53 protein-coding genes, 2 tRNA genes and 1 pseudogene (2 of these 56 cut by a window edge) are annotated in these 57,671 nt (G+C 38.8%); 23 read left to right on the forward strand and 33 right to left on the reverse strand.

Annotation, left to right across the window (positions count from 1 at the left end; translation table 11 throughout):
* A protein-coding gene (locus ALFOR1_RS14615) for a DUF4437 domain-containing protein (protein ID WP_104643392.1) crosses the window boundary here: on the forward strand, window positions 1-207 show its 3' portion. It extends 615 nt beyond the left edge of the window; only the last 207 of its 822 coding nucleotides appear in the window; the start codon falls outside the window, past its left edge; it ends in the stop codon at window positions 205-207.
* A 178-nt stretch (window positions 208-385) separates the two neighbouring features.
* Here ALFOR1_RS14615 and ALFOR1_RS14620 read toward each other — a convergent pair whose 3' ends face one another.
* The 4 genes from ALFOR1_RS14620 to ALFOR1_RS14635 all read right to left on the reverse strand — a co-directional run bounded on the left by ALFOR1_RS14620 (window position 386) and on the right by ALFOR1_RS14635 (window position 2,335).
* Window positions 386-967, reverse strand: coding sequence for an outer membrane beta-barrel protein (locus ALFOR1_RS14620; RefSeq protein WP_104643393.1), 582 nt, complete (start codon window positions 965-967; stop codon window positions 386-388).
* A gap of 258 nt (window positions 968-1,225) precedes the next feature.
* Window positions 1,226-1,302: transfer RNA gene (locus tag ALFOR1_RS14625), tRNA-Ile, on the reverse strand.
* A gap of 246 nt (window positions 1,303-1,548) precedes the next feature.
* A complete protein-coding gene (locus tag ALFOR1_RS14630; protein WP_004587604.1) occupies window positions 1,549-1,707 on the reverse strand; it encodes a YqaE/Pmp3 family membrane protein in 159 nt (52 codons plus the stop codon).
* A gap of 64 nt (window positions 1,708-1,771) precedes the next feature.
* Entirely contained in the window at window positions 1,772-2,335 is a 564-nt protein-coding gene (locus ALFOR1_RS14635; RefSeq protein ID WP_058549359.1) for a BON domain-containing protein, read from the reverse strand.
* Between the two features lie 318 nt (window positions 2,336-2,653).
* On the opposite strand from ALFOR1_RS14635, the gene ALFOR1_RS14640 reads away from it, so the two are divergent.
* Window positions 2,654-3,316 (forward strand): LiaF domain-containing protein, encoded by a 663-nt coding sequence (locus tag ALFOR1_RS14640; RefSeq protein ID WP_104643394.1) that lies wholly within the window; start codon window positions 2,654-2,656, stop codon window positions 3,314-3,316.
* Between the two features lie 45 nt (window positions 3,317-3,361).
* Here the strand turns inward: ALFOR1_RS14640 and ALFOR1_RS14645 are convergent, their stop codons facing one another.
* Window positions 3,362-3,778, reverse strand: coding sequence for a VOC family protein (locus tag ALFOR1_RS14645; RefSeq protein WP_104643395.1), 417 nt, complete (start codon window positions 3,776-3,778; stop codon window positions 3,362-3,364).
* Window positions 3,779-4,020: 242 nt separating this feature from the next.
* Here ALFOR1_RS14645 and suhB point away from each other — a divergent pair, with 242 nt between their 5' ends.
* Window positions 4,021-4,824 carry an inositol-1-monophosphatase gene (gene suhB, locus ALFOR1_RS14650; protein ID WP_104643396.1) on the forward strand — a complete coding sequence of 268 codons (804 nt, stop codon included), beginning with the start codon at window positions 4,021-4,023 and terminating at the stop codon, window positions 4,822-4,824.
* Between the two features lie 64 nt (window positions 4,825-4,888).
* Here the strand turns inward: suhB and ALFOR1_RS14655 are convergent, their stop codons facing one another.
* From ALFOR1_RS14655 to queA, 7 genes are all read right to left on the reverse strand, one after another.
* The gene (locus ALFOR1_RS14655; RefSeq protein WP_104643397.1) at window positions 4,889-5,698 is read right to left on the reverse strand and encodes a substrate-binding periplasmic protein; all 810 of its coding nucleotides are present in this window, start codon (window positions 5,696-5,698) and stop codon (window positions 4,889-4,891) included.
* A gap of 19 nt (window positions 5,699-5,717) precedes the next feature.
* On the reverse strand, window positions 5,718-7,505 hold the full coding sequence (locus ALFOR1_RS14660; protein WP_104643398.1) for a GGDEF domain-containing protein: 1,788 nt from the start codon (window positions 7,503-7,505) through the stop codon (window positions 5,718-5,720).
* Between the two features lie 131 nt (window positions 7,506-7,636).
* Entirely contained in the window at window positions 7,637-8,584 is a 948-nt protein-coding gene (gene secF, locus ALFOR1_RS14665; protein ID WP_058549353.1) for a protein translocase subunit SecF, read from the reverse strand.
* A gap of 9 nt (window positions 8,585-8,593) precedes the next feature.
* Window positions 8,594-10,453 (reverse strand): protein translocase subunit SecD, encoded by a 1,860-nt coding sequence (gene secD, locus ALFOR1_RS14670; protein ID WP_104643399.1) that lies wholly within the window; start codon window positions 10,451-10,453, stop codon window positions 8,594-8,596.
* Between the two features lie 19 nt (window positions 10,454-10,472).
* Window positions 10,473-10,808 carry a preprotein translocase subunit YajC gene (gene yajC, locus ALFOR1_RS14675; protein WP_058549351.1) on the reverse strand — a complete coding sequence of 112 codons (336 nt, stop codon included), beginning with the start codon at window positions 10,806-10,808 and terminating at the stop codon, window positions 10,473-10,475.
* A gap of 25 nt (window positions 10,809-10,833) precedes the next feature.
* Window positions 10,834-11,961, reverse strand: coding sequence for a tRNA guanosine(34) transglycosylase Tgt (gene tgt, locus ALFOR1_RS14680; protein ID WP_058549350.1), 1,128 nt, complete (start codon window positions 11,959-11,961; stop codon window positions 10,834-10,836).
* 183 nt (window positions 11,962-12,144) lie between these two features.
* On the reverse strand, window positions 12,145-13,176 hold the full coding sequence (gene queA / locus ALFOR1_RS14685) for a tRNA preQ1(34) S-adenosylmethionine ribosyltransferase-isomerase QueA (RefSeq protein ID WP_104643400.1): 1,032 nt from the start codon (window positions 13,174-13,176) through the stop codon (window positions 12,145-12,147).
* A gap of 187 nt (window positions 13,177-13,363) precedes the next feature.
* Between queA and ALFOR1_RS14690 the strand changes: the two genes are divergently transcribed.
* Entirely contained in the window at window positions 13,364-15,880 is a 2,517-nt protein-coding gene (locus ALFOR1_RS14690) for a two-component system response regulator (RefSeq protein WP_104643401.1), read from the forward strand.
* A 205-nt stretch (window positions 15,881-16,085) separates the two neighbouring features.
* The gene (locus ALFOR1_RS14695; protein WP_058549347.1) at window positions 16,086-16,298 is read left to right on the forward strand and encodes a hypothetical protein; all 213 of its coding nucleotides are present in this window, start codon (window positions 16,086-16,088) and stop codon (window positions 16,296-16,298) included.
* A gap of 13 nt (window positions 16,299-16,311) precedes the next feature.
* Here ALFOR1_RS14695 and ALFOR1_RS14700 read toward each other — a convergent pair whose 3' ends face one another.
* The 7 genes from ALFOR1_RS14700 to ALFOR1_RS14730 form a co-directional block, all read right to left on the reverse strand.
* The gene (locus ALFOR1_RS14700; protein ID WP_104643402.1) at window positions 16,312-17,238 is read right to left on the reverse strand and encodes a hydrogen peroxide-inducible genes activator; all 927 of its coding nucleotides are present in this window, start codon (window positions 17,236-17,238) and stop codon (window positions 16,312-16,314) included.
* An 82-nt stretch (window positions 17,239-17,320) separates the two neighbouring features.
* Complete coding sequence (locus ALFOR1_RS14705; protein ID WP_104643403.1) at window positions 17,321-18,589, reverse strand: inorganic phosphate transporter; 1,269 nt, start codon at window positions 18,587-18,589, stop codon at window positions 17,321-17,323.
* Window positions 18,590-18,628: 39 nt separating this feature from the next.
* Window positions 18,629-19,306: a TIGR00153 family protein gene (locus ALFOR1_RS14710; protein ID WP_058549344.1), complete on the reverse strand. Its 678-nt coding sequence runs from the start codon at window positions 19,304-19,306 to the stop codon at window positions 18,629-18,631.
* A gap of 150 nt (window positions 19,307-19,456) precedes the next feature.
* Window positions 19,457-20,158 (reverse strand): phosphate signaling complex protein PhoU, encoded by a 702-nt coding sequence (phoU, locus tag ALFOR1_RS14715; RefSeq protein WP_058549343.1) that lies wholly within the window; start codon window positions 20,156-20,158, stop codon window positions 19,457-19,459.
* Between the two features lie 42 nt (window positions 20,159-20,200).
* A complete protein-coding gene (pstB, locus tag ALFOR1_RS14720) occupies window positions 20,201-21,028 on the reverse strand; it encodes a phosphate ABC transporter ATP-binding protein PstB (protein WP_058549342.1) in 828 nt (275 codons plus the stop codon).
* Between the two features lie 27 nt (window positions 21,029-21,055).
* A complete protein-coding gene (pstA, locus tag ALFOR1_RS14725) occupies window positions 21,056-22,705 on the reverse strand; it encodes a phosphate ABC transporter permease PstA (RefSeq protein WP_104643404.1) in 1,650 nt (549 codons plus the stop codon).
* A 15-nt stretch (window positions 22,706-22,720) separates the two neighbouring features.
* Window positions 22,721-24,955 (reverse strand): ABC transporter permease subunit, encoded by a 2,235-nt coding sequence (locus ALFOR1_RS14730; protein ID WP_104643405.1) that lies wholly within the window; start codon window positions 24,953-24,955, stop codon window positions 22,721-22,723.
* Window positions 24,956-25,339: 384 nt separating this feature from the next.
* Here ALFOR1_RS14730 and ALFOR1_RS14735 point away from each other — a divergent pair, with 384 nt between their 5' ends.
* The 3 genes from ALFOR1_RS14735 (at window position 25,340) to ALFOR1_RS14745 (ending at window position 29,508) form a co-directional block, all read left to right on the forward strand.
* Window positions 25,340-25,846, forward strand: a complete 507-nt coding sequence (locus ALFOR1_RS14735; protein ID WP_104643406.1) for a glycine cleavage system protein R — start codon at window positions 25,340-25,342, stop codon at window positions 25,844-25,846.
* A 94-nt stretch (window positions 25,847-25,940) separates the two neighbouring features.
* Window positions 25,941-28,028: a polyphosphate kinase 1 gene (ppk1, locus tag ALFOR1_RS14740; protein ID WP_104643407.1), complete on the forward strand. Its 2,088-nt coding sequence runs from the start codon at window positions 25,941-25,943 to the stop codon at window positions 28,026-28,028.
* Window positions 28,021-29,508: a Ppx/GppA phosphatase family protein gene (locus tag ALFOR1_RS14745; RefSeq protein ID WP_058549337.1), complete on the forward strand. Its 1,488-nt coding sequence runs from the start codon at window positions 28,021-28,023 to the stop codon at window positions 29,506-29,508. Before ppk1 ends, ALFOR1_RS14745 begins: the two co-directional genes overlap by 8 nt.
* 37 nt (window positions 29,509-29,545) lie before the next feature.
* On the opposite strand, the gene ALFOR1_RS14750 is transcribed toward ALFOR1_RS14745, so the two are convergent.
* From ALFOR1_RS14750 to ALFOR1_RS14780, 7 genes and pseudogenes are all read right to left on the reverse strand, one after another.
* The gene (locus tag ALFOR1_RS14750; RefSeq protein WP_104643408.1) at window positions 29,546-30,001 is read right to left on the reverse strand and encodes a hypothetical protein; all 456 of its coding nucleotides are present in this window, start codon (window positions 29,999-30,001) and stop codon (window positions 29,546-29,548) included.
* Window positions 30,002-30,224: 223 nt separating this feature from the next.
* On the reverse strand, window positions 30,225-33,344 hold the full coding sequence (locus tag ALFOR1_RS14755) for an efflux RND transporter permease subunit (protein ID WP_104643409.1): 3,120 nt from the start codon (window positions 33,342-33,344) through the stop codon (window positions 30,225-30,227).
* An 8-nt stretch (window positions 33,345-33,352) separates the two neighbouring features.
* Window positions 33,353-34,876 (reverse strand): efflux RND transporter periplasmic adaptor subunit, encoded by a 1,524-nt coding sequence (locus ALFOR1_RS14760; protein WP_104643410.1) that lies wholly within the window; start codon window positions 34,874-34,876, stop codon window positions 33,353-33,355.
* Window positions 34,866-36,229 (reverse strand): annotated as a pseudogene (locus tag ALFOR1_RS14765) (TolC family protein). Before ALFOR1_RS14765 ends, ALFOR1_RS14760 begins: the two are co-directional and overlap by 11 nt.
* Before the next feature lie 110 nt (window positions 36,230-36,339).
* Window positions 36,340-36,786, reverse strand: a complete 447-nt coding sequence (locus ALFOR1_RS14770) for a hypothetical protein (RefSeq protein ID WP_307723130.1) — start codon at window positions 36,784-36,786, stop codon at window positions 36,340-36,342.
* Between the two features lie 11 nt (window positions 36,787-36,797).
* Window positions 36,798-37,409, reverse strand: a complete 612-nt coding sequence (locus ALFOR1_RS14775; protein WP_058549332.1) for a paraquat-inducible protein A — start codon at window positions 37,407-37,409, stop codon at window positions 36,798-36,800.
* 2 nt (window positions 37,410-37,411) lie between these two features.
* Window positions 37,412-38,677, reverse strand: a complete 1,266-nt coding sequence (locus ALFOR1_RS14780; RefSeq protein ID WP_058549331.1) for an EAL and HDOD domain-containing protein — start codon at window positions 38,675-38,677, stop codon at window positions 37,412-37,414.
* A 149-nt stretch (window positions 38,678-38,826) separates the two neighbouring features.
* Between ALFOR1_RS14780 and ALFOR1_RS14785 the strand changes: the two genes are divergently transcribed.
* From ALFOR1_RS14785 to ALFOR1_RS14795, 3 genes are all read left to right on the forward strand, one after another.
* Window positions 38,827-39,576 (forward strand): substrate-binding periplasmic protein, encoded by a 750-nt coding sequence (locus ALFOR1_RS14785; protein WP_104643411.1) that lies wholly within the window; start codon window positions 38,827-38,829, stop codon window positions 39,574-39,576.
* A 280-nt stretch (window positions 39,577-39,856) separates the two neighbouring features.
* The gene (locus ALFOR1_RS14790) at window positions 39,857-40,423 is read left to right on the forward strand and encodes a PhnA domain-containing protein (protein WP_104643412.1); all 567 of its coding nucleotides are present in this window, start codon (window positions 39,857-39,859) and stop codon (window positions 40,421-40,423) included.
* Window positions 40,424-40,560: 137 nt separating this feature from the next.
* Entirely contained in the window at window positions 40,561-41,379 is an 819-nt protein-coding gene (locus ALFOR1_RS14795) for an META domain-containing protein (protein ID WP_104643413.1), read from the forward strand.
* A 76-nt stretch (window positions 41,380-41,455) separates the two neighbouring features.
* On the opposite strand, the gene ALFOR1_RS14800 is transcribed toward ALFOR1_RS14795, so the two are convergent.
* Window positions 41,456-42,295 carry a 23S rRNA (adenine(2030)-N(6))-methyltransferase RlmJ gene (locus ALFOR1_RS14800; protein WP_104643414.1) on the reverse strand — a complete coding sequence of 280 codons (840 nt, stop codon included), beginning with the start codon at window positions 42,293-42,295 and terminating at the stop codon, window positions 41,456-41,458.
* A 238-nt stretch (window positions 42,296-42,533) separates the two neighbouring features.
* On the opposite strand from ALFOR1_RS14800, the gene ALFOR1_RS14805 reads away from it, so the two are divergent.
* The 8 genes from ALFOR1_RS14805 to ALFOR1_RS14840 all read left to right on the forward strand — a co-directional run bounded on the left by ALFOR1_RS14805 (window position 42,534) and on the right by ALFOR1_RS14840 (window position 48,255).
* A complete protein-coding gene (locus ALFOR1_RS14805) occupies window positions 42,534-42,764 on the forward strand; it encodes a cell division protein ZapB (protein WP_058549326.1) in 231 nt (76 codons plus the stop codon).
* Window positions 42,764-43,069, forward strand: coding sequence for a cell division protein ZapA (locus ALFOR1_RS14810; protein ID WP_058549325.1), 306 nt, complete (start codon window positions 42,764-42,766; stop codon window positions 43,067-43,069). The genes ALFOR1_RS14805 and ALFOR1_RS14810 overlap by 1 nt, the downstream gene beginning before the upstream one ends.
* A 62-nt stretch (window positions 43,070-43,131) precedes the next feature.
* Window positions 43,132-44,151: an MBL fold metallo-hydrolase gene (locus ALFOR1_RS14815; protein ID WP_104643415.1), complete on the forward strand. Its 1,020-nt coding sequence runs from the start codon at window positions 43,132-43,134 to the stop codon at window positions 44,149-44,151.
* A gap of 59 nt (window positions 44,152-44,210) precedes the next feature.
* Entirely contained in the window at window positions 44,211-45,686 is a 1,476-nt protein-coding gene (locus ALFOR1_RS14820) for a LysM peptidoglycan-binding domain-containing protein (RefSeq protein ID WP_104643416.1), read from the forward strand.
* A gap of 65 nt (window positions 45,687-45,751) precedes the next feature.
* Complete coding sequence (locus ALFOR1_RS14825) at window positions 45,752-46,240, forward strand: FKBP-type peptidyl-prolyl cis-trans isomerase (RefSeq protein ID WP_058549322.1); 489 nt, start codon at window positions 45,752-45,754, stop codon at window positions 46,238-46,240.
* A gap of 29 nt (window positions 46,241-46,269) precedes the next feature.
* Entirely contained in the window at window positions 46,270-46,998 is a 729-nt protein-coding gene (locus ALFOR1_RS14830; RefSeq protein WP_104643417.1) for an SDR family NAD(P)-dependent oxidoreductase, read from the forward strand.
* The gene (locus ALFOR1_RS14835) at window positions 46,995-47,834 is read left to right on the forward strand and encodes an amidohydrolase family protein (protein WP_104643418.1); all 840 of its coding nucleotides are present in this window, start codon (window positions 46,995-46,997) and stop codon (window positions 47,832-47,834) included. The genes ALFOR1_RS14830 and ALFOR1_RS14835 overlap by 4 nt, the downstream gene beginning before the upstream one ends.
* Before the next feature lie 49 nt (window positions 47,835-47,883).
* Window positions 47,884-48,255 carry a hypothetical protein gene (locus tag ALFOR1_RS14840; RefSeq protein WP_104643419.1) on the forward strand — a complete coding sequence of 124 codons (372 nt, stop codon included), beginning with the start codon at window positions 47,884-47,886 and terminating at the stop codon, window positions 48,253-48,255.
* 63 nt (window positions 48,256-48,318) lie between these two features.
* Here the strand turns inward: ALFOR1_RS14840 and ALFOR1_RS14845 are convergent, their stop codons facing one another.
* The 4 genes from ALFOR1_RS14845 to ALFOR1_RS14860 all read right to left on the reverse strand — a co-directional run bounded on the left by ALFOR1_RS14845 (window position 48,319) and on the right by ALFOR1_RS14860 (window position 51,493).
* Window positions 48,319-49,494: a mandelate racemase/muconate lactonizing enzyme family protein gene (locus ALFOR1_RS14845; RefSeq protein WP_058549318.1), complete on the reverse strand. Its 1,176-nt coding sequence runs from the start codon at window positions 49,492-49,494 to the stop codon at window positions 48,319-48,321.
* Window positions 49,495-49,503: 9 nt separating this feature from the next.
* Window positions 49,504-50,271: a class II aldolase/adducin family protein gene (locus ALFOR1_RS14850; RefSeq protein WP_058549317.1), complete on the reverse strand. Its 768-nt coding sequence runs from the start codon at window positions 50,269-50,271 to the stop codon at window positions 49,504-49,506.
* A gap of 140 nt (window positions 50,272-50,411) precedes the next feature.
* Complete coding sequence (locus ALFOR1_RS14855; protein WP_058549316.1) at window positions 50,412-50,735, reverse strand: c-type cytochrome; 324 nt, start codon at window positions 50,733-50,735, stop codon at window positions 50,412-50,414.
* Between the two features lie 218 nt (window positions 50,736-50,953).
* On the reverse strand, window positions 50,954-51,493 hold the full coding sequence (locus ALFOR1_RS14860; RefSeq protein ID WP_058549315.1) for a DUF2058 domain-containing protein: 540 nt from the start codon (window positions 51,491-51,493) through the stop codon (window positions 50,954-50,956).
* 199 nt (window positions 51,494-51,692) lie between these two features.
* Between ALFOR1_RS14860 and ALFOR1_RS14865 the strand changes: the two genes are divergently transcribed.
* On the forward strand, window positions 51,693-52,841 hold the full coding sequence (locus ALFOR1_RS14865; protein ID WP_104643420.1) for an MFS transporter: 1,149 nt from the start codon (window positions 51,693-51,695) through the stop codon (window positions 52,839-52,841).
* Here ALFOR1_RS14865 and ALFOR1_RS14870 read toward each other — a convergent pair.
* Together ALFOR1_RS14870 and ALFOR1_RS14875 are read right to left on the reverse strand one after the other, a co-directional pair.
* Complete coding sequence (locus ALFOR1_RS14870; RefSeq protein WP_058549313.1) at window positions 52,808-53,308, reverse strand: prolyl-tRNA synthetase associated domain-containing protein; 501 nt, start codon at window positions 53,306-53,308, stop codon at window positions 52,808-52,810. The two genes, ALFOR1_RS14865 and ALFOR1_RS14870, sit on opposite strands and share 34 nt — an antisense overlap.
* A gap of 1 nt (window position 53,309) precedes the next feature.
* Complete coding sequence (locus tag ALFOR1_RS14875; protein ID WP_058549312.1) at window positions 53,310-53,717, reverse strand: putative periplasmic lipoprotein; 408 nt, start codon at window positions 53,715-53,717, stop codon at window positions 53,310-53,312.
* 165 nt (window positions 53,718-53,882) lie between these two features.
* Between ALFOR1_RS14875 and ALFOR1_RS14880 the strand changes: the two genes are divergently transcribed.
* The 3 genes from ALFOR1_RS14880 to ALFOR1_RS14890 all read left to right on the forward strand — a co-directional run.
* A tRNA-Ala gene (locus tag ALFOR1_RS14880) sits at window positions 53,883-53,958 on the forward strand.
* Window positions 53,959-54,142: 184 nt separating this feature from the next.
* Window positions 54,143-55,405 carry an ABC transporter substrate-binding protein gene (locus ALFOR1_RS14885; protein ID WP_058549311.1) on the forward strand — a complete coding sequence of 421 codons (1,263 nt, stop codon included), beginning with the start codon at window positions 54,143-54,145 and terminating at the stop codon, window positions 55,403-55,405.
* Between the two features lie 44 nt (window positions 55,406-55,449).
* Window positions 55,450-57,671, forward strand: the 5' portion of a protein-coding gene (locus tag ALFOR1_RS14890) for a hybrid sensor histidine kinase/response regulator (protein WP_232007040.1). Its footprint extends 937 nt past the window's final position; only the first 2,222 of its 3,159 coding nucleotides appear in the window; its start codon is at window positions 55,450-55,452; its stop codon lies beyond the right edge, outside the window.

Raw genomic sequence — 57,671 nt, forward strand, 5'->3', positions numbered from 1 at the left:
GAAATAAGCACTGAGGCTAGTGAGTTTCGCGCTGTGGTTATTGGCGGTGCAGTTAATTACAACTCAAGCGAGCAAAATAAAGTCCAAAACCTAAGAGCAGGCAGCTATGTAGAATCAAATGGTCGCTTTACTCACTCGCTTGAAAATAACAGCGATAAACCTGCAACTATCTACATTCGTACTAACAGTAAGTACCAAGTTAATTAAATACTTAACGCCTCTAGCTTTAGCTTTAGCTTTAGCTTTAGCTTTAGCTTTAGCTTTAGCTTTAGCTTTAGCTTTAGCTTTAGCTTTAGCTTTTCGTAAGAAAACTCAAAATAGAAAAGTAACGAACATAAAAAAGCGCACTGATTAGTGCGCTCAAATACAATTAATGTATTACTACTTAAAAGCTGTATCGAGCCGTTAAGCTAACCAAATCTAGCTCATCAATTGTCGTGTAATTAGCACCAATAGAAAAGTTCTTATTCATGTAATAACGCGCACCCAAAGTGATCGATGTTTCACTCTCATCTTCAATATCGATGTAGCCTAAACGGCCATCTAGTTCAATGCTATCGCTCAGCATTGATCGAACGCCTATAGATAGGCCATAGCCATTTTCATCTTCTGAAGCACTATTTCCACGATACGATGCCTCAGCTTCTACGTTTTCGTATGTTAATAAACCATAAAAGTCAGTGCTCGCGCTAATAGCAGTTCGGTAACCTACTCCAGCACTAAGCCAGTTTAAGTCTACGTCTAAACCATCATCTGAATTACCAACAGTCTGATATTGACCAGATAGAAAAAAATTCTCGCCTAGTAGCGTGCTACCATCAAGAGTCCAACCATCGGCATCATCGCCATCAATATCCCCATTAAGGTAACCAGCAGAAACATAGTTAAAGTTTGGAGATTCGGCCAATACAGCGGGGCTCGCAACAGCAGCAGTAAACAGTAAGATTGCAATTTTATTCGTTTTCATAATACTTCCTTATAAATTTATTTGAACAACCCTAAATTGTCCCCAGGAAAGTACACAACTATATTATTGATTGCAAATAATAAATAATTTTAAAGTAGCGTTCTGACGGTTTCTATTAATTACAAGATTGAGAATAAAAAACCAAATGGCCGAAACAAATAATTTAAGCGAGAAACTACATAGACGAATGTGCTATTAAACTAAAATAAGATGAGCTAATTTGTACTAAGATATATGAAAACAGAACGCTTTGAAAAGTGGTGGCCCCTCCCAGACTCGAACTGGGGACCTAACGATTATGAGTCGTGTGCTCTAACCAACTGAGCTAAGGGGCCAACTTTATATAACTGCAAGGCAGTTAATTTTTGAAGCGTTTAGCCACAGAGCGACTAAAGCGGGTTGCAGTATAAAAACTTTTTAAGGGCTTGTCACTAGCAAAAACCTTTATTTTAACAATCAGTAAGCTAACTGCTTAAATAGTAATCTTTTAAGTGGGTAATAATATAAAAATAGGGGGATTTAAAGCAGGGAAGGTATGTAAGCCGTTTAGAAAGTCGGCTTACATTACATAAAGTGCGGCATTACTTTTTGGCAATTATATAAATTGCGTGTATTAAACCCGGGAAGTAACCCAGTAGTGTTAGTAAAATATTTAGCCAAAAGTGCATACCTAAACCAACTTGTAAAAACACGCCCAGTGGTGGCAATAAAATCGACAAAATAATACGAATAATATCCATGGTGTAACTCCTTTAAAATGACAAAGTAAAAAGCCCAGCAGTGCTGGGCTTTTAGTATAGTGTATTATTCAGCAACGATAGTTAATTCATCAACTACGTCACGAACATCTTCAGCGTTTTTAGCAATTTTGATTGCTAACTGCTTTTCAGCTTCAGATTCAACAGAACCTTTTAGCTTCACTACGCCGTTGTCGGTATCAACATCAATGTCCGTACCGTCAACTTCTGAGTCAAATAAGAAGCGAGTTGTAATTACCGTGGTGATTTTAGCGTCAGTTAAGTCGTTGTCATCAGTGTCCATATCGGTATCTGTAGTTTTAGCATCCATATCTTTAACAACAGTTAAGTTGTTATCTACATCCATTACGCCATCTAGGCTAAGTACAAGTTCTTCAGCTAACTCTTTATCTAGGTCGCTGTTTACTTTACCTGTAAGTACTACCTTGCCATTTTTTACATCAGTGTTAATGTCAAAGTTGTTTAGATTAGTGTTCATAAGAAGCACTGTTTCTGCCTTACCATCAATCCAAGCATCTTTACTTTCGTTTTCCCAGCTGCTTGCCTGTGCACCCATTGCTGTAGTACCAAGAACTAACGCTGCAATCATAGATTTGTTGAATGTTTTCATAATCTTTCTCCTTTTGATTAAAGACGAATTAGTTAATGCGAGCTTTAGGCCAACTTTATTTTCACATAAAAATCATAGACTTAAACCACAACCAACATTTGTGGTACACAAGCTTTGAGTAAAGTTTTACAGACTTATCGGTAAAACTTTCTTAAGTAGTGAAAATAGCTAGATAATTGCACTTTTGGTTAATCTATCGTTAATATAACAAACAGCAAAGCACTATAATAAAATTAAACCACTGATAATTAAAGGTATTAATATTGGTACGTTGATTGCTTTCTAGTTTGTACTCGCTTAATAAAAGGATTGCTCCTAATGTCTGTAAAAATTGAAGACCGCCCAATAGAACACGTTCGTGAACAAGTGATTGACCAGCTGATTTATAATTACAGTCACGGGGTTATTTCTGTAGAGGCATTTGAACGACGTTTAGATGAAGCTATGGATGCAAACTCAAACGAAGTATTAATGAACTTAGTGGAAGATTTAACACTTAACACTGATCAGCAATATAAAGCGCAAAAACACACGCAATTTTCTCCAAATTATAGTGCACAACAAAATAGCGATGACGATTTTACACTGCGCAGTATATTAGGCTCAAATGAGCGAAGCGGTCAGTGGGTTGTGCCAAAAAATATTTACTTAAGCAACTATATGGGCTCAGTGGTACTTGATTTTACTGACGCTATATTTGCACATCAAAATGTAACCATTCACGTTAATTGCATATTTGGTAGTGATGAAATATACGTGCCAGATCATGTAAATGTAGTATCTAAGATGTTTTGTACATTAAGCAGCTTTGAAAACAAATCGGTATCGCTTAATAAACGCCAAGGCCCGACTATTTATATTGAGGGTAAAGCCATATTAGGCTCGGTAGAAGTAAAAGTTAAGCGCACAATTAAAGAGAAGTTTATGAGTTTTGCCAATGAGCTAAAAACTCAACTTGGTGCTGGTAGTAGTAATCGATAATAAAAATTTATCTAAGCACCGTGCCTTACGGTGCTTAGGGGATGACTATAAATCGTTATTTCGCTCACTTGGTATATCGCTTAAATATTCTACAAACTCTATTTCAAAGCCTGCGGGGTCAATAAAATACACATTTTTTCTAAATGGATTGGTGCTACCTTTTTTACTTACTTTAAAACCCGCTTTATTTAAACGCGTTACCACTGCATTTAAATTATTCGTAACATATGCAAAATGAGCAAAGCCAACTTGATGCCCCGACAAGTACCTATTTTCTCCCTCTCCATGGTCGCTTATAGCTATGTAGTGGGTATCATCACCAAAATGGACCCAGCGCCTTGGTTTACCATACCAATCGCCTTGTCCTTCACTTCTAATTGACCAATATGGAAATGCCGCTTGATAAAACGCTAGCATTGAATCGATATCACTTGCGACTAAGTTTACATGTTCTAAATACATAACTTTCCTTATTTGTTTAAGTTGAGGCCACGATAAAACCTCAAGTTAACTTTAGGTAAAGTATTATTTAAAATTAATTTATTTAAATGCAGATAATTATGTTTTAAAAAAGTATGCACTTTCAGGGCTGTACAAAAAACACCCGCATTTATTTGGGGTTTATTGTTTACTTTATGTCAAAAGTCGCTAAAATACGCCGGCTGAAATATACAAACGTTCTTTTACAACCCAAAGGTAACACCATGCATCCAATGTTAAACATTGCGGTTCGCGCTGCGCGTAACGCAGGCAAAATTTTACTTCGCGCTGGCGAAGATTTATCAAAAGTTGAAGTGCAACAAAAAGGCGCTAACGACTTAGTAACTAACATTGATAAAGAAGCCGAAGCCGTAATTCGCGACACAATTTTACAGTCTTACCCTACTCACTCAATTGTTGGTGAAGAACTAGGTGAGCACAAAGGCAAGGATGCAGATTACCAATGGATTGTAGATCCTATCGATGGAACAACTAACTTCATCAAAGGTATCCCTCATTACGCAATCTCTATTGCACTTAAAGTTAAAGGTCGTTTAGACCAAGCCGTTATTTATGATCCAATTCGTGGTGAGCTTTTCACGGCTTCTAAAGGTCAAGGCGCACAACTTAACAGCAAACGTCTTCGTGTAAGCAAAACAACTGTACTTGCGGGTACTGTACTTGCTACTGGTTTCCCTTTCAAAAACAAACATCATATGGATGCATACACTGAAGCATTTAAAGCATTGTTTGTGCATACAGCTGATATTCGCCGTGCAGGTTGTTCTGCTTTAGATATGGCATACGTTGCTGCGGGTCGTGTAGATGGATTTTTTGAAATTGGTTTAAAACCTTGGCACTCTGCTGCAGGCGAGCTTTTGGTTAAAGAAGCGGGCGGCATGGTAGTCGATTTTGCTGGTGGTAATAACTATAACCACAGTGGCAATATCATTTGTGGCGCGCCAAAATTGACTCAAGCTATTATTCGTGAAATTCGTCCAGTGTTATCTGAGTCGTTACTTCGCTAATAAACAGCTTATATCAACTACATTGGTATAACTAAAAAAGGAGCTTCGGCTCCTTTTTTTGCACCTAAAAATAAGGATTATCGAGTTTAATTTCGACCGTTTTCCCTTTTGTATAAGGCAGTTTATTTAAATCATCTGCAAAATATTCGTTAAATAAGGCATCAAACTCACCGTTTTCTTGCATCAGCTTTAAACCTTTCTCAATCGCTATAGCTAACTCAGGCTTACTTTTTGCCACAAAATAATAAATACCCGTTGGGTAGCTTATGTATAGGTTGGGCACGACAACAAGGTTACTTTGCTTGTTTTCAATAAGTTCGGAATTAACCTCAATAAATGAGCGAGGAAAATAATCTATTCGCCCACGGCTTGTTAAAGTAAACATGGCTTGGTAATTGGTGAGTGGCCTTACATGTAGCCCGTTGTACGACATGATTCTTGTATCTGGCCAGTTGTGACCTTGCACTGCTGAAAACTCTCCTAGCTGCTCAAGAGTTTTTACGTTTTTAAAACGTGCTACATTTTGTCTATTAGTGAGTAAAGCCCGCTTTCCTATGTAACCTTTAAATAACGGTATTTTAATAGCTAAAGCAAGCGCTTCTCGTTCTGGGCTGCTCATACTCCAATACATATCAAGGTCACTGCTTTGCAGGTTTATGAGCTTACGCTTTTGATGTTCTGATATTGGAGTCATCCTAATAACCCCGGGGTAATTTGCGCTTTCGAGTGCTCGAGCTAGTAACTCACTTAAGTACTCTTCTCGGGCATTTTGAGTATCTTGTTTTTGGGCAACACTTATTATCTGATCTTGCGCGATGAGCGAAAAACTCGCAAACAAACTTAATACGCAAACTAAAAACTTTATTGGCAACATAACAATTACCTATTTTTATTTAAATTACCTGCTTATTACTTGCTAGACGCACTACTGCGGGTGCAGGCCCTTTGCGTTTGCAAATAAACAAATAACTATGACGATAACGTTTGGCTTCTTTTTTAGCATCAGTTGCAAGTGCTGCAACTTGGTGGCTGTTTTTACATTGCTGTAAATCAGGCTCAACTAAGCCAATCGATAACGTTAGTAAAGGCACAAATTGCTTTTCTCCTTCACGATTTGTAGCCCAATACCCTTTGCTCTTTATGTGCTCAGGTGTAAAAAATATACGAGATTGGTGTTCAAATTGTTCAATAATGGTATTACATATATCAACAGCGTTGTGCTGATCAAACACCACCATAAAGTCATCGCCACCTATATGCCCTACAAAGTTAGCACTATTTTTACACGCTTGCACTGTTACATCAGCTAATAGTTTAATTACACTGTCGCCGCTAGCGTAACCGTATAAGTCATTAAATTGCTTAAAATGATTTAAGTCTATATACGCGAGTGAAAAAGGATTACTACCTTTTAATCGCTGCTCTATAGCTTCATTAATTGCTACATTACCAGGGAGCATAGTCAGTGGATTAGCATGCTGTGCATGGCGTATTTTTTCTTCGGTTATGTGTTTTAAAATATCGCGAAGCGGCGCTAATCCTAAATAAGCGCTTTCTCTGGTGATTACTATATGGCGGCGAATATCAAAGTCTTGCTCAGTTATTTGCTTACTTACGGTATCGAGTAATTGGTTTTCATCAACGACTAAGGGCTGCTTATCCATAAGTGCAGTAACGGGGCGTTTATCATAAAGAGCATGCCCGTAGGGCGCTGCAAAAACCTCTGTTAATTGATCTCTGTGAAGTAACCCTACGGGCTTGTTCTCATTACTTAACACTGCAATGCTTATGAGTGACTTATCTTGCTCAAAGCGTTTATGCGCATCTTTACAGCGAGTGTCGCTGCTTATTGCAGGTTGTGTAATAGATAGGCGGCCTATGGCCATCGATTGATCAAATAATGTATTTGATTGCGTAAATGAAAGAGCTTGTAGTTGCTCTGAGCTAAAGTCTTCACTTGGCTTTATGCTTGGCTTTTCAAGTAAAAACCCTTGTACGTTACTAATGCCTAAGTTTTCTACGAACGTGAGCTCTTCTGGGCGCTCTATCCCTTCGGCAATAACCTGAGTATTAGTGGCTCTGGCCAAAATTGTAATAGATTTCAAAAACTCTTTTTTAACTTCGCTTTGATCACAATGATCAATAAAATAGCGGTCGATTTTTACAAAATCGGGGCATAATTCAGACCATTGTTTTAAGCCTGAATACCCAGCGCCTAAATCATCTATTGCTATAGTAAAGCCAAGTTCTCGGTAATGAGCTATCGTTTTTAATAGCAAAAAACCATCATCTACTTTTTCTTGCTCAGTAACCTCTATAACTACACGATTAGCCGCTAAGTCAAATTGCTCTATTAGGTGCAATGTTTCCCCTTTAGGATGGCAAGGATCAAGTAGTGTTTTAGGGCTTACATTTAAAAATAATTTACCTTGTAGGTTAAGCCTTACAAAGTTTTCAATCGCTTTAGAGCGACATAGTAATTCAAGTTCCGAAATTAAACCTTGCTCATGGGCTACTTTAAATAATGTATTAGGCATTTCTAGCGGGCTATCTTTAGGTCCTCGACTAAGTGCTTCGTAACCTACAATAACTTGATTGCTAATATCAAAAATAGGCTGAAACAGCGTCGTTATTTCACCGCTTTTTAAAATGTACTCTAATACTTTGCGCTGAATCGTCACGTATTTGCCTTACAACTATTTTGATTGGAGCAACAAAGTACCAAGTGTGTATGACACTTTTATTGCGCCTAAAAAAATGCACTCATAAAAAAACCGCTCATAAGAGCGGTTTTTATTAAGTACAAACCTAGTTACGGCATAGCGTCTTGGTCAGCACCTTCTTTTTCTATCACTTCAGGTATTAAATCTTCTTTGCTTACGCCCATTGCTATAGCAACCGAACTTGCAACATAAACAGAAGAATAAGTACCAATAAACACACCAAACAGTAATGCAGTTGCAAAACCATGAATGGTTTGCCCGCCCCATGCAAACAAGGCAATCAATACTAAAATTGTAGTGATTGATGTTACAAGTGTACGATTAAGTGTTTGTGTTAAAGACAAGTCAATAATTTCGATAGTGTCGTCAATGCGTACCTTACGGAAGTTTTCACGGATACGGTCAGATACAACAATAGTATCGTTGAGCGAGTAACCTATTACCGCAAGTATTGCCGCTAATATTGTTAAATCAAACTCTAACCCTAATACCGAAAACAAACCAACTGTAATAATAACGTCGTGTAATAACGCACCTACCGCACCTACTGCAAAGCGCCACTCAAAACGAAATGCAACATAGATTAAGATACAAATAAGCGCAGTTAACATGGCAAGGCCACCCTGCTCTTTTAAGTCTTCACCTACGCTTGGACCAACAAACTCAATACGACGCATTACTACGCTGTCGTCTGCTTGTTTTAATGCTGCAATTACTTGGTTACCAATTACTTCTGCTTTAACATCGCTTCCACGAGGCGCTAGGCGTACTAAAATTTCTTGGCTTGAACCAAATAACTGTACGGAAGCATCAGCAAAGCCATTTTCGGCTAGTACATTACGTACCTTTTTAAGATCTGCAGGCTGTGAAAAGCCCACCTCTACTGCGGTACCGCCAGTAAAGTCTAAGCCAAAGTTTAAGCCTTTAACAAAAATTGACGCAAGCGACGCTATTATCAATAACGTCGAAAAGCCCATAGCCACTTTACGAAGAGACATGAAACGAAGGGTTCTGCTACCCAAACTTAAAATTTGCATGTCTGCTCCTTAAATTGAAAGTTTATCAACACGTTTACCGCCAATGATAAAGTTGATTACCGCACGGGTACCAACAATAGCTGTAAACATTGAAGTTAAAATACCAATTGCTAATGTAACCGCAAAACCTGCAATTGGGCCTGTGCCCACTGCAAATAATATAATGGCAGCAATTAGTGTGGTGATATTGGCATCAAATATAGTGCTAAATGCGCTATCGTAACCAAAATGAACCGCTTGTTGAGGGCTACGGCCATCGGCCAGTTCTTCGCGAATACGTTCAAAAATCAGTACGTTAGCATCTACCGCCATACCTACGGTTAATACAATACCGGCAATACCTGGCAAGGTTAATGTAGCGCCAGGAATAAGCGACATTACACCCACAATTAGTACTAAGTTAGCCGCGAGCGCCAAGTTAGCTACTAAGCCAAAGCCTTTGTAGTAAATAAGCATAAAGGCAAGTACAAACGCAAAACCAAGTGCAACAGCTGTCATACCTGCTTCAATGTTTTCTTGTCCTAGGCTTGACCCTACTGTGCGCTCTTCTACTATTTGAATTGGAGCAACAAGTGCACCCGCTCTAAGTAATAAGCTTAAGTTATGCGCTTCAGCTGGGTTATCGATACCTGTAATGCGGAATGAGCGATCAAGGCGAGCCTGAATAGTCGCAACGTTAATAACTTCTTCTACCTTAATTGGTGGAAGCGCCTTACCGTTTTCATCCTTTTTACCCGATGGCTTGTATTCAATAAATACTGTGGCCATACGTTTACCAATAGCACGTTTGGTAAAGGCATTCATTTTTGCCCCACCTTTGCTATCTAAGGTAATACTTACTTGTGGACGTTGGTATTCGTCACTACCTGATTGCGCGCCAGTAATATGGCTACCTTCAAGAATAATACGTTTTTTAAGTACTACAGGGTAACCGTCGCGGCTCATGATCATTTCAGTACCCGCTGGGATACGACCTTGAGCAGCTGCGCTTGGATCGGCGTTTTCGTCTACTTCACGAAACTCAAGCGTTGCTGTAGCGCCTAAAATTTCTTTAGCGCGAGCGGTATCTTGAACACCTGGTAATTGCACAATAATACGCTCAGCACCTTGGCGCTGTACGTTTGGCTCTGCAACACCAATTTGGTTGATACGGTTACGAATAATCGTTTCATTTTGCTTAATTGCGTAGTCACGAATTTCTTTAAGCTTTTGCTCACTCATGGTGGCAAAAAATGCTTTATCGTTGCTGCTATCATCAATGTAAACATTTAATGGGTAACGAGATTCTAATAAGCGCTCTGCAGCGTCTTTATCTTCTTCAGTACGCATTTCTACACGCATACGCTCAGAGCCAGCTACACGGCGAACACTACGGTAACGTAGTTTTTCTTCGCGTAAATCGCTTCTAAAGTCTTGTTCCATTTGCTCAAGCTGGTTATCAACCGCAGTAGCCATGTCGATTTCCATGGTGAAATGTACGCCACCACTTAAATCAAGACCTAGCTTCATTGGGTTACCACCGAGTGATTTTAACCAAGTAGGTTGAGCCGGAGCCATATTAATAGCAGAAACGTAATCGTCACTTAATGAATCACGCAATAAGTCTTGCGCTTTAAGTTGCTCTTCAACATTTTTGAAACGAACAAGTATTTGTCCATCTTCAAGCTTAGTTGATTTAACAGTTACGTTATGTTTTTTGAGGGTTGCGTTTACTTTGTCTACAACAGCGAGGTCTACATCGGCACCTTTAGCACCCGAAACTTGAATGGCCGGATCGCGACCATACAAGTTTGGAGAAGCATATAAAACGCCAATAGCTACCACAGCTAAAACAAGTAAATACTTCCAAACTGGAAACTTGTTTAACACGGGGTCGTCCTTATTATTTTTATAGCGACTTCATTGTGCCTTTTGGCAATACTGCAGATACTGCAGATTTTTGTACTGTTACTTCAGCTTGCTCGTTTAATGAGATAACGATGAAATCTTTATCTTCAGTAATCTTCACAATTTTACCTACTAAACCACCTTGGGTAAGTACTTCATCACCTTTAGCCATCGCGCTCATTAAGCTTTTGTGTTCTTTAACGCGCTTAGCTTGTGGACGGTAGATCAAAAAGTAAAAAACTAAACCAAAAATTGCTAACATTATTAGCATTTCCCAGCCACCACCGGCTGCAGGTTGACCAGCTGCTGCGTGTGCATTTGAAATAAATAAACTCATGATACTTCCTCTTTAATTTTAAAGTTTAATTTGTTGTCTCTACAAGCTCTGGCACTTCTTGGCCTCGGCGAGCATAAAAATCTTGTACAAATTCTTCTAATTTACCTTCGCTAATTGCATTACGTAAACCTTCCATAACACGTTGATAGTAACGTAAGTTATGAATAGTGTTTAGTCGCGCACCTAAAATTTCATTACATTTATCAAGGTGATGCAAGTATGCACGCGAGTAATTAGTGCAGGTATGGCAATCACACTCAGGATCAAGTGGGCCTGTATCTGTTTTGTGCACTGCGTTACGGATTTTAACAATACCAGTGGTAATAAATAAGTGACCATTACGCGCATTACGCGTAGGCATTACACAGTCAAACATATCAATACCACGGCGAACCGACTCAACTAAGTCCTCTGGTTTGCCTACACCCATAAGGTAGCGTGGTTTGTCTTCAGGCATTTTGTACGCGCAATGATCAAGAATATTCATCATTTCGTTTTTAGGTTCACCTACTGATAAACCACCTAACGCGTAACCATCAAAACCAATTTCTTCTAAACCGGCTTGTGATTGTGCACGTAATTCTGGGTACATACCACCTTGAATAATACCAAATAACGCAGATGGATTATCACCATGACCTTCTTTTGAGCGCTTAGCCCAGCGAAGAGATAGTTCCATTGAGTCTTTTGCTTCTTTTTCAGTAGCAGGGTATGGCGTACATTCGTCAAAAATCATTACGATATCTGAGCCTAAATCGCGCTGTACTTCCATCGATTTTTCTGGTGACATCATAATTTCATCACCATTTACAGGCGACTGAAATAAAACACCTTCTTCGGTAATTTTACGCATTGCGCCAAGGCTGAATACTTGGAAGCCGCCAGAGTCGGTTAGAATAGGGAAATCCCAGTTCATAAAATCATGTAAATCACCGTGTTGTTTGATGATTTCAGTACCTGGGCGAAGCATTAAATGAAAAGTATTACCTAAACAAATTTGTGCGCCAGTGGCTTTAACTTCGTCCGGAGTCATACCTTTTACAGTACCGTATGTACCAACAGGCATAAATGCGGGTGTTTCTATTACACCACGGTCAAAAATCAAGCGGCCGCGGCGCGCTTTTCCGTCAGTACGGTCTAATTCAAATTTCATATCATCCTCAATGTCGGAAAAACAGTCCAACAAGCTATAATTTAACCGCTCGATTCTACCCTTTTTGCCTCGCTAATACTATTAGCTGCGGTAAATTCAGTTATGCCAATTGCCATTAACAAAAACCCCAGCAACTAAGCTGGGGTTTTTGACATATTCGACTGAGTATTAAACAACAACTTGTTACTTGCGTGTTAAAAACATCGCATCACCATAACTAAAAAAGCGGTACTGCTGTTCTATTGCCGTATTGTAAGCACCCATAATATTGTCTTGGCCGCTAAATGCACTCACTAGCATTATTAGCGTTGACTCAGGCAAGTGAAAGTTAGTAACCATGGCATCAACAACATTAAACTGATAACCCGGAAAAATGAAAATATCTGTATCACCAAAGTAACTATCTAATTTGCCACCATGAATTTTAGCCGCCGATTCTAATGAACGCACTGAGGTTGTACCAACTGCAATTACACGCCCGCCATTTACCTTAGTTTGCGCAACTGCTTGTACTACGTCGTCAGGTACTTCTATGTACTCAGAGTGCATTACATGCTCATCAACACTATCTACACGTACTGGCTGAAATGTACCAGCACCTACGTGTAATGTAACAAAGGCCATATTTACGCCTTTATTTTTAAGCGCTGCCATAAGCTTATCGTCAAAGTGCAAACCTGCTGTGGGTGCTGCTACTGCGCCTGGCTTTTCGCCATATACGGTTTGGTAGCGTTCTCTATCGGCTTCGGTATCTGGGCGGTCAATGTATGGCGGTAATGGCATGTGGCCAATGTCGTTTAATATATCCAGCACATTTTGATTGCGATCAAATTCAAGCTCAAACAAGGTATCGTGTCGTGCGATCATTGTTACTTTTGCTTTGCCTTCTAAAATAACTTCGTTACCAGGCTTTAGTGATTTACTAGCACGCACATGAGCAAGTACTCGGTGCTCATCAACAACACGCTCTACAAGTACTTCTACTTTACCGCCTGACGCTTTTTGACCAAACATACGCGCCGGAATAACTCGGGTATTGTTAAATACCAGTAAGTCACCTTCGTTTACTAAATCAAGCACGTCACTAAATACTTTATGCTCAACCTGGCCTGTTGGGCCATCTAGAGTAAGTAAGCGGCTGCTAGTTCTATCCGCTTTTGGAAAACGTGCAATTAATTCATCGGGTAATTCAAAGCTAAAGTCAGCCACGCGCATAATTTAGTAATCCACATCATTTAAAATCGCGCCAAGTTTATATGTATCGGATGTTAAGCTCAAGAAATCAGCCAAACTTATAGTACCTTAGTCGCATTTTAGTGGTTAAATTTCCTTGTTCTTATGATTAAATATCATTATTCTTGTTTGGTTAAATTATTGTTATTTATATTTGAGGGTTCAAAACGTGGCAGACCAGCTAAAATTGCTTATATTAAACGCAAGTAGTGCTGAACGCCATGCGATTAGAGCCACCCTTGAAAGCTTACATGTATTTACTTTTATAGATGCACAAGACAGCCAACAAGCTTTAAGACTATTAAAACAACAACCTGTCGATATTATAATTACAGGTCTTAATGTTGGTAAAATTGATGGTTGGCGCTTTTCAAGAATGATCCGCTCAGGATTATTAAAAACCCCAAAAAATACTCCTATTTTACTTATTCCACCTATTTATTGTGAACGCATAGCAGAAACCACAGCAAGAAGTTACGGCATAGATGCGGTATTACCGTTTGAGCATAAAGACATGTTGCCGCAAGTACTCGCTAATGTACTTTCTACCCATTTAGAAAAAAGTAGCAGGCTAAATTTATTACTTTTAGAGCCAATTCAAGAAACCGCAGACACTATTAGCGAGCAACTAAAGCTAAACTTTGCCATTACACATGTTACAACGGCCAAAGCCGCTCTTAATGCATACAATCAGCAGCAGTTTTCAATTGTGCTGCTGGATGCAACCTCTTCTAGCGCTCAAAGCTCAAGCTTATTAGTTGAAGAAATACTTCAACATAATTCTAAACAAGCCATTGTAACAATTATAGAAAGTGATGATGCCGATTACGCAGAACAGCTTTTACTCTCAGGCGTTACCGACTTTATTAGAGCACCGTACGACCCTTCATTTTTAAATAAAGTGTGTGATCATGCTGCTCGCCGTGAAGACTTTATGGTCAGCTACGCAGAGTTTGCTCATAAAGTAGAGCAGTTAAGTGTTAGTGAAGTGCGTTATAAAGAGCTGTTTTCGGCGCATCAGCGTATTTTGTTACATCTAAACACCGTAGTGCTAGAGCTTGATCAACAAGGGTTGATCCGCTTTATTAATCCCGCATGGGAAGCATTAAGTGGCTTTGGTGTAAAATCAACACTGCAAAAGTCACTTAGTGATTACTGTAGTTTGGATGATAAGCAAAAGCTTACCCATACGATTAACGATATTTTAAATGGTGGCCAGCAGCAACAACAAATAGAAGTGAAGCTAAGCCATAAAAATGGCAACCTGATTTGGGTTGAGTGTCGACTTCAGTTAATTAAAAATAGCCGAAATAACGCAACGATAACGGCCACTATCGATAATATACATGAGCGAAAACAAGCAGAACTTCAGCTTCGTCATTTAGCACACCACGACCCACTAACAGGCTTACATAATCGCTATTACTTTGACCAGCAACTCAACAAAATATGCCAAGATAAGTACACTTACGAAGGTGTAGAACATGCTGTTATATATATTGACCTGGACCACTTTAAAATAATTAATGACAGCAAAGGGCACCATCAGGGCGATATTGTACTAAAAGAAGTGGCGCAGCTATTTAAAGCGAATATTGGCGATGATCACCTAGTATGTCGAATTGGCGGGGACGAGTTTGCGGTGATCCTCACAGATATAAACTTACTTGACGCTCACCTTATTGCCGAAGGTGTGTGTAGCGCCATAGAAAAGCATTCATTTAAATCTGAAGATCAAATATACACAATTAGCTGCTCTATTGGTTTGACTCAAATAACGCCACAAAATTGCGACCCTAATGAATGCTTAAAACAAGCTGATATTGCGCTATATATTGCTAAAAACTTAGGGCGAAATTTAGTACATTGCTACTCAAAAGAGGATGCACAAAACAACACTTTGCAATCTGGGCTCGAGTGGGGGCACGAAATTAGACAAGCCCTAAAACAAGACCAAATAGAACTACACTACCAACCTATTTGGGACTTTAAAGAAAACAAAGTAGCCTACTTTGAAGCATTACTTCGTTTAAAACATAATGGTGAGCTGATTTACCCTAATCAATTTATCCCTTCATTAGAAATGCTAAACGATACATTTATGATGGACCAATGTGTTGTACGTAATGCTATTGCTTGCGTTGCAAAACATCCTGAGCTTAATCAAGTTGCAATTAACCTATCGGCACAATCATTTTTAGATGAGCGCTTATTACCTTTAATCGAATCAAACCTAGAGAAATACCAAGTACCACCAACGCGCATAATTTTTGAGATCACCGAGTCAGCGAGTATCAATAATTTAAAAGCAACCCGCAAAATGATAGAAAAGCTCAATAAACTTGGCTGTCACTTCTCTATTGATGATTTTGGTACAGGCTTTAGCACCTTTAACTATTTAAAACAGTTACCAGCTCAGCACGTAAAAATTGATGGCTCGTTTGTCAGTGACATGCTTAACGACCCTATAGATTTGGCACTCGTTAAGGCTATAAACGATATAAGCCGCTCCTTAGACAAACGCTCTGTTGCTGAATATGTTGAAAATAAAGAGATATTTTTTGCCCTAAAAGAGATAGGCGTAGATTATGGCCAGGGTTACTTTATTGCCCACCCAATACCTGTTGAAAAAATTAAAGGTGAGCTTGAAAAAATCTCAAAAAATAAAACGTTTTACCAACAATAAGCTAGCTACTAATAAACAAAATTGAACAATTTTAAGCATTTTATTACTATCAATTTTACCTTTCTTGCCTATACTTTCAGTATCACATAAATGATGTCGTGTTATTTTATGCATTTCACTTTAAAAACATGACATTACCTTTTGATGACGTAGTACTGTCGTTTATAGTGGCTTTTAAAGCGATTTAGCTTTTAAGGAGAAAGGTATGACACAGCTAGTTATATTATTACTGATTATACACTTTGCAATTGCGTATCAATGTTATCGATACGCACATATCAAAGGCTACCCCGTTAAAGTATTTACAACATTAGGCTGCGTGCCCTACTTTAACTTAGTGGTTTGGATTTATTTATTATTTTTACCAGAGCTTGAACCTTTCGAAAGCCATGTGCAAAATCAAAAGCAGCCATTATAGGCTGCTTTTTGCATTATTTTAGCTCTAAATAATCTAAGCTACATTGGCGCTTTAAAAACACCTCTAGCTGTTGGCTAAATAGCCTAAAGTCGCGAATTCGACCCGTGGTTTTGCGCCATAGAATACCAATATCTCGATAGGCATCGCTTGGCGATGGCGTTGCAACCATATCTTTATTTTCAAGTATTCCTGCATTAATTGCCATTTGAGGTAAAAATGTCACGCCGAGTTGATGCTCAACCATACTGAGTAATGTATGTAAGCTTGCAGCTTCAAAAGGGTTAATACAGCTTGAGCGATTTAAGTGGCACGCACTTAGCGCATGCCCCGTCATACAATGCTCTCGCTCTAATAAAAACACACTTGCATCAGGCAATAAATTAAAATCCTCTACGCCTTTTGCTTGAGTGTAATCTTTGTGGTGCACTAAGCTAAAATGGTCTTTAGCCAAAATTTGAGTATGGAATTTTTCAGTTTGATACGGCAATGCAAGTAATGCTAAATCAATATGTCCATGCTCTAGCTTATCAAGTAGTTTGTCGCTGGTATCTTCAACGAGTACTAGCTCTAAATCACAAAAGGTTTGCTTGCAAAAATGATACAAAGGCGCAGCTATAAAACTTGCGATAGTAGGTATAACACCCACTGTTAACTTACCACTAAGTGGTGTTAAAAAGCTTTTTGTCAGCTCTTTTAAGCTAATAGTATCGTTTATTATTTTACGAGAGCGCTCAACAACCTCTTCACCAATACTGGTAAACATTAAGCTTCGGTTTTCGCGCTCAATTAGCTGGCAACCTAGTGTTTCTTCAAGGTTTTGAATTGCACTACTTAATGTAGATTGGCCAATAAAGCAAGCGCTGGCAGCTCTGCCAAAGTGTTGATGTTGATGAACAGCTAATAAATATTGCAGCTGCTTAATACTTGGAAGATTAGTCATTTTTTCTTTCCACAAATAAAAAGACCCCAACACCTAGGGCGTTGAGATCTTTTCAAGCTAAAAGTCTTTGAGTACTTTTTTATTAAACCCCAAACGCGGTTCTTAGTACGTAGAAAATAACAATAGCAAGGGCAGCGCCAACTGGCAACGTAATTACCCAAGAAACTACAATGTTTCTGATAACGCCCATGTTAAGTGCACCAATACCACGTGCCATACCTACACCTAACACAGCACCAACTAAGGTTTGTGTAGTAGAAATTGGCATACCAGTACCCGATGCAATAACAACGGTAGAGGCAGCAGCTAATTCAGCAGCAAAACCACGGCTCGGTGTTAAATGTGTAATGCCTTCACCAATCGTTTTAATTACTTTTTTGCCTAAAATAGCAAGACCCGCAACAATACCAAAACCACCAAGAGGTAGAATCCACCATGCAATAGCGGCTTTCTTAGCTATTTCACCATTGTTTTCAACAATATTTACAACTGCAGCTAATGGACCGATTGCATTAGCTACATCGTTAGATCCATGCGCAAACGCCATACAACACGCCGTTAATACCATTAATACCGCAAATACTTTTTCAACGTTATTAAACTGCATTTGCTTATCAGCTTTAGGATCAATATTTAATCGTGCAATAGCAACTTTACCAATAATGGCCACTATTACTGCTACAGCAATTGCAAGGGCGTAACCCTCTACTGAACCAATATTAATACCTACATGCTTTAAACCTTTTTTAATGGTTACTAGCGCCATAATAAAGCCCGCTAAGCCCATATAAAGTGGTACATAGCGTTTAGCATTTTTAAGTGGTGCATCGGTATCAAAAATTAGTTTTTGTGCACTCATAAATATTAAGTATGCAATAAAGCCCGATATAGCTGGCGTTATAATCCAACTACCAACAATACCACCTACTTTATTCCATTGAATTGCCTCTGTACCAACTGCAACTAACGCAAAACCAATGATAGCACCAATGATTGAGTGGGTAGTTGATACCGGCCAGCCTAAAAATGAGGCAATTAATAGCCAAGTACCCGCTGCAAATAACGCAGAGATCATACCTAAAACCATTAAATCAGGGAGTGCAGCAAATGGAGCAGCATCAATAATTCCTTTACGAATCGTTGATGTAACCTCTCCACCGGCTAAATAAGCCCCTGCAAATTCAAAAACCATCGCAATAAAAATTGCTTGTTTGATTGTAAGTGCTTTCGAACCTACAGAAGTACCCATCGCATTAGCAACGTCGTTCGCGCCAATACCATAAGCCATAAAAAAGCCAACTGCTGCGGCAATTAAAATTAATACCGTGCCGTAAGATGCAATGATATCCATTGTGTAACCTTAATCTTTCGTGTTTGAACTGATTTTAAATTAACGAGCTAACATCAGCTCAAGACGTGATCCTACGCGCTCTGCAATATCTGCAAGCTCGCCAACCCATTCAATAATTTTGTATAAAAACATTACATCAATTGGGTTTAGCTCACCTTCTACATCACGTAGTTGGCGGCGTACTTTTATTTGCATATCATCCGTGTCTTGTTCTATTGCATCCAATTCTACGAGCATTTTTTCTACTAAGGTCACTTCACGACCTTTAAAGCCCGTTTCTAGTAATTCTTCTAACTCATTTATTGCTTTAGAGGCTTGTTTAGTAGCATCTACACAGCGAGTTAAATAAGCTAAAAAGTCTGCTTGCATTACTTTAGGAATAGTCATTTCACGACCAATCACTCGTCCTGCAATATCTTTTGCTTTATTGGCAATTTTATCTTGTTGAGTTACTAATTCGAGCAGATCTGTACGTTCTACCGGCATAAATAAACCGCGCGGTAACTGTAAACGTATATCTCTTTTCATATCATCAGCTTCACGCTCTAAATTACGAATAGTGATGCGAAGCTCTTCTGCTTGTTCCCACTCTTCTTTAAATACGTGATTAAAAAAAGGTATCAAAGCTTTACTAGCTTGATGCACTTTATTGATGTGTTCTTCCATTGGTTTGATAGGAGATTTTGCAAATACTCCTAAAAACGCGTTTGTAGGCATAACTGACCCTTTAATCAAATTGATATGCTTTGCAGCATGAATTTTACAGTATTAACCACGATTGTGAACGCTTTTTATTATTTCACCATGGCTAACAATGCATAAAGCGGCACCAAGCCGCTTTAGTAAAAAAGAATGATAGATAAAATCTTATAAAGATTTTTCTATATCTTCTTGAGATGTATGACGAATATCTTTACCGTTAACAAAATAAATGATGTATTCAGCAATGTTTTGGCAACGGTCACCAATACGCTCTAACGAACGCACAGACCACACTAAATCCATAATTTTAGGAATTGAGCGTGGGTCTTCCATCATATAAGTCATTATTTGACGTGTTATCGCTTCGTATTCACGGTCAACTTTTGCATCTTCTTTGTGTACTTCAAAGGCGCGCTGTACATCCATACGCGCAAATGCATCAAGTACGTCGTGTAGCATTTTTAAAACTTGGCGACCCATGTTTTCAATATTTACTAATAAGTCTTGTTGATCTTTAGTAAATGAATCAAGTGCAACTTTAGCAATTCGCTCAGCTTCATCGCCAATACGCTCCAAATCTGCAATCGTTTTTGCAATAGCTATAACTAAGCGCAAATCGCTCGCAGCAGGTTGGCGACGCGCAATAATACGCGTACATTCTTCATCAATGCTTACTTCCATCGCATTAACTTTATAATCGTTTTGGCGCACCTTTTGTGCAAGCTCAGCATCGTTACGGCTTACAGCGTCAAGTGCACTGTTAAGTTGTTGCTCAACTAAGCCACCCATGTTTAAAACATGGTTACGTACATTTTCTAGCTCTTGGTTAAAGCGACCAGAAATATGTTTATTAATATTATGTTCCATAATTACCTTCTCTTAAATTCATCAACAACACTAAAACAATCACTAGCCGTAACGGCCTGTAATGTAGTCTTCTGTTTTCTTTTTGCTAGGCGTTGTAAATAAGGTATTTGTGTCTGAGTATTCAATCAGCTCACCCATGTACATAAAAGCGGTTTGATCAGATACACGCGCTGCTTGTTGCATGTTATGTGTAACAATAACAACGGTAAACTTGTTCTTTAAGTCGTTAATTAGCTCTTCAATAACCAAAGTAGAAATTGGATCAAGTGCTGATGTTGGTTCATCTAACAGCAGTACTTCTGGCTCAATAGCAATAGAGCGAGCAATAACTAAACGTTGTTGCTGACCACCCGATAGCCCAAATGCACTATCGTGTAATCTGTCTTTTACTTCATCCCATAAAGCAGCACCGCGTAGTGATTGCTCTACCACTTCATCTAATTTACGTTTTTCTTTGATGCCTTGTAAGCGTAGGCCATAAACCACATTTTCATAAATTGATTTAGGAAATGGGTTAGGCCGTTGAAACACCATCCCCACGTTACGACGAAGCGCTGCAACATCTACACTTTTATCGTAAATGTTTTGGCCATGCAGTAATATTTCACCTTCAATACGACAAATATCAACTAAATCATTCATACGGTTAATACAACGAAGTAATGTTGATTTACCACAGCCCGATGGCCCGATAAACGCGGTTACCTGCCCTTTTGGGATGTTCATATTAACGTTACTTAATGCTTGCTTATCACCATAGTAAAGATCAAGGTTTTTAATCTCTAACGCTTTTTGGTCGTCAGTTAAGTTTTCTAGGTCTAATTTTTGACCTATATTAGCTTGGTTTACTTGTGGAGCGACTGTAATCATGTTTGTTACCTATAAAATCTTTACTAATTAGTGTTCAAGCGATCTAAATTTTTCACGTAAGTGATTACGTATACCAATCGCAGTTATGTTGAGGGTAATAATCACCGACACTAATAAAAAGGCCGTTGCATATACCAGCGGACGCGCCGCTTCAACATTAGGGCTTTGAAAGCCTACATCGTAAATATGAAAGCCTAAGTGCATGAACTTTCTGTCTAAGTGAAAATAAGGGAAGTTGCCATCAAGTGGTAACGTAGGGGCCATTTTTACCACACCTACAAGCATAAGTGGTGCAACTTCACCGGCCGCTCGAGCAACTGCAAGTATTAAACCTGTCATTATTGCTGGGCTTGCCATAGGAATAATTATACGCCATAAGGTTTCAACTTTAGTTGCACCAAGCGCTAACGAACCATCACGTACGGTACTTGGAATACGCGATAAACCTTCCTCGGTTGATACAATAACAACCGGTAGAGTAAGAATAGCTAATGTAAGCGCAGACCACATAACACCTGGCGTACCAAATACTGGTGTAGGTGATGCCTCAGGGTAGAACAACTGATCTAAGCTGCCACCTAGCATATATACAAAAAAGCCCAGTCCAAATACACCGTAAACAATAGAAGGTACACCCGCAAGGTTAATTACCGCTATACGAATCATCTTAGTCACTGCGTTTTTAGCGGCGTACTCGTGTAAGTATATTGCTGCTACCACACCAAAAGGCGTTACGATTACAGCCATTAACATAACCATAAATACAGTACCAAATATAGCAGGGAATACACCGCCTTCGGTATTTGCTTCACGTGGGTCGTCTGATACAAACTTACCTAGTTGCACAAAGTAATGACCAAGCTTTGCAAAAAAGCCCATATCGTTTGGAAACCAAACATCAAGTACTTGATACATCGGAATAGTAACTACTTCACCGCGCATATCTTTTACAGTTACATGGTCTCGTTTGGCTTGCTTGCGTAGTGCAAATAAATCTTTTTCAAGCACTGCATATTCTGCACGTAAATCCGCTCGTGCTTGAGCAAGCTCAGCTACCCGTTCATCTGTTAATGCGTCATCAAGCAGGTAACCTTTTTCTTTTAAACGAAGACGCTCAAGCTCATAGTTTATATGGCCAATGTCACCATTTTGTAAATCAAGAGCTTCATCGTTTAAGTCTACGGCACGCTCTACAAGTTCATGCAGGGCTTCAATTTTATCGCCTTCAACAGGTTTACCATCTTTAATTACACTTTCAACGTAACCATAAAAGTTACCATTTTTACTACGCTCGAATACAGCAAGCGTTGCCGGCGTTGTTTTATTTGTAATGTCGGTTTCTAGTATCCAACGAAAATCTAAATCTACGTATTCACGGTTACCCGTTTTGATAAGTAGGCGCTCTACTTCGTCTTTTTTGAACCCACTTACATCAATACCTGTTGCCGCTAAGCGTGCTTTTGGTACTAATTCACGGTCGTAAATTTCGCCTATTACGGTTTGTTTTGAAATAGACCCTTCAAGCTCAAATTGTACAACCTCAGAAGGCCAGAAAAAACTTAACCCTTTCCAGGCTATCATTGCTAATAAACCTAAAACCGAAATCAAGCTAATGCTTACTGCACCACCTGTCATCCAAATCCAAGGAGAACCAGACTTAAACCACTGCTTTACCATGTCGTGTCTCTCCACTTACATTGAGCTGTATTTTTCACGCAGTTGCTGACGAACAAACTCAGCCACTGTGTTGAAAATAAAGGTGAATATGAATAATACAAAGGCCGCTAAGAACAATATTCTATAGTGCGAGCTGCCAACTTCTGACTCTGGCATTTCTACTGCAATGTTTGCTGCAAGCGTACGCATACCTTGGAAAATACTCCAATCCATAATAGGTGTGTTACCTGTAGCCATTAATACAATCATGGTTTCACCTACTGCACGGCCAAGTCCCATCATTACAGCAGAGAAAATACCAGGGCTTGCTGTAAGAAGTACCACACGTACAAGCGTTTGCCACTGCGTTGCACCTAGAGCAAGCGAGCCATTCGATAAGTGTTTAGGTACACTAAATACGGCATCTTCAGCAATCGAAAATATAGTAGGAATAACGGCAAATCCCATCGCAATACCAACAACTAATGAATTACGTTGGTCAAACGTCATACCAAGCTCATTTGTTAAGTATTGACGTACATTGCCATCAAACATCCAAAGCTCTACTGTTTCGCTCATCGCGAACGAGAACCAACCAATTAATAGAACAACTGGAATCAATAGTATTGAATGTGAACCTTCAGGGATTTTATGGCGAATACTCGACGGTAGCTTAGTCCAACCCAATGCGGTAGCTAAAATACCAAGCGGCAACAATACCAGCAGCCCGACAATAGCCGGCAAGTGCTCTTCAATTAATGGAGCTAACCAAAGACCCGCTAAAAAGCCTAAAATAACCGTAGGAAGAGCTTCCATTATTTCAACTGTAGGCTTAACTACTTTACGTAACTCGCTCGACATAAAGTAAGCCGTATAAATAGCGGCAGAAAGCGCAATAGGTACTGCAAACAACATCGCGTAAAGCGCTGCTTTTAACGTACCAAACGAAATTGGTACTAATGAAAATTTAGATTCAAAGTCATCACTTGCAGAAGTTGACTGCCAAATATAACCCGGCTCAGGATAACCTTCGTACCATACTTCTTGCCATAAAGCAGACCAAGTCACTTCTGGGTGCTCATTATGAATTTCAAGTACCGTTAATTTGTTATCAGCAAGTATGAGCGCTGCGTTTGAACGCGGTGCAATTGCAAAATTTTCTATAGCGCCTTCACTTACCTTCCCTTGCCAAAGTTTTGCTTCGCTGGTTGTATAATAAACACCTAGCTCACCATTACTGCTCGTAGTAAAGAAAGTACGACGATAAAACTCAGTAAATACATTGAGTTTGCTTTGCTTAGTTGTTTCAAACGAACGTATTTTTTGATATTCACGTCCCGCATCTGTATTTACTTCAAACCACTGCGACACTTCACCGTTATCATTTGCAAGCATTAACGAGTTTGCACCCGCAAGAAGCTGTGCTGATACTATATTTGCGTTTTCTTCATTCGCTGAAAGTAACTGTATCTGCTCTACGTCATCTGGGTAGCGCGTATCATAAACATAAATTTGATTAGCTGAACGAACAAAAGTCCGTGTTGTATCCGGCGAAATTAATAGCTCATCAACACGGCCTTCAATATTTAGCTCGGTACGCTCTACAACCCATTCAACTTCACCGGTAAACATGTTTTCTTCAGCAACAAAGCTGCTAAACAATATGCGCTTGTCTTCGGTAAGTGCTACAACGGCTGTTTTGTCTTCGTAATGGCTAAATGCAAAACGCTTAATAGCTGCACCTTGCTCATCAACTTCAAGTGCCATTTCTCCAAGCGGAAAATCTAAACGAGGTGTTAGTTTGCGCTCGTTATTTGGAAAGGTAACCAAAAATTTAGGTGCAACAACCATTACGCTGCCGTTTTCTAAACCATACGCATAATGCCCCTGAAAAGGAGCGCTGGTTGCAAAACTAGTAGCATCGCTTGGTAATTGCGCATCAAGTGCTTTGAGCTTTTTACCAAAACTGCCTGAGTCAACACTGTAAAAATCAACTTGCCCTTGCTTACTTAGTAAGTAGGCAACTTCAGTTTGTTCTTCAACACCTAAACCTGCAATTTGCTGCGAGTTAGTTACATTGAAGCTGTCGCGCTTTTCTACTTTTGCTGATTCAAAAATTGGCTGAACTACATAAAGAAGGTAGAAAAATATCAATAGCAGCGCTATTAATACCATTACCCCACCTGCGGTTATGCCAAACTTGGCAAACCGATCTTTAAATAGACGGCTTCGATCCGTATTAAAAGTCGGTTTATTCGGATTTGAAGTCATCAAAACACCCTTTAATCTTAACGTTGGCGAAATTATATTTCATCAAGATGACAGTAATGTTACAGCGGTAACATTTAAGCTCTCAAATTAGGGTATCTAGTTATAAACTAACCAAATGGTCAGTTTATTTAAAATTTAAACCTTACAGAGTGAACTAAATTGTAAAATAATTGGACAAAGTATTTATCGGGGTCAATACTTAAAACGCACCTAATAAATAGAAATTGCAATGGGTTGGGCACTTTTAAGCTGTTTAAAACTAGTAGGCAAGTTTAAACTTTACGCCTTTTGTAATAGCAAATAATATATTTCTAAATCACACTTTTAATATCACACTTAATGCCTACGCATTTACTTTTTGGGGCTTAAATAAGAGAATTATTTATGAAGCAGTTGGTTATAACGATTTTGGGGCAAGACCGCCCGGGTTTAGTAGAGAGCATCTCATCAGTCGTATTAGAAAATCATGGTAACTGGCTTAGTAGTAATTTAAGTCATTTACTCGGGCATTTTGCTGGCATTATACAACTAGAAGTTGCTGAGGAGCACTTCCAGTCATTGCAAAATGCACTCAATACACTACCAAAATTAGATGTAAGAATAGAAACAGGTAATACCGAGGTAGAACCAAGCGCACTTGAGCAACTTAACTTAGTTATTACAGGTAACGACCGACCTGGTATTGTGCAGGAGCTCGCAAGTGTAATTCGCCATAAAGGCGCTAACATTAAACATTTAAATTCAAGGCAACAAAGCGCCCCTAATTGGGGAGTACCAATATTTAGTGCCGTTGCAACCGTAACTTTACCAAGTGGAATGGATAAAGACGAAGTAATTTACGCACTCGAAGCCATTACTAGTGACCTAATTGTTGACGTAGAGGAACCATAATTCACCTGTGCGTGTCACAAATGTGACACGCATGTCATGTTAATGTCATCAATCTGCACTATATTTTATTTTGTATCTAACTATGGAATAAAGTATGAACGCCCATACCGAACAAACTCAAGCCGTCGAGTACTTTGCTAAAGAGCTAAGTTGGCTGTCGTTTAACGAACGCGTATTGCAAGAAGCAAAAGATAAGAATAACCCCATTATTGAACGCATGCGTTTTTTAGGCATTTTTTCTAATAACCTCGATGAGTTTTTCAGAGTTAGGGTTGCCGATGTTAAGCGTCGTATTTTATTGAATAAGCTTCCCGATGCTAATTTTGAAGAAGACGAAGTACTTCTAAGCCAAATACAAAAAAAGGTATTACAGCTTGGCAAAAAGTTTAATCAAATTCATCAACAAATTTTAAACGACCTAACCATCCATAACATCCATGTAGATCGCCCCGAAAAGTTGACTGAGTTTCACCTAAATTGGTTAAAATACTATTTTCACGACAACGTATTACAGCATATATCCCCTATTCTACTCGACGAAAATAAAGACTACTCAGATTACATAAATGACACTATGACCTATCTGTTCGTAGAAATGAGTGACGAGAAAAGTCACTTTGCTATGCTTGAAGTACCTACAGATCGGGTTCCTCGCTTTATAATATTACCGCCTGAAAAAACACGTCGTCGTAAAACAATAGTGATGCTAGATGACGTGATTTCATATTTTTTAAATGACGTATTTAGTAATTTTTTTAACTTTGAAACTATTCAAGGGCACGCAATAAAACTAACTCGTGATGCCGAATATAATCTTGATGATGAGCTAGAAGAAGGCTTGCTTGATAAAATGTCTAAGGGACTAAAGCAGCGTATTTATGCAGAGCCAGTTCGTCTTGTATACGATGAAGCGATGCCTGAAGGCATGTTAAAAGTTATGAAAAAGCGTTTAAATGTTACGCATCACGATGCACTTATTCCCGCAGGGCGCTATCGTAACTTTAGAGACTTTATAGCCTTTCCAAATGTGGGCCGCCAATACCTTGAAAACAAGCCTCTACCAGCACTACAAAGCACTGCTTTTAACAAGCACACGAGCGTATTTGACGCCATAACTGAGCAAGATATATTACTTTATTACCCCTATCATACTTTTAATCATTTACTAGAGTTTGTACGCCAGGCTGCATTTGACCCAGTAGTGACGCAAATTAAAGTAAATATTTACCGCGTTGCCAGTAAATCACGGCTTATCTCTTCATTAATCAATGCGGCAAAAAATGGCAAAAAAGTAACTGTAATGGTTGAGCTTAAAGCCCGTTTTGATGAGCAAAATAATATTGAGTGGGCAAAAGTGCTAAGCAGTGCTGGCATAAAAGTGATTTTTGGTATTCCTGCGCTAAAAGTACACAGTAAGCTGTGTATTATTCATCGCAAAGAGAAAAATAAAATAGTGAAATACGCGCACATAGGCACCGGGAATTTTCATGAGAAAACAGCAAAAATTTACACTGACTTTAGCCTTTTCACTAAGCACTCCGGTATTTGTGAGGAATGCGATAGTGTATTTAAATTTATAGAAAGCAGCTATAAGCCATTTAATTTTGAATATCTCATGCTTTCTCCTATTAATGCGCGCGATATGCTGTTGGATTTAATAGATAAAGAAATTCAGCATGTAGAAAACGGCAATCCCGGTAAAATCACTGTAAAAATAAATAATTTAGTTGATAAGCAGCTTGTTGATAAGCTTTATTACGCAGGGCGCAGAGGCGTTAAAATACGTATTATCGTTCGTGGTATGTGCTCATTAATACCTGGCCTTGCTAAGTTTAGCGACAATATAAGAGTAATAAGTATTGTTGATCGTTTTTTAGAGCACCCTAGAGTCATGGTATTTGGTAATAACGGTGACGACAAAGTATATATTTCGTCTGCCGATTGGATGACTCGTAATCTAGATCACCGTGTTGAGGTGGGCGTACCAATCTTAGATGCTAAATTAAAACAGCTCATTATTGATATTTTAGAGCTACAATTTAAAGACCGTACTAAAGCGCGGCTAATCGATAGCGAGCAAAAAAATACGTATGTAAGACGCGGAAACAGAAAAAAAATACGCTCGCAGATTGCAATTTATGACCATCTAAAAAAATGGGAACACAATTATAATAATGAATGATCACCCCTCAATAGCAGCCGTCGATTTAGGCTCAAATAGCTTTCATTTAGTGGTTGCTCGCGAAGTTGATGGCACACTACAAATTCTGCATAAAGAAAAGCAGCGTGTATATTTAGCAGACGGACTAGATGATAAATTTAGGCTCAGCCAGCAAGCAATTGATCGTGCCTTAATTGTGCTTAAGCAGTTTGCAAAAACGCTACAGGACTTCCCTGCCTGCAACGTAAAAGTAGCAGCAACTTATACTTTTCGCAGAGCTAAAAATATTCATGCCTTTTTAACGCAGGCCAATAAAGTATTCCCTTTTCATATTGATGTAATTGCAGGGCAAGAAGAAGCACGGCTCATTTATCAAGGGGTTGCTCATTATGTACATAACGAAGATAACCGTCTTGTTATTGATATAGGGGGCGGTAGTACAGAGCTTATAGTTGGTAGGCATTTTAAACATAAACTACTTACAAGCCGTAATATGGGATGCGTTAGTTACACCAATCAATTTTTTAGTGACGGCATAATAAATGGTAAGCGCTTTAATAAAGCTGAAATAAAAGCAGAACAAGAAATAGAAGCTATTTTTGCCAATTATATATCAGAGGGCTGGAAAAGCGTTATTGGTACCTCAGGAACTATTAAATCGATATTGGCTATGGTGAGTGCTCAAAACCTTCATCAGCCTTGTATAACTTACGACGATTTATTAACCCTGAAACAACAATTTATAAAAGCAAAAAAAATTGATAATTTAGAAATTGAAGGACTAACACCAGAACGTCAGCAAAGTATGTGTGGCGGACTTGCTATTTTAATTGCAATTTTTAGGGAGTTTGCAATCACCGAGCTAACTTACAGTGATTTTTCACTGCGTGAGGGGCTGCTTCATGAAATGCAGCAAAAGTTAGCTGACAAAGACATACGCAGTAACACAATAAATAACGTTAGCGACAGATACACCGTAGATAAAGCTCACGCGACACGGGTTTCAGATACCGCTATTTGGCTTTATGAGCGCTTAAAATCCCCTTGGCAGCTTAACAATAAAGACGATGTTGCTTTACTAATTTGGGCAGCAAAACTACACGAAATTGGTCTCTCTATTAACTCATCAGGTATTAATAAGCACAGTGCTTATATTGTTGCTAATAGCCAGTTACCGGGCTTTACACAGCAAGAGCAGCTAATACTCAGCTCACTTATTCGTTTTTATCGTAAAAAAATTAAACTCGATGAGCTTTCTGAATTTATAACTATTTCTCAGCAGCAAGTTCTTAAGCTTATTACTATTTTACGTTTAGCGATTTTATTTAATCAAAAACGACAAGTTAGCCAAAAACCAAATATGGAAATTAGCGCAAATAGTACCGGGCTATTTATAAAGTTTTGCGATAACTACCTTCAGGAGCATACCCTACTGCAAGCCGATTTAGAGCTAGAACAGCGCTATTTGAAAAAGGTCGGAATAGCGCTTAACTGCTCATAAGCCAACAAAAGTAAGGTGAGTCACCCTGCTTTTGTTGCTACATATCCATATGGCGGTTTGTGCTTTGCATCATTTGCTTTAAGCCTTGCTCTTCAAGCTCTAATATTTGCCCAAGCTTTTCTTGACCGTTATCTGTTTCGGCGCGCTCTAATAAATATTTATAAAGCTCAATCACCTTTTGATGCTGGCTCGATAAGTAGTTTTGAATTACTTTTTCATCAAACTGCTGATCTTTACTAATATCTTCAAATGTGATCAGATCAGGGTTTTCTGCAAAGTATTCATAACTATAAGTATCTAAAGTATTAATTTCGGTAATTGCTTTAAAGCCCACTAAATCCTCAGCAAGCTTTTTTTCATAACTTAGGTAATAGTCCACCAGCATCGCGTTATGTTCATCAAGTATATCTTTTACGCTATAAAAATTTGCCGCCATTTGTGTGTGAAATAAAACGGTCCAATCGTACACTTCTTTAATTGTTTTAACTTGCATGTGCGTTCCTTACTAAGTTGACTGTACTACTTTGTTGCGTAAAACATGCCAACAAAAAAACACTTAAAAACAAAAACTTAAAATTATGATAAATAATAATGAATCATTTAATAGAACAACTTACAAATTATAGGTAATTTTTATAGAGCAATGCTTTAGTAACCTGAGCCTAGTTGCTAGGCGCAGATCAGGTTTAAAAATAATACATTGCTCTATTACTTCGTTATTTAAGCCCTTGCTTGCGCCATAATAAGTAAACGGCAGGAATAACAACCAAGGTAAGGGCAATTGCGCTTATCATGCCGCCAACCATAGGCGCTGCAATTCGGCTCATTACTTCGCTGCCAGTACCTGTACCATAAAGCACTGGTAGCAAGCCAATAATAATAGTCGCTACCGTCATCATTACTGGGCGCACCCGCAGCCCTGCGCCTTCAATAATTGCTTGTTGTAACTGTATTAAACTAAGCGGCTTACCTATTTGCTCAGCTTCTAAGGATTTTTCTTGGTAGGCCTGATTTAGATACACCAACATAATTACGCCAATTTCAACGGCAACACCGGCTAAGGCAATAAAGCCCACTCCTACTGCTACTGAAAAATTAAATCCCTCTAAATACATTAACCATACGCCACCAATCATCGCTAGTGGCAACGTAGCCATAATAATAGTCACTTCAGCAAAGCTTCTAAAATTAAGGTAAAGCAATACAATAATAATCGCTAAAGTAAGCGGTAATACGTAAGTAAGCTTGTCTTTGGCTCGCTGCATGTATTCGTACTGTCCAGCCCATGTAATAGAATAACCAGCAGGCAATACCAAGTGCTTATTTAATACTTGCTGAGCATTTTGTACGTAAGTGCCAATATCAACACCGTCAATATCAATAAGCGCCCAACCATTTACACGTGCATTTTCGCTTTTTATACCAGGTGGACCATCTTCAATAAATACATCTGCTACATCAGCAAGTGCTATACGCTGCCCAGAAGGAGTTACAATAGGTAACAACATTAGTTCTTCTGGCGAGTCTCTGTATGCTTGCGGATAACGCAAATTAACAGGGTAGCGCTCTTGCCCCTCTACGGTTTGCGTTACGTTTGTACCACCTATTGCAGTCGATATAACTTGCTGTACGTCGCTAATGTTTAAGCTATAACGCGCGGCTTTTTCACGATTTATATCTACTTTTATGTAACGTCCACCGGCTACGCGCTCTGAGTAAACCGATGCGGTGCCTTGCACATCTTTTAAAAGCACTTCTATTTGTTGACCAATTTTTTGAATTTCGCTCAACTGTGGTCCCGCAACTTTAATACCTACTGGGGTTTTAATGCCCGTTGCAAGCATATCAATACGTGTTTTAATTGGCATTACCCACGCATTCGTCAGCCCCGGAAACTTAACCAAACCGTCGAGTTCTTTTTTAAGCTTTTCAAGGGTCATACCCTCGCGCCATTCGTCTTTTGGTTTTAGCTGAATAAACGTCTCTATCATTGTAAGAGGCGCAGGATCTGTTGCAGTTTCTGCTCGCCCAACTTTCCCAAATACCGATTTAACCTCTGGCACCGTGGCAATTAACTTATCGGTTTGCTGCAAAATTTCACGGGCTTTACCTATCGATAAACCAGGATACGTTGTGGGCATATACATTAAGTCGCCCTCATCGAGTGGCGGAATAAATTCACTGCCTATTTTGTTTACCGGGTAAAAGCCAATAACAGAAACAACCACCGCGAGTACCAATGTCATTTTTGGAAATTTAAGCACCCAGTTAAGTAATGGCCGATACGCTGCAACAAGTAATCGGTTAACTGGATTTTTTTGCTCCGAAATAACTTTACCTCTAATAAAGTAACCCATTAATACCGGCACTAAGGTAATCGCAAGCCCAGCAGACGCTGCCATAGCATAGGTTTTAGTGTAAGCCAGTGGCGCAAACATACGCCCTTCTTGCGCTTCTAAAATAAATACCGGCATAAAGCTTACGGTTATAATAAGTAAACTAAAAAACAATGCAGGGCCGACTTCACTAGTCGCTTTAACAACTACCTCCCAGCGGTTTTCGTTAGTTAATGGCGTTTTTTCCATATGCTTATGCATATTTTCAATCATGACTATCGCGCCGTCGGTCATAGCACCAATGGCAATGGCAATGCCCCCTAACGACATTATATTGGCGTTAATACCTTGCCAATACATAATGATAAACGCAGTTAAAATACCTAGTGGCAAGGTAATAATTGCCACCAAAGATGAGCGCACATGAAACAAAAACACCACACATACCAAAGCAACTACAATCAGCTCTTCAATTAATTTATTGGTTAGGTTATCAACCGCGTTACTTATTAAGTTGGAGCGATCGTACACAGGGATTATTTCAACGCCCTCTGGTAATCCTCTTTTGAGTGATTCTAATTTTGCTTTTACCAATTCAATTGTTTTTTGTGCATTTTCGCCATAGCGCATAATAACTATGCCGCCAGTTACTTCGCCTTCTCCATTTAGCTCGGCTATACCGCGCCGCATTTGCGGCCCTAACCGTATGTCGGCTACATCTCGCAATTGCAGCGCAGTTCCATTAGCGTTTACACCAAGGGGAATAGCCTCTAAATCGGCTACACTTTTTATATAGCCGGTGCTTGTTACCATGTATTCAGCCTCAGCCATTTCTACCACAGAGGCGCCCATTTCTTGATTGCCTTGCTTTATAGCCGTTTGAATCAGGCTAAGCGGAATACCATATGCGCGTAACTTATCAGGCTCTACATTTACTTGATATTGCTTAACCATGCCACCTACGGCTGCAACTTCTGATACCCCCGGCACTGTTTGTAATTCAAACTTTAAAAACCAATCTTGCAAACTTCTTAATTGGCTAATGTCATGCTTATTTGTTTTATCAACCAGTGCATATAAGTAAATCCAACCAACACCCGTTGCATCGGGGCCAAGCTCTGCATTAGCCGTTTCCGGAAGGCGTTTTGCTACTTGCCCTAAATATTCTTGCACGCGGCTTCGCGCCCAATACAAATCGGTTTTTTCATCAAAAATAACGTAAACATATGAGTCGCCAAAAAACGAAAAACCTCTTACTGTTTGCGCTCTTGGCACAGAAAGCATCGCTGAAGTAAGCGGAAATGTGACTTGGTCTTGCACAACTTGAGGGGCTTGCCCGGGATACGAGGTTTTAATAATCACCTGCACATCAGATAAATCAGGCAGCGCATCAACAGGGGTATTTTTTACTGCATATAACCCTCCCCCCATGAGTATTAATGTAAGCAACAACACAAAAAAGCGATTGCTAACAGACCAGCGAATAATGGCAGTTATCATAATGGCTCCTAGTGAGAACTATGTTGCATAGTAGAGTGGCTATTTGGCTTTGCGACTTTTATATCTGTAACCACAAATTCATCGTTAATAATGCTAAACGTAAAATTAATATACTGAGCATGTTTTAGCTGGCTAATATCTACCTCTGCCGATAATATAAAATCCATTGTGGCAGGCTCTCGACTCCATTTTGGTATGGCCTCACGGCTAATATTAATGACACGATTTTGTAAGTTTATTGCATTAATAGTACCGTTAACTGTAGCTGTTTGTGGCTGCATAGTTGCCTTCATATCCATGTTCATATTCGAGTGTGGTCTAGCGTCTAAATTAGGCATGTCCATTCGCTTAAAGTCAGAGCTTTTACTCGACTCAGAATCAATTAAAAACTGCGCCGAGATAACAACCGTATCGCCCTCTAAAACGCCCGATAAAATAACGGCTTCGCTACTATTAATATGCCCAACATCTACTTGCACCGATTTATATCTCCCCTCACCTTTTGCGATAACAACTCGGTTTTGATGCTGAGTCCGAATAACCGCTTCTTTAGGAACAGTGAGGTGAGCTTCACTCGCGCTTGAATGAATGCTTACTTGTGCAAACATATTAGGTTTTAAACGGTGATCTTTATTATTAAATCTGAGTCTTACACGCAAAGTCCGATTTTTAGCATCAAGCGCGGGGTAAATATAATCTACTTTGCCTTGCCACTTTTCTCCCTTTAAATAATCAAGGGTCATAGTAACAGGTAAGCCAACACTCACTTGCTCGACTTGTCGCTCAAATACCTCCGCCTCTACCCAAACTTCATCTAACTGAGCAATACTCATCATTGATGTGCCTGGTTTTACAAAAAAACCTTCTCGTACATTTAGCTCATCAACCACGCCACTTTCACGGGCGTAAAATGTAATGTTTTGCATTACTTTTTTATTATTTTGAAGACGCTGTATAAACCCATCAGACACATTTAACGATTCTAAACGTGCTTTTGCTGCCCTTATTAGCACCGTATTATTACGGTTTACTGCTAGTAAAAACTCTTCTTGAGCGTTCACTAATTGAGGGGAATATAAGGTATACAAAGGCTCACCCGCTTTAACTTGTGCGCCTTGTGCTTTTACAAATAAAGTTTCTAACCACCCTTCTACTCGTGGATGAATATGAATTAACTGATCTTGGTTGTACTGTACATATCCCACCGTATTAATATCGCTTTGTAGGGTTTTTAGCTGCACCTTACTGGTTCTTACGCCCAAGTTATTAACGACCTCTGGTGAAATAGTTACCGTACCTGGACTACTATTAGCATCATCTTTATAAACAGGGACTAAATCCATCCCCATAGGCGAAAGGCCCGGCTCATCGCGTTTATAATTACTATCCATTGGCGCAACCCAATAAAGTGGTTCTTTTAAGGCATGTTGCTGCTCACCAGCTGCTGAGCTATCTGTTAAAAACTGCTGTGTTATCGCCAAAACACCCGCCCCCACAGCGCCCGCTATAAGTAGTTTTAAATTAGTATTCATTGGTATCTCCTACTTGCTCGGCCATTACTTGGGTATCTAAACTACTTGCATAGTAATTAAGGCGGGCAGTAATAATTTGCTGATCTACGGTAATATTTAATGCATCTATTTTGGCGTTTAGCTCACTAATACGCGCACGCATTACCTCAGAAAAATCACCATCATCGCGGGTATAAGCATTTAGCGTAGCTTGGGCTTGCTCTGCTACTTGAGGTAATAAGGTGTTTTTATAAAGCAACTCACGTTTTTTAGCCGTGCTAACTGGCTGTACTCTTTAAAGTACATCCCCTTTAGTTTTTGAAGAGCAACCAGCTTTTGTGTTTTAGTTGCCTCTGCGGTTGCAATAGCAGCTTTAACTTGCTGATCTTGTCTGTTATCGGTAAATAGTGGCAAGTCGATACTCAACCCGACAGAGAGTAAGTCAGCTCGCGCTTCTCCCACAGGCGTATCATCTCGATAACCATAACCCACATTAACGCCCACTTGAGGCCTGTAACTTTGCTTAGCAAGAGTAACTTCTGTTTGTTTAGCCGTGACTGTTTTTTCTATAGCAACAATTGCAGGGTGAGCCATTAAAAGCGGTATTAACTGGTTAAATTCTAACTGTGGAAAGTCAATTAAAGGGGTCGTTTTAATAAAATCACTATTAAGCGGCTGCATTAACATTTGCATAGGTAGCCACTGCGCAAGGCGACTTTTAGCACCTTCAAATTGCTGCTCAAGCGAAATTAGTTTATCTTCAAGGCGGGTAAGCTCTAGTTGTGCACGAATAATATCTTGCTGACGGGTTTTACCTAAAGTACTTGCGTAACTTGCCTCTGTTATTTCTATTAGCTGAGTAAACAAGCCTTTGTCTTGCTCAATTAGGTCAATACTTCGTTGTGCCCGATAAGCATTTAACCATGCCTCAGTTATAATTGCTTTAACTTGAGCCAGCCTATCGGCGCGTTGCCAAGGATACTGCTGCGCTAATTGAGTTAGTGCTTTTGTTTGTAAGGCTCGGCTATCACCACGACTAAATTTTTGACTTAAATCTACTTTTACCTGCGTCATCCCTTCTTGATCAAACGCATAACCATTCGTTGGTAAATTTAATAACCCAACAGTTAAAACGGGATCGTGTAGGCTGCCCGCTGCAATACTTTTTGATACAGTAGCCGCTTGCATTTCGCTGCTTACTTTAAGCCATGGCTCATTGGTAAGTGCATAATTTAGCGCCTTGGCTAAACTAAGCGTTTGGACTGAACTGGGGGTGTTTTGCGCTTGTAAGTTCAAGGTACTTTGCGCTTTAGCTACCGTACTCAAAAGCACAGTACTACATAATATTATTTTAAAGTTTATAGCAAGGTTCATTACCTACTCCGGCCAAAATAAAGAAAACAAAAGTCTTATTTCAAGGCAGAAAAGGTGATTAGCGGTTTTTGAAGCTTAAAATCTAAATTTTAAATACACCTATCCTGCAATTAAGCAAACATGGGAGGTCGGTAAAGTGAGCGGGGTATCGTAATTTGTGTAGAAGGTACGCTTATACTCACCTTCTCAGAGCCAAGTAAGGTAACACTAAATAGGCTTTCAACATTAAGCATTGAATTAGCAGTGCAGCCGCTCATAGGGCATTTACATTCATTTTTAAGGGTGCTTTCGTTGTCACAACAATCCATTGCTATCATGTTATGAGACATGTTCTCATGCATTTGGGAATCACTTTGCGGCATATCCATTTTAACGTGTGCGAATGTTTTAGCGCCCTCATGCGGCATTTCACAAAACATAGCTACAGACGCAACAGCTTGACCCACAAAAGTGAGTAACAAGGTGATGATAAGTAAGCTTGAATAAAAACGCTGCAATGTTGTGCCTTTAAAATAAATGTCGGTTGCAATTATATGGCAACTCAGTTGCTGCCACAAATTTTAAGTCGTTATTTTGAAACTGTAATCGGTGTTTTTATTAAGTTACTCGCTAAAATTGCAAAAATACAATATGCGCAAAAATACCAAAAACCTTCGCCAAATTGAGCATTCATAATAAGTAACTCACCACTTTTCCCGTGTGCGTTTCCAGCAAGGTAGGTCACTATTAATGCAATAACAAATACATCAACCATACTCCATTTGCTCAGTGCACATATAACCAAACCGAGTTTTTGCTTAACGCCACCCGCAGGTAGGCAACAATACAGTAGTTGCATAAGTAGCTTTAAGCTTGGAATAACAATAGAAAATAACGCCACTAAAGCAGCTACAAATAAGTTGTTGTTATTGGCCAGCTCTTTAACCGTGCCCAAAATACTTTGTGTTTTGCTATAAGCGCTTATTTCGCCCTCTAACTTATCGAGCCCTAACATGTTCGAGAACATCATTAACATACTTCGCGTACGGCCATCACCTTCTTCGGCAAGCATTTCAATACCAGCTTGTGCTAATTTTGATTTATCAATATTACCTTCAATGCTTAATACTGGTTTTGTAATACCAGGAAAAAGTAAGCCTAATGCAATTACTACACTTATAACCGATAACCAATTTCGCATATTTATTCTGCTATAGCCTCAATAATGTCGTCACTGTATAAGACAGCATCCAATAAAAAATTAAATATATGGCCAATATGTAGCTCAGGGTCTATTTTGGCTAATTGAATCATCGCTTCATCTGTATTATCTAATTCAAATTCTTTTATAAGCGATAAACAACTCCCTAAGACACCGCTCTCCAGGAGTAATGCATCTGATATAGCTGCATCTAAGGTGAACTCGTTAACTATATCTTTTAAATCAGCATCTAAAATAGCATCTAGCACAGAGAACAAACCAACAAGATAACCCTGCTCGGTTAAGTCCTTATTATTTTGCTCCAATATAAGCGACATAAACTGCGCACGAGTTAGGGCTAGTTTGGTCAGCTCTGTTGGTTTTTCAACTCCTAACTCACTAATTGCTAAAACACGTACAAATTGCCTTATAGTGTCTTCGCCTAAATAAATAACGGCTTGTGAAATAGAGGTGATTTTTAAGTTTGCTTTTCCTGAGCGCGCATTTGCTAACTTTAATACCCTAGCGGTAATGGCTACATCTCTTGCTACTCGCTGATGAACCTCTTTAAAGCAAAGCGTTTTTTTAGCGGTAAAGCGCAATAAGTCAAATACCGTTAACTTCGATGGCTCTACGCCCTTATAGGTAATCATTTCTGGACGAGAAAAAAAGAACCCCTGAAATAAATCACACCCAGCTTCTTTTAGCACATTAAATTGCTCATGCGTTTCTATTCTTTCTACAATTATTTTTGCATGAGGGTTAGCGCGTTTGATTTTTTTTATGCGCATGTTGGTTTTAATAACCGGTTCGTCTATTTCTATTTTTATATAATCAACATGTGCTAATAAAGGCTCCCATTTAGAGTCCCCATCGTAATCATCTAATGCAAAAATATACCCTTCTTTTTTTAACTCTTGCACACGTTTTGCCACCGCAGGGATATTGCCTGTGCGCTCCACAATTTCAATTACGCTGTTCTCTGGTAATAAGAGTTTAGGAAAGTTATCTAAAATAGTTTCTGATGATAAATTTATAAACGCTAAGTGATGTGCTGTTAGCCTATCAAGCCCTAATAGCATTAACGCATTGAAAAACAGCCGACTGGTAGCATGCGTATCAGAAGTACCTGCAGGAAACGCATTATTAGCCGAATCTCGATAAAGAAGCTCATACGAAAACACATTTTGATTAATATCAAAAATGGGTTGCCTTGCAACAAACTGCGTTATTTTTTGTGCTTCGTCAGAGATATTTTGTAATTTCACTTAACTCTAAACCTATAAATAAATGATGGCTAAATAGCCAATAATACGTGTACTTTAATGTAAGTTGTACTAGATAAATATAGCAATCATTGCAAAACAGCCAAAACTACATAACACTTATATAAATTTTAATTATAAAGGGTGAGAATTTGTCTAACTTAATTCGCTTATTAGTACTGAGCCCTTTGCTATTTGTATTTTATAGCTATGCCAGTATTAACTCTACTCCCCTCAAATATAATATTAGCGCGTCAGGTAGTCATTATCCATATTATACAAATAATCCTAAAAAGCCTGGAGTATTACCCGAAATTATTGAAAAAGTACTCGATGACGCAAATATTACAGCTTCTCATATAAATCTACCCACAAAGCGGATTACCAAATACTTACAAGATGAAATAATCGATTTTGATGTTATTTCATTAGAATGGCTCCCTAAGAATGAGAGAAATGACCCTCGTTATGTTTTTTCAGAGCCGCTTATTTATGCCACTGAAATGATTGTAACCCTGCCTAAAAATGCCCATAACTGGCAAAGCACTTATAGTTTAAGAGGTAAAAATATCGGAACGGTACTAGGTTACTATTACTATGATGACAACACCTTTGAACGTGTTGACTTTCCATCTGAGAAAGAACTTATGACAGCCCTATCAAGAAATCGTGTGGAGGCTGCACTAGTTGGCAAGCTAACAGCTCTTTATTGGGCCAAACAGCTAGATATGCGTATAGCCTTTGGGGCGCAGCACTCTCATGGTTTTTTAAGTATTCGATTATTAAGTAAACACAAAAACCTTTTACCTAAAATAAACCAAGCAATTAAAAATCTTCATAGCCAAGGCTACATAAAAAACATTGAAGATAAGTACTTACTTAATACCCCTGCGCTTAATTAAGTGCTCCTTTTTAAGTTGGGAAATCTGGTTAATGGCAAAACAAAAACCTCGTTATTTAGTTATTCTTTAGTTGCTCCAGCCTTGTTCTAACTTCTTTAACCATGCAGTCTACGATGAGAAAACTGTAACGCAACTAACATCGAGTTTGGCACCTCAAAATGACACCGTATTATTACGAATTGGTATACCCACACAAAGTTAAGGGATTAATAGCGCAGAGCTCGCACTTTGGAGTATAATAGCAGCAATTGTTAACTCGACCAGAACCGAAAAGAGCCCCATGAGTATTGAAAAAGCCTTAATTGAACGTAGTAGTAATCAATGTGAATTATGCGGTGCAACCGAAAACTTATCTGTTTACGAAGTACCGCCTGTTACTGAAACCCATTCAGACAAATGCATTTACACATGCCAAACATGTAAATACCAAATCGAGAATAACAGCGAACTAACACCCACACATTGGCACTGTTTAAACGACAGCATGTGGAGCCAAACACCTGCAGTACAAGTTGTGGCTTACAGAATGTTATCGCGCTTAGCGCCTGATAATGGCTGGGCACAAGACGCTCTAGACATGATTTATCTTGAAGAAGATACATTAGCGTGGGCTAAAAAAGCATTGGCTGAAGATGACGATGTTAAACACGTAGATAGTAACGGTGTTGTTTTACAAGCAGGCGACACTGTTACACTTATTAAAGACTTAGACGTTAAAGGCAGTAGCCTGACAGCTAAACGTGGTACAGCAGTGCGTAATATAGGCTTAACAAGTAACCCTGAACATATTGAAGGGCGAGTTGATGGCCAACGTATTGTTATTTTAACTAAATTCGTTAAAAAATAATCGTTTGATTTTAATTATTAAAGGCGCTGACGCGCCTTTTTTTGTGTCTAAAACTAACCTGAACTCTGAGTAATTAAGCAATTATTAAGCAGCGAAGCACTACACTGTGCAAATAATATTGAGTAAGGATAACTAACATGACAAAGCAACAGGCTGTATTTTCACGTAAAAAAACATTAACAGGCTTAAGTATATTGGCACTCAGCGCTTTTACATTAACAGGCTGCGACCAACAAACTACGCATACCAAAAAAGCCGAGCAAGCCGAGAGTGTATCGAGTTTAACTACACTCGTTACATATAAAGATCGCAGTATGCTTCGCCCTGATTCACAGTTAATAGTCACGCTTTCTGATGTTTCTAAAATGGATGTTAAAGCCGACATAATCGCACAAGAAGTAATAGATATAACTCAAGCGCCCCCTTTTACCGTTGAGATGGTATATGACGCTGACAAAATTAATGACCAACACCGTTATAACTTAACAGCCAGAATTATTAATAAAGACAACGTACTTTATAAAAGTGACGCACAATACAACCCATTTAAAAATACACTGTCGGGTGTGCCGCACGAGATAGAAGTTGTTAAAGTTAAAGTACAAAAGCCAAATGTTACTCTCGCTAACACTTATTGGAAGGCGGTAACATTAAATGCAAAAGCCGTTAGCGTTAATATTAAAGAACCGTTTATCCAGTTTGATAAAGACAATCGAGTTAATGGATTTTTAGGCTGTAATAATTTTAGTGGAAGCTACAGCACGCAGAATCAATCTATATCATTTAACCAGTTAGCTAGTACTAAAAAAATGTGCTCAGAAAGTATGGATCAAGAAACCGCTATGTCGGACGTACTCAATAAGGCTAAACAATGGGAAATTACTGGAGAGTCTTTACAACTCAAAGACACTAACGCCAATACTCTAGCGACTTTTAATGCTGTATATTTTAATTAAGCATCGCTAATTAACTTGGCTTTGCTGTATATAAAAAAGCCCAGATAAATCTGGGCATTTTTTTATTAAACTTAACTTATTCGTTAACGAGCTGTTCGCTTCTATAAAAGCCACTCGGTTTGCTTAAAAGCTCAACTAATCCTGGCATTACCGCATCCATAGTTTGTTTTAGCTTCCAAGGTGGATTAATAACTATCATGCCTGATGCCGTCATTCCGTGCACGTCAGTATCGGCTTCGGTTCCTAGCTCAAACAATTGAATGTTTCGCATACCTGAGTTAATTAAGCCTTGCTCCATATTATCAATACGTTCTCTATCTACTACCGGATACCAAATCATGTATGTGCCTGTGGCAAAGCGTTGGTGCGCTTTAACTAGCGTACTTACAACTGTTTCGTAATCGTCTTTAATTTCGTATGGAGGGTCAATTAACACACACGCTCTGCGAGATGCTGGTGGCAGTAAGCCTACTAATCCTGCAAAGCCGTTTTCTCCTCGCACCCGAATAGAGCGTTTACCTTGCATGTTTTCTTCAAGTAATACTAAATCGCGCGGGTGCAGCTCAAAAAACCAGCCTTTATCTTGACGACGTAAGTAATGCTCAGCAATTTTTGGCGAACCAGGATAAAACGCCAACTCGTTTGTTTCGTTAAACGATTTTATTAATTCGATATAGTCGTTTAATGCTTCATGCATACTTGTATGCGCCCAAAGCTTTTCAATACCATCTTGATACTCTTGTGTTTTTTGCGCATCTGCAGCGGCAAGTTCAAAAAAGCCAGCCCCCGAATGAGTATCAATATAATCAAGCGGTTTATCTTTAATTGTTTGATAATTTAACACCTGAGCCAGTACTAAATGTTTAAGTACATCGGCTGGATTACCCGCGTGAAAAGAGTGTCTGTAACTAAGCATTATTTATTTTCGCCATACGCAATTTAATATCGCAAGTGAACCATAAGCACAGGGCTTTGGCAACTTGCACCAACATAAGAGAGTGTTTAAGTGAACCGTTTCTGAACAAAAAAGCACATATCCTGAATTATCCCTTAATGAAGAAGAAAAATCAGCTAAAACCACCGTAAATGCTGGCAAATCAACACACTTTGCTTTACATTTGCATGACATTAATTACAGTTATATGAGCGCCTTTATGAATAACACTACTCTTCAACAACTCGAACAACTGATCGATTCTTTAATCGAACGTAATAACCAGTTACAAGCTGATGTTACAAGCTTAAAAGAACAAAACGCTAAATTAAGCGATGACAACGAATTACTACAGCTTGAAGCACTAGAAAATGAAGAAAAGCAAAAAGATGCCAGCACTACGTTATCTGGTCTTCTTGATAAGTTACAAAGCGCACAACAGGCTAGCTAATGTCTGAGCTGCAAAACCAGCGGGTCACTGTTGAGTTGCTAGGTAAAGAGCAGCAATTTGCTTGCCCCGAAGGGCAGGAAGATGCATTAATAGCAGCAGCTAAAAATTTAAACGATCTTGTTGAGCAAATGAAACAGCGCTCAACCGTAAGAAACGATCAAAAAGCCCTACTAATGGCAGCGTTAAACTTAAGCCACGAATTGCTAGAAGCAAAAACACAAGCTACAGTTGAGCAGCAGCATCAAGACCAACTGATTGATAAGCTCAGTCAGCAATTGGCAAGTGACCCCAAACACAAAGAATAAAAAGCGCACACTGCGCTTTTTATTTATTATAAAGTAATTAAACATTAGCGTAGAGATAATAAATGAAGTTAAAAATTTCAAAGACCACCTCTTTATGTAAGCACTTACTATTAAGCTTTACTTTATTATCACTAGCTCAAAGCGCCTACGCAGCCGTCACTTGGAATACAATTAACCCTCATATTCAATTTTTAAAACAACAAGATGACCTTCGATTTTACGACTCGAATCAGGTTCTTATTGAAGGTGATAAATGCGCCCTACTTGTTGATACCAGCGCCAACTTTGCTGCTGTTGAACAACTTGCCGAAGACTTAAAAAAGCGCCTAAAAACACCTTTGTGCTATTTAGTGGCCACTCATTACCACGACGACCACTTATTAGGTATGGCAGTTATGCAAAGCTTTTTCCCAGACGCCAAACTTATTGTTCATCAACAAGTTAATACTAACTTTAACCAATATCAAAAAGCATACACAGACAAGTTAGACACCTATGAAAAAAGTATTGAGCTAAGTTACCAGCGCTTAGCAAGCGTTGCTAAAGAGGAGCAAGACCAATGGCGTAGTAAGCTTGAGCTTGCTAAAAGTAGATTATTTCGTTGGCAAGAGTACCAACTTAATGAGCCGCAAATAACAATAAATACCCCTAAAAAAATTAACCTAGGTGGCTTTGAAATTATGATTGATCCACACCAAGCTCATACCAATGGTGATTTAACAATTAGCACTAATAACGCCACTGTGCTTATTGGTGGTGATATCGTTGACTGGCTGCCGTATCCTGGCCATGGGGAATTAGAAAAGTGGCAAATATTACTTGAGCAATACATTAACGATGAAAATCTCAGTGTTATTATTCCTGGGCACGGTCGCGATTTAACAAAGGAGCAACTTAAGCAACCACTCTCTTTTTTAACGACCATAACAGAACATGTAAAAAATAACGACGGCCAAACTATAGAGCAACTAATGCAGTCTTTTCCTGAGTCAGTTATTAAGCCTTACAAACAAGAAGCGCTTAATATAAAATCAAGTAACTTTTTTTTACAAGCTGGACTTAACCGCGCTAAAAAGCAGTAAATAACTCAACACAACGGATTGTGTTAAAATGATAAAAGGAATTTATAAAAGTGATTACTATGCGCAGTTTGGTTATATGTTTTTTGGGTGTTTTTTTATTTGGCTGTGAGACTACAGAGCCTGAAATTCAAGAGGCACCACAAATATTTACTCACTTTGAGCCTAACTACGAACACCAAGAACAACTTGCTAAAACGCCAGATGATGCTGAGCCTAAAACGACACACACCACCCCACAGGCTGCCAAAAAAGTTATCGTAAAAAAGCGCCCACCCAAAACAACTGATTTATGGGTGCACATAGCGAACAACCTGCATTTTACCATTTATCAAAATCGCGCTTTAAATAAGCGTATTGACTGGTATTTAAAACAGCCAAATTATTTACGTACAGTAAGTAAACGCGCAGCCCCATATTTGTATCATATTGTAAAAAAGATAGAGCAAAAACAACTTCCTATGGAGCTTGCTCTACTACCTTTTGTTGAAAGCGACTTTAGGCCTACCATTGCGTCTTCGCAGCAGGCCGTTGGTGTTTGGCAATTAGTAGGCGCAACTGCACATCATTTTGGGGTTAAGTCAGATCAATGGTACGACGGACGCCAAGACGTATTGGCATCAACCGACGCTGCACTTGATTACTTAAGCTATTTGCATAAACGTTTTGATGGCAACTGGCTGCATGCCCTAGCCGCATACAATAGCGGTGAAGGACGCGTTAAGCGAGCAATCGAAAAAAATAAAAAACGCGGAAAAAGCACGGATTACTGGTCGCTTAAACTACCTAAAGAAACGGCCGATTACGTCCCCAAATTGCTTGCTTTAAGTTACTTAGTAAAACACCCGCAAAAAGGAATTAACCGACCAAAACTTTCGAACAAACCAATTACTACGCAAATGAATGTAGGCCAACAGTTTGATTTTTCTGTTATTGCTAAGCTTTCTGGCGTGGGTTCAAAACAACTACACTCTTTAAACCAAGGTTATTTAAAAAACCAAAGCTCGCCTAATGGGCCTCACACTTTACTCCTGCCAATAGGGCAAGAAGCATTATTAAAAAGTCAGTTTTTTAAATCTAACTTTGCTGGCGAATACATCGTTAAACAAAACGATACGCTGTATGGCATAGCTAAACGTTTTAGTATGTCTGTTAGTGCGCTTAAACAACTTAACGACAAACAAACCAATCTTATTGGTGTTGGTGAAAAGCTTTTAGTTGGGCAGCCTAAAACGTTACCTAAATCACTTATAGTAGATTACAAAATAAGCCCTTACCTTGAGCCGCAAGAAGTTGTGATCCCAACAATTGAAATAGACTACGAAGTTAAACAAGGCGACACTCTTTGGAGTATTAGCCAACTCTACGATGTACCTCATAGTGACTTAGCTAAGTGGAACAAGTTATCAGCTTCAAGTGTATTAAAGCCAGGCAAACAGCTAGTACTATTTATACCTCAAGCCGAACAGCCAAAATCAGCCCCGATTAAAAAAGACTTACTGCTCGATTTACAAAAAACACTAAATCAACCTTGGTAAGTTTCTAAAGTGCTATATTTCGCGTAAAATCACGCCTTACAACAGTAAAACTTAAAGAGACAAGCATGCAAATTAGTAAAAATTCAGCAGTTGAATTTCATTACACCCTAAGCGAAGCGGGCGAGCAAATTGAAAGCAGCGTAAACGAAGCGCCACTGAGCTACATACACGGCAGCGAAGGCATGCTTCCTGGTTTAGAAAAATCACTTGAAGGCAAAGCAGCTGGTGATAAATTTAGCGTTACGTTAGAGCCAAGCGAATCATATGGCGAACGTGTTGATGACTTAATTCAACGCATTCCTCTTAAGCATCTACAAGGTGATGTAAAAGTATGGAAGCCAGGTATGACGGCAATGGTACAGTCTAACCAAGGGCGCCATCAAGTGACTATTATTAAGGTTGGCCGTTTTAACGCAGATTGTGATTTAAACCACCCATTTGCTGGTAAAACGCTAACGTTTGACGTTGAAGTTGTGTCAGTACGTGAAGCGACAAGTGAAGAAGTATCTCACGGGCATGTTCACGCTGAAGGTGGCTGTGGACACTCACACTAAGCATTTTAGTTGTAAATAAAGGAGCAGGTATGTCGAAGGTTGCTATTGTTACAGGCGGAACAAAAGGTATTGGTTTAGCCGTAGTAAAACGCTTTATTGAACGTGGTTTTACTGTACATAACCTTGATATTGAGCCAAGTGAGTTTGGTGAATTTCATCAATGTGATGTAAGTAACGTAAGCGCAGTGCAAACATGTATAAATACAATTTGCCAGCAAAACCCTACAATTGACATACTTGTCTCTAATGCCGGAAAACATTTAAGTGCAAATATAGAAAGCACCGATGAGGAAACTCTAGATGCACTTTTTGCACTTAACGTTAAAGGCGCATACGCGGCAGTGCAAAGTGTACTGCCAAGTATGCAAGCACAAAACAGCGGTGCAATTATTTTAGTTGCCTCAGATCAAGCAATTATAGGTAAGCAAAATTCGTTTGCTTATAACCTTACTAAGCACGCCTTGGCGTCAATGGCTAAAACCACAGCACTTGATTACGCAAGCTTTAACATTCGTGCAAATGCAGTATGCCCAGGCACTATAGAAACCCCGCTATTTCATAATGCTATTGATGCCTACTGTAAAAAAAGTGGTGCTGATAAAAACAAAATAGTCGCAGAAGAGGCCAGCCTACAACCGCTAAACCGTTTAGGGCAAGCCGATGAAGTAGCAGCACTGATTAGCTTTTTGGCAAGTGATGATGCAAGCTTTATAACAGGCAGCCTGCAAAGCATTGATGGTGGTTATACAGCACAATGAGCATGCAAATTATTGATCCTCATGTGCATTTTTTTAATCTTGCCGAGGGGCAGTATTCTTGGCTGCAAGGCGAAAACCCACCAGCGTGGCCTAACCTAAAAAAAATAAAAAAACCAACAAGTGCAGAGCAGCTTGTTAAAAGTACTGATTTTGAACTTGCGGGTATTGTGCATATTGAGGCAGGGTTTGATAATCAATCACCTATAAACGAGCTAAACTGGCTAAGCTCGCATTTAAAAAATCTGCCTTTTAAAGCCGTTAGTTATAACCAAATTGACGCACCTACAGAGCAGTTTAAAAGCGCCTTAAACGCTCAAGCTCACTCAAGCTTATGTGGTATCAGGGATATAACCGAAGGTACTGATGCAAAGCGTTTACTAAGCGCTAATAGCTTTAAAAACTTAGCGGTGCTATCAAACAATCAACTGCATTTTGAAGCGCAATTTAATATTGAAAATAGCGATATTACTAAACAAGTCGCTTACTACGCTAAGCAGCTACCGCAACTTCAAATTATAATTAATCACACAGGGCTACCTAGCGATTTAGCTACATGGCAGCAAGGTGTTGAGTTACTTGCTCAACATAACAATATCGCCATAAAATTTTCTGGTTTTGAATTACTACATTTTACAAAACAACAGCAAGTTACGTGTTTTAATTTTCTTTTAAATCACTTTGGTGAGCAGCGCGTAATATTTGCTAGTAACTTCCCTGTGTGTCAAATAAATACAAGCTATAACAACTTATGGCACAGCTACAAAAGTATGTGTTTAAACAATAATATATGGCATAACCTTAGCTATGCAAACGCTAAGCACTACTATCAAGTATAACTAAAAGTCGTTATATTAAGCTCTCTTTTGCTAATAATTTGGCCAACTTATGAAAACATACTTTTTAGTAATCGTTGTACTTTCAACGTTTTGCCTCAATGGTTGTATATCTCAAAGCCCAGACCCTACACCTAAGCTGCAACATGCCCTACTAGTTGAGCCAAATAAAGCAGCTGTTAGCATAGCAATTAAAACACTTGTCCACATTCAAGAAGCCCAATTAGCCTCCGATGTATTTACTACTAGCAGCACAGTAACCCTTAACAATGTAAAGGGTAATAATATTATCGACACACAAAGTCGCAATACAGCAGATCAGTTTGAGCTGATGATAAAAGGCACGCAGTGTTATATTCGCCACCTTGATAGTAAAGCCACTATTGAGCTTAAAGAGGCCAAATGTAAAATTAACGAGCTATAATATCCTTAAAAAAAAGCCGGTAAGTGAATAATCACTTACCGGATTTTTTTGTAACCTAAAAAGTTACTTTATTTCTACACGCTGTGAACGCATTACAATTTCATCATTTAATTCAATACCCAGCCCAGGCTCTTCTGATACTTCAAAGAAGCCATTTTTAGGTTGTGGATCTTGTAAACACAATTCACGGTTCCACTTTTTAATCGCATAAGTATGATGCTCATGAATCAAAAAGTTAGGTATCGCCGTTTCTAAATGAAGCGATGCAGCTGTTGCAACTGGCCCGCCACATACGTGAGCCTGAATTCGCACATCAAAAATATCAGCGTAGTCACACACTTTTTTAGTTTCAGTAAAGCCACCACATAAACCAATGTCTGGCTGTAGTACATCAATACTTTGATCTTCTAAATACGGGCGCACACCCCAGCGGTTGTATAAACGCTCGCCACCAGCAATAGGCACGGCTACTTTGTCGGCTACTTTGGCATGTAAAGAATGGTTTAAGTAGTTAACCGGTTCTTCGTAATACATACAGTCAAACTCTTCTGCTATTTCGCCAATTTGAATCGCCGATGTAGCACCAGGTAAGCTGTGGCACTCAAAAATAATGTCAACTTCATCACCTACCGCTTCACGTATTGCTTGCATGCGCGCACGGTATAGTTTCATTTCTGTACGAGAAATAATATTTGTACGGTCGTAATAAGTATTGCCATCTTTATCGTACTGAATCGGGTCAACTTTTACTGCATCGTAACCTTCAGCAACCGCTTTTAAAGCTGCTTCTGCGTATTCTTGTGGTTGCACTAACGCTTTAAACTCGCTATCCCAGTCAAACTGTAATTGCGATGCGTAAGTGCGTAGTTTGTCGTTAACTTTTCCGCCGAGAAGTTGATATACAGGTAAGCCTAGTGCCTTACCTTTAATATCCCAAAGCGCGGTATCAATTGCACTCATTGCTGCGTATACAACAGGTCCGCCGCCCAAGCCCCAAAAGCTTTCACGCAACATACGCGACCATAACTTTTCAGTTTGAAATGGGTCATGACCAATTAAAAATGCATCTGCCATTTCTTTAATCATGGCTGCGGCTGCACTGTGCCCTAAATCGTATGCAAGACCTGCTTCGCCTACGCCGCTAATACCTTCATCGGTATGAATACGCACAAACACAGGTGTCCACGATGGTCTATCAGGGCAATGAATATCAAATACTTCTACGCGATTTACTTTCATTTAAATTCCTTAATTAGCAAAACTGGGATCAAGTCGGTAGGCTTTACGCAACATGGCAGGCCACGCAAGTTGACCACCTGTAATACCGCTGTGCACCACGTTAGCTTGGTTATAAATATTGTCGATTATTGGCTGTGGCACTTCAATAGCTTCTTGTGAGCTGGCTTGCAATGCTAATTGTATTTCACAAGCACGCTGCAAATCGTAAAAACGCATAAACGCATCCCCCACTGTTGGCCCTACCGTTAAGCCGCCATGGTTTACTAACAGCATATGATTCGTGGAGCCTAAATCATCTTGTAGCACTTTGCGTTCATCGTCGTTGACCGCAAGCCCTTCGTAGCCATGGTACGAAAGTGATGGCAGTGAAAACATTGAATATTGGCTCAGCGGTAATAAGCCATTTTTTTGTGTCGCAACTGCAATTGTTTCTTTGGTATGTAAGTGAATAACACAATGTGCATCTTCACGTACCTCATGAATAGCACTGTGTATTGTAAAGCCCGCTGGGTTTATCTTAAACGGCGTGTCATCAATAATATTACCGTTTAAATCTACCTTCACTAAATTAGATGCGGTTACTTCCTCAAACGTTAAACCAAAGGCATTTACAAGGTAATGATCGGTACCTGGTAATCGAGCCGACAAGTGCGTATATATTAAATCTCCCCAACGAAAGTGATCAACCAGTCTATAACAAGCAGCTAAATCAACACGTAGTTGCCACTCTTGTTCTGATACTTTATTTTTTAAATCGAGTTGGGGTAAATCAAACATAATAAGCCTTTTAAAATACGCACCAAAACAAGATGCGAATAGATGTTTAGAAGTCTAAAGCAGTATTAATTTTATAGCAAACACAAACAAAACAGCCACACTATTGTGTGGCTGTTTTAAAGCTTAGCTATTACTGCAAATTATTTTACTTTAGATAGGTAATCTGCAATTGCATCAAACTCTTCATCAGTTACTGTTGCAACCATTGCTTTCATTGCCATAGTCATACCATTGCTACGTGCACCTGATTTAATGTCTTTCATTTGCGCTACTAAGTAGTCTTTATTTTGACCATTTAGTTTAGGGTATGCGCCCATGATAGGTGCTTTACCATCTGCGCCATGACATGTTTGGCAATTTTTAGCGGTATATAATGCAGCGCCATCAGCAGCAGCGGCATTAAACGAAAAACTTGCGGCTAAACTAATACCCGCGCCTACTAGTAGTGTTTTCATCTTGCTCATTGTATTTTCTCTTCTTTTTGACGGTTAGAAAAAACTTCTTCATTGATTGTAGTAAACAATCAAATAAAAAGCATACGTACCAAGTCGCTCTTGACGATCAAACAAAACAGCGCGACTAATAAGTTTATGCTCACTCTTATATACCTTAGCAAATAAAAATGAGCGACAACTTAATTAACCTAAATATGCTTTATGTATAAGCAAAATTTAGGGAGTATTTACCAAACAATATCATCTGGTACTTCAAAGTCTGCGTATGGATCATCTTCATCTTTAGGTTTGTTTTCAGGTTCAACATGAAAAACAATATACTTTTCATCTACTTCCGCCACTTTACGTGCCGGTTCGTCTTCAAGTACAAAAAACTGCCCTTCAAGCACACAAATAGCTAAACGACCACCTGATAACGCTTTTTGAGTTTTTTCGTTTACGTCTAAACCCTTAACTTTATTTTGGTAAGTAAAGTTAAAGGTACGCTCGCCACGAATAGTGTCTTGGTTATGATGCTCTAAAATTTGCTTAACACGTGCTTCTTGCTCGCGTTGTTTTAATTCACCTTGGCGAGACTGGTTAAGTTCTTCCGCCTTTTTTTGCTGCTCAAGCTTGGTTTGTTGAATATGCTTTTGCAGATCGCTAGGGTTACTTGTAGCCCCTTTTTTTTGCTTTTTTTGTTGCTTACGCTTTTCTGACTTAGCAACTTTAGCTTTGTGCGATGTTGTTAATCCTGCTTGCAGCAATTGGTCTTGTAATGAACCCATGGCTTTATTCCACTAAAAACTTATATTAAGGTCATTTTAATCACCAACGACTACAAATAATAGTGCTATCGGTATTAATCTATCAAACGGATGAATACAAACCATGATTTGACGCAAATGTTGCTCATTTAACATATGAAATATAAGCCATTTTTAATATACTTTGGTTAACTTATCTCCCCATATTCTAAGTTTCACAATGCGTCTATTTCATTTACTAGCATGCTCTGTGTTTATATTTTTTGTACTTTACGCTCCACAACCCCTACTTAGCTTGTTTGCTAATGAATTTAATGTTTTGCCTGCAATTGCTGGCAGTTTAATGACCGTAACCATGCTGCCTTTAGCTGTGGCACCACTCGTGTATGGATTAGTTTTAGCTAAGCGTAACCCGCTTTTAATTCTTCGCGTTGCCATGGTTGTTTTAGGCTTTAGCTGCATACTCTTTATTTACGCGCCAAGCTTTGAGCTACTGTTACTTGTTCGATTTTTGCAAGGCTTAACACTTCCTGCAGCACTAACCGCGATGACCAGCTATATAGGAATGAGCTATACCGCTGATAGTTTGCAAAAAAATATGACGCTATACATTGGCAGTAGCATAATAGGTGGTTATTTTGGTCGCGTATTAGCAGCTTTATTTAGTGACCTGTGGCATTGGCAAAGTTTTTACTATGTAATTGCCTTTGCATTAATTTCTTTGGCTTTGAGCATTAACCACTTACGCTTTATTAAGCCGCCTATCAGCGAGACGCTCTCACCTTTTGATTACATTAAACAACTTAAAGAAGGAGCGGTATTAAAAGTATATGGCGCAGTATTTTGCATGTTTTTTTGTTTTGCAGCGCTTTTAAACTATTTACCTTTTATTTTGCAGCATACCTTTAAAATAACAAACACGCGGGATATTGGCTTAGTGTACAGTGGCTACTTAATTGGCGCACTGGCATCTATAGCAGCCCCTTGGCTACTTAAAAAAGCCCCTACGCCTTGGCATTTACTGACGGCAATTTTCATTTTTTATAACATTAGTATTTTATTATTAATGAGCCACCAGCTAATTGTTTTTTTAATTGCGTTTACCTTATTTTGTGGCGCTATGTTTGTTATTCACTCTACGGCGGCCCCACTAGTTAATAAAATAAGCAAAGCACCGCCAAGTGTAACAAATGGTGGTTATGTATCGTTCTACTACAGTGGAGGTGCGCTTGGGTCGTTATTACCAGGAGTGGTGTATCAGCATCATGGGCAAACAGCGTTTATGTTTACTTTACTATGTGTTTGTCTATGTGGATTTATGCTCATTATATGGGCCTACCTAGATGGTAAAAATACCACCCGTGGCTGATGCTGGGTATAATTAAAAAAGCTTTCTAAGTCAGTTTTTTTTAATAACCATGTTTGTGTGTTTTCAAACGGGTGGCAATGAAATAAATCACCAAACCAAATATCTTGATCTATCCACAAGTTAACATTGTTTTGTTTATCATTAAAAAGAGCCAGCATAGAAACACAACCAGGCTCAACCTTTAAGTAACGAGCTAAGCGCTCATTTGATGCAAACCCTAATCGTGATAAACCTTGCTGTTTAGCTAACGTTTTTAAATCAAGTTGCTTATCGTGCGCTGTAATAACTAAAAAATGACGCTTCCCTTCGTTGTCGCGTAAAAATAGATTTTTTAGCCGAGTACCGGGGCGCTCTACCATAAAGGTATCTGCATCAAGACTTGTATGCAGTGGTGGATGTTCTATTACATCGTAATTTATAGTCAGCTGGGTAAGTGCCTCAGCTAACTTTGCTTTATCAGCTAACATTTTACAAACAACGCCCTCTAAGCTGTACACTTAAATCGCGCCAAAGCACTTCATTTACTTCGTGCTTGTTTGGGCAGTAATTACGCGACTTTAGCTCTTCATTTAATAGCTCAACAGCTTGATCTTCTAACTGTAACTTTAAAACACTCGACTCTTCAAAATGCTCTTGCTCAATATAACGCTTTACATCCGAGCGACTTGGCCTGTTTTTACCGCCACGCCCGCCACCATCATCTAAATTAATATTACTACGATGCTTTGCTTTAACCGACACAACATATGCAAACAACTTATTGCCTTGCTCATCTTGCTTTTCGTGAAACTGTTTATTATTTATTTCAAAAGGCGGCTCGTCATTTGTGGCACAACCAGCGAGTAAAACCATAAGCGCTAGAACAGATTTTTTCATTGTTTTTATCGTTTTAGTGTTGAATTAAGCTGAGTCTATCAAAAATTAACGTAAACAGTGAAAATTTACGAAAAAATACTTGACCAATTTTATAAAAAAACTTAAAGTTCGTCCCGCTTGGAACTCAGCAGCCAAGTAATTACGAAATACGTAATTTAGGAATGTGGGGCTATAGCTCAGCTGGGAGAGCGCCTGCCTTGCACGCAGGAGGTCAGCAGTTCGATCCTGCTTAGCTCCACCACTTTCCTACCCTTTCTTTTATAATCTTAGTAACTTTCTAAAAATACTCAAATAACATTCTGTTCTATCATTTAATCCTATACTCTTTTTTATTAATTATAATTTTTATATTGTGCTGTTAACTTGTTTCTTTGCATGTTGTTAGCTATACATAATGTCAAACATATTAATACTTTAGGGTTAACATGGATCGGCATAAACGCTCCTCTTTAAAAAAGTTAGCAACCATAGGGTTAACAGCAGGTGCTATTACACATGTGCCTTATGTATTCGCCCGCAAAAAAGTAACTTTAAGAGTGTTGGGTACCCACGTAACTCTGCAAGAGGCCATTCGTAAACAAGCCATGAGCGATTTAGGTATTAATATAGAGTTCTCCCCTGCAGGTAGCGCAACGGTGCTACAAAAAGCGTCAATGAATCCAGGCTCTTTTGATTTATACGAGCAATGGTCAAACAGTATAAACGTACTTTGGAATGCGGGCTCTATACAGCCAATAGAAAAAAATCGTTTATCTCACTTTAACGAAATAAATTCTTTAACCAAGACTGGTAAACTCACTGAAAATGCAAATATCGGCGCTGGAGATGCCCCTTATAAATTACTTAACGTTCAAGACGATGGTACGCTAAGTGCACAAGAAAGCGATTCCATTAGCTTTTTACCCTATGTACATAATGTTGACTCCTTTGGCTATAACACTGAATTTATAAAGCCCGGTATTGCTTACGAAACCGAGAGCTGGAGCTGGTTACTAGATGAAGCCAATAGAGGAAAAGTTGCGATAGTAAATGCCCCTACCATAGGTTTATTCGACCTTGCTTTAGCAGCACAAAGTAAGGGGTTAATTAAATTTAAAAATATTGGCGCAATGACACGCTCTGAGCTTGACCGGTTATTCAGTATTCTTTTAGATTATAAACGCCAAGGTCACTTTAGTGGCTATTGGAACTCAGTACCTGAGTCTGTTGAATTTATGAAAAGTAACCGAGCTCACATAGAAAGCATGTTCTCGCCTGCTGTTTCTGCTTTAAATAGCCAAAATGTAAATGTACGATTTGCGGCTCCTAAAGAAGGCTATAGAGGTTGGCATGGTGTTATGTGTTTATCGTCACAAACACAAGGTAGCGTAAAAGACGCAGCTTACGATTACATGAATTGGTGGCTTTCGGGCTGGCCAGGCGCATTTATTGCTCGACAAGGTTATTATATTAGTAACCCTGAGCGTTCTAAGAGCCTTTTATCTCAAGCTGAGTGGGATTTTTGGTATGACGGTAAAAAAACTCCAATTGATCTTTTAAATACCAACGGAGATGTAGCTATTAAAGCAGGAGAACACAGAAATGGGGGCAGCTACATAAAACGGTTTAGTAATGTTGCAGTATGGAACTCTGTAATGCCTACCTACGACTACAGCTTGCAAAAATGGTATGAGTTGATTAGCCGGTAATGATAACTCGCTCAATAAAATCAAAAATAACATTAGCGCTGTGCGTGTTAATCAGCTTGCTGATTATTCAAAGCTACTTATTTAATTATTCGCAAAGTACATTACTTTTTTTACAAAAAGCGCAGCACGATGCGCTTGTTCAAAGTAGTAATGTAACTCAACTTGAAAACGAGGTAATTTCTCTACAAAGCCAAGCAATTGCTTTTATAGATAAAGCAAATAAAAGCACAATTGAAAAGTTTAACCTGTATTTTGACGACGCTAATAAAAGCTTAGAAAAACTAAAAAAAAGCACGTCACAACGCTCCCTAGATTATCAAAATATATTAACGCGCCTTGATGAATACTTACATAATTATAAAGAAACATTCAATCAAACCGTACTTAATAGAAACAAAAGAGAACGTCTATATTCTGAGCAATTTCAGCATCCTATAGGGTCATTAATCATTGAGATTGAACGCTTACAAATAAATGCGACTGATCAAACTGCCTACACAGATACACTACTCACAGTTAGTAACCTAGAGCACGCGGTAGTGAGCTACTTATACAAGCCTAGCTTTGATGAAGCACAAAATGTGAAACAAAACTTAAACCACTTGCAAACTAAGTTGACTAAAATTACCGATGAAAATAACTCATTTTTAATTAAAGCTGCAGATTTAAAAAAGGCTTACAACCAGCTTGTTTTGCTCACCCGTAGCTATACATTTTCAACCAATGTAGTACTTACCGGTATAGAAAATGAGCTACTTTACTTAACCACTCAAGTAAAAAACCTCGAACATGAAGAGCTCTCTGAAACAGAAAAAAAATTAAGCTCACAATTAGAAAGTAATACAGACCAAGCAAACGTATTTGCAGCATTAATTACTATAATTATTATTATAACTAGCTACTTTATTTTTAATGCCGTTATTAAGCCTATCACTCAGTTAACTACACTATTAAATGATATGAGTAACGAAAAACAAATAACCTTTAATAATAGCAACCAAAGTCAAAGCGAAATAGCCTCCGTAATCAAAGCTGCAAACACTCTTTATAAAAAAAATAAGCAAACCAAAGAGTTACTAATAGAAACCCAAGCACTAAATATACAAATGGAGTCGATGAATAAAGATTTAACCGTTGCCATTTCACAAGCTAAAAGCGCTAATAAAATGAAAGGTGATTTTGTAGCAAATATGAGTCATGAGCTACGCACCCCCATGAACGGTATTTTAGGTATGCTGCAACTATTACGAGATAGTGAACTTGCAACTAAACAACAGCATTATGCTGACAAAGCCTACTCTAGTGCTCATAACTTACTGCATATATTAAATAATATTTTAGATTTTTCTAAACTTGAGTCTGAAAAAATAAAAGTAGAAAAAATACCTTTTACTCTTGATTCAGTTATCAAAAATACGGCAAATCTATTTAAAGACAGTGCAAACCAAAAGGGATTAAATTTAGAATTTAACCTACATGCAGATCCTAACCTAGAGCTAATAGGAGACCCATTTCATCTAAACCAAATAATTAATAATTGTATTGGCAATGCAATCAAGTTTACTAAGTTCGGAAAAATTCAATTAGTTATAGAAACGATTGCACAACGAAAAAACATTATCAATTTACGTTTTTGTATTAAAGATACTGGTATAGGAATGGATGCAGAGCAACAAAAGCAGATATTTAATTCCTTTTATCAGGGCGATGCTTCCACCACTCGAGAATATGGTGGAACTGGTCTTGGTCTTACAATAAGCCAAGAATTTACAAAAATATTAGGCGGTGAAATCCAAACCAGAAGTGAAAAAGGTAAAGGGAGTGAGTTTTATTTTACCTTACCATTTGAAATTGCGGCGCAGCATAAATTAAAAAAACGAGCGCTGTTAATCACACAACATAAAGCACAAACGAGCCAGCTAATCTCTTTACTTACGAGTATTGATATAATACCAGAGACAACTCAAGAACCACTTAGAGCATTAGCTAAAGTATCCCAGCCCAGCTCCCCTTTTGATATCGCGATTTTAACACTTAACGAAGAAGAAGCTAAAAATAGTATTATTTTACAAAAACTTATTGAAAGTGCTCAAAATGGCGCTCAAAAATTAAAAATAATTGCCATTATCACTGATACGGATACACCTAATTTAAGTAGTATGCCAAATGATGTTCATATCATAACTAAAAGCTATAGCCACTCTGAGCTGTTAAAATTGCTTGCTCCGAAAAGCATCCCCACTGAGCAAGCAATTCATGAAAACCT

Source organism: Pseudoalteromonas carrageenovora IAM 12662 (assembly GCF_900239935.1).
GTDB classification, from domain to species: Bacteria; Pseudomonadota; Gammaproteobacteria; order Enterobacterales; family Alteromonadaceae; genus Pseudoalteromonas; species Pseudoalteromonas carrageenovora.

Bases quoted from the DNA above. Each gene is read 5' to 3' on its own strand.
- ALFOR1_RS14755 (WP_104643409.1), bottom strand. From the start codon at position 33,344: ATGATAACTGCCATTATTCGCTGGTCTGTTAGCAATCGCTTTTTTGTG.
- tgt (WP_058549350.1), bottom strand. From the start codon at position 11,961: ATGAAATTTGAATTAGACCGTACTGACGGAAAAGCGCGCCGCGGCCGC.
- ALFOR1_RS14745 (WP_058549337.1), top strand. From the start codon at position 28,021: ATGAATGATCACCCCTCAATAGCAGCCGTCGATTTAGGCTCAAATAGC.
- ALFOR1_RS14885 (WP_058549311.1), top strand. From the start codon at position 54,143: ATGGATCGGCATAAACGCTCCTCTTTAAAAAAGTTAGCAACCATAGGG.
- ALFOR1_RS14730 (WP_104643405.1), bottom strand. From the start codon at position 24,955: ATGACTTCAAATCCGAATAAACCGACTTTTAATACGGATCGAAGCCGT.
- ALFOR1_RS14705 (WP_104643403.1), bottom strand. From the start codon at position 18,589: ATGGATATCATTGCATCTTACGGCACGGTATTAATTTTAATTGCCGCA.
- ALFOR1_RS14875 (WP_058549312.1), bottom strand. From the start codon at position 53,717: ATGAAAAAATCTGTTCTAGCGCTTATGGTTTTACTCGCTGGTTGTGCC.
- ALFOR1_RS14870 (WP_058549313.1), bottom strand. From the start codon at position 53,308: ATGTTAGCTGATAAAGCAAAGTTAGCTGAGGCACTTACCCAGCTGACT.
- ppk1 (WP_104643407.1), top strand. From the start codon at position 25,941: ATGAACGCCCATACCGAACAAACTCAAGCCGTCGAGTACTTTGCTAAA.
- ALFOR1_RS14790 (WP_104643412.1), top strand. From the start codon at position 39,857: ATGAGTATTGAAAAAGCCTTAATTGAACGTAGTAGTAATCAATGTGAA.
- ALFOR1_RS14865 (WP_104643420.1), top strand. From the start codon at position 51,693: ATGCGTCTATTTCATTTACTAGCATGCTCTGTGTTTATATTTTTTGTA.
- ALFOR1_RS14735 (WP_104643406.1), top strand. From the start codon at position 25,340: ATGAAGCAGTTGGTTATAACGATTTTGGGGCAAGACCGCCCGGGTTTA.
- ALFOR1_RS14820 (WP_104643416.1), top strand. From the start codon at position 44,211: ATGCGCAGTTTGGTTATATGTTTTTTGGGTGTTTTTTTATTTGGCTGT.
- ALFOR1_RS14805 (WP_058549326.1), top strand. From the start codon at position 42,534: ATGAATAACACTACTCTTCAACAACTCGAACAACTGATCGATTCTTTA.
- ALFOR1_RS14850 (WP_058549317.1), bottom strand. From the start codon at position 50,271: ATGTTTGATTTACCCCAACTCGATTTAAAAAATAAAGTATCAGAACAA.
- ALFOR1_RS14775 (WP_058549332.1), bottom strand. From the start codon at position 37,409: ATGCGAAATTGGTTATCGGTTATAAGTGTAGTAATTGCATTAGGCTTA.
- ALFOR1_RS14620 (WP_104643393.1), bottom strand. From the start codon at position 967: ATGAAAACGAATAAAATTGCAATCTTACTGTTTACTGCTGCTGTTGCG.
- ALFOR1_RS14860 (WP_058549315.1), bottom strand. From the start codon at position 51,493: ATGGGTTCATTACAAGACCAATTGCTGCAAGCAGGATTAACAACATCG.
- ALFOR1_RS14800 (WP_104643414.1), bottom strand. From the start codon at position 42,295: ATGCTTAGTTACAGACACTCTTTTCACGCGGGTAATCCAGCCGATGTA.
- ALFOR1_RS14795 (WP_104643413.1), top strand. From the start codon at position 40,561: ATGACAAAGCAACAGGCTGTATTTTCACGTAAAAAAACATTAACAGGC.
- ALFOR1_RS14750 (WP_104643408.1), bottom strand. From the start codon at position 30,001: ATGCAAGTTAAAACAATTAAAGAAGTGTACGATTGGACCGTTTTATTT.
- suhB (WP_104643396.1), top strand. From the start codon at position 4,021: ATGCATCCAATGTTAAACATTGCGGTTCGCGCTGCGCGTAACGCAGGC.
- secF (WP_058549353.1), bottom strand. From the start codon at position 8,584: ATGCAAATTTTAAGTTTGGGTAGCAGAACCCTTCGTTTCATGTCTCTT.
- ALFOR1_RS14760 (WP_104643410.1), bottom strand. From the start codon at position 34,876: ATGAATACTAATTTAAAACTACTTATAGCGGGCGCTGTGGGGGCGGGT.
- ALFOR1_RS14645 (WP_104643395.1), bottom strand. From the start codon at position 3,778: ATGTATTTAGAACATGTAAACTTAGTCGCAAGTGATATCGATTCAATG.
- ALFOR1_RS14710 (WP_058549344.1), bottom strand. From the start codon at position 19,306: ATGCCTACAAACGCGTTTTTAGGAGTATTTGCAAAATCTCCTATCAAA.
- pstA (WP_104643404.1), bottom strand. From the start codon at position 22,705: ATGGTAAAGCAGTGGTTTAAGTCTGGTTCTCCTTGGATTTGGATGACA.
- ALFOR1_RS14695 (WP_058549347.1), top strand. From the start codon at position 16,086: ATGACACAGCTAGTTATATTATTACTGATTATACACTTTGCAATTGCG.
- ALFOR1_RS14810 (WP_058549325.1), top strand. From the start codon at position 42,764: ATGTCTGAGCTGCAAAACCAGCGGGTCACTGTTGAGTTGCTAGGTAAA.
- ALFOR1_RS14655 (WP_104643397.1), bottom strand. From the start codon at position 5,698: ATGTTGCCAATAAAGTTTTTAGTTTGCGTATTAAGTTTGTTTGCGAGT.
- ALFOR1_RS14830 (WP_104643417.1), top strand. From the start codon at position 46,270: ATGTCGAAGGTTGCTATTGTTACAGGCGGAACAAAAGGTATTGGTTTA.
- ALFOR1_RS14815 (WP_104643415.1), top strand. From the start codon at position 43,132: ATGAAGTTAAAAATTTCAAAGACCACCTCTTTATGTAAGCACTTACTA.
- ALFOR1_RS14640 (WP_104643394.1), top strand. From the start codon at position 2,654: ATGTCTGTAAAAATTGAAGACCGCCCAATAGAACACGTTCGTGAACAA.
- ALFOR1_RS14825 (WP_058549322.1), top strand. From the start codon at position 45,752: ATGCAAATTAGTAAAAATTCAGCAGTTGAATTTCATTACACCCTAAGC.
- ALFOR1_RS14845 (WP_058549318.1), bottom strand. From the start codon at position 49,494: ATGAAAGTAAATCGCGTAGAAGTATTTGATATTCATTGCCCTGATAGA.
- phoU (WP_058549343.1), bottom strand. From the start codon at position 20,158: ATGGAACATAATATTAATAAACATATTTCTGGTCGCTTTAACCAAGAG.
- ALFOR1_RS14700 (WP_104643402.1), bottom strand. From the start codon at position 17,238: ATGACTAATCTTCCAAGTATTAAGCAGCTGCAATATTTATTAGCTGTT.
- ALFOR1_RS14635 (WP_058549359.1), bottom strand. From the start codon at position 2,335: ATGAAAACATTCAACAAATCTATGATTGCAGCGTTAGTTCTTGGTACT.
- queA (WP_104643400.1), bottom strand. From the start codon at position 13,176: ATGCGCGTGGCTGACTTTAGCTTTGAATTACCCGATGAATTAATTGCA.
- pstB (WP_058549342.1), bottom strand. From the start codon at position 21,028: ATGATTACAGTCGCTCCACAAGTAAACCAAGCTAATATAGGTCAAAAA.
- ALFOR1_RS14855 (WP_058549316.1), bottom strand. From the start codon at position 50,735: ATGAGCAAGATGAAAACACTACTAGTAGGCGCGGGTATTAGTTTAGCC.
- ALFOR1_RS14630 (WP_004587604.1), bottom strand. From the start codon at position 1,707: ATGGATATTATTCGTATTATTTTGTCGATTTTATTGCCACCACTGGGC.
- ALFOR1_RS14840 (WP_104643419.1), top strand. From the start codon at position 47,884: ATGAAAACATACTTTTTAGTAATCGTTGTACTTTCAACGTTTTGCCTC.
- ALFOR1_RS14835 (WP_104643418.1), top strand. From the start codon at position 46,995: ATGAGCATGCAAATTATTGATCCTCATGTGCATTTTTTTAATCTTGCC.
- yajC (WP_058549351.1), bottom strand. From the start codon at position 10,808: ATGAGTTTATTTATTTCAAATGCACACGCAGCAGCTGGTCAACCTGCA.